This window comes from Chondromyces crocatus (assembly GCF_001189295.1).
Lineage (GTDB): Bacteria > Myxococcota_A > Polyangia > Polyangiales > Polyangiaceae > Chondromyces > Chondromyces crocatus.
On record NZ_CP012159.1, the window covers coordinates 4,777,447 to 4,835,117 of the forward strand.

The window sequence follows — 57,671 nt, forward strand, 5'->3', positions numbered from 1 at the left end:
AGGATCGCGCAGCGCCTGGAGATTCTGCGCGCTCAGCCCGTCGAGGCTCAGCGCGTTCAGGCTGAGGGCGTTCAAGCTGAGCGCATTCAAGCTGAGCGCGTTCAAGCTGAGCGCGTTCTGGATTGTGAGGGCGCCCGCCGCTTCCTGGAGCAGCTCGCCCTTCGACCCCGGCGACTCGTCTTGCTCCTCACCGAACTGCGCGCAGCCCGAGAGCAGCACCAGCGCACCCGATAGCGTCGTGAACCAGGCCAATCTCATCTCTCTCACCTTCCCCGAACGATGGCGCTGCCATGCACCGGCAGGCGGTGCATCACCCCCTTCACCCGAGCGCGGACGGGTGCCCTTCGAGTAGATGCGTCGCTCGCTTCACTGGTTGCACACAGGCGATGACGAGGTCGGGTGATGAGGCCGGCTCGAGGTCGTCACCGTGGCCGAGCCCAGCAATTCGGAGATCCAGCCTCGCAGCCGGCACCCCATCACCGTCGAGATCGTGGACGCCGCGGTGATCGCGCGCTCCAGCTGTGTCAACGCCTCCACCCGCCGGCCTCGGCGCAGCAGCCAGAGCCCTCTCGCCTCCAGCACCTCCACGCGCTCCTGGCCCACCGAGCAGCACGCCGAGCGCGCCTCGAGGGCCTCCCAGGCCCCGACCACCTCGTCGCTCGTGGCCAGATCGATCATCGCGCAGAACACCTCCTCCGAGGGCGACAGCGCCTGTTCCGTCGACCGGATCCTCGCCACGATCTCGCGCGCTCCCGCCTCGTCGCCTTGCACCAGCCGCACCCTCGCCCCGAGCAATGCCACGGCGGCCGGCGGATGATGGTCCCCGCAGCGCGACACGATCGCCTCGATCGCGCGCAGCTCGGGCGGCGCTGCCTCGAAATCCCCCATCAGGAACAGGCACTCTGCCAGGTTGTAGCGCCCGGTCAGCTCGAGCGCCGGCTGGCCCAGCTCCCGCCCCAGCGCCATCGTCCGCTCGAAGTCGGCGATCATCGCGCCCCGATCCCCCAGGTAAGCGTGGACCAGCCCCCGGTTGCTCAGCGCCGCGCCGAGGTGGAGCATGTCGCTCCGCGCCTCGCACCGCCCTATGGCCTCCCCCAGCGCCTGCGCGGCCTCCTCGATGCGCCCCAGCTCAGCCAGGATGAACCCCAGCAACAGCTGCGCGATGAGGTGCGTCTCGTACCCCTGATCCCCGAGCCGGGACGCCTGCTCCACCGCGAGCCCCAGCACCGCGGCCGCCTCCGCCTCGCGGTTCGCCCGGTGCAGTGAGCGCCCCACGCCCAGCATCAACCGCGCCCCCAGCAGCGGCGACGCCACCTGGGCGGCGTGACGCTGCGCGGCCAGCACCCGCGCTTCCGCCGTCCTGAAGTCTCCCATCCAGTCGAGGACCATCGCCTCGTCGAGCAAGAGCTCCATCTCCGCCCCCGCCTCCCTGGCGGCCACCGCCCGCTCGCGCGCCGCGGTCAGATCGGCGACGGCGTCGCGATGTCGGCCCAGGCGAAACCGCGTCAGCCCTCGCCCCCGCAAGGCGGGGACGGGCAGCGACCCGAGCAGCTCCACCGCGCGCTCGTAGCACTGCTCCGCGTCCAGGTAGGCCTGCCGTGCGCTCGCCAGCTCCGCGCCCCGCAGCAAGAACATGGCCGCCCGCGTGGGCTGCCCCCCTCGCTCCAGGTGCGCCGCCAGCACCAGCGGATCGGCCTCGCCCGCTGCCTCGAGCCACTCGGCCGCGAGCCGGTGCCCGAGCGCGCGATCCTCCTCCGTGAGCAACCCGTACGCGCCCTCGCGCAGCAGCGCTTGCCGGAACGTGAACTCCTCCTCCCCGGAGAAGCGGCTCTGCCGGTGCCGGACGCACAGCTCCTGATCCACCAGCGCGGGCAAGCACGCCTCCACCAGCGCCGCCCCCTCGCTCCCGATCAAGTGCGCCACCGCGCCCCGCCAGAACACCTGCCCCAGCACGCTCGCCGCGCGCAGCATGAGCCGCATCCGAGGCTCCAGCGCCTCCAGCCGCACCTGCACCATCGCCACCACCGACTCGGGCAGCGCCTGGCCGCGCCCCTCGGCCGCTGCGCGGATCAGCTCCTCCAGAAAGAACGGATGCCCCTCCGACTGCGCCACGATCCGCTCGATCAGCGACGACGTCGCCGCATCCCCGAGCGCCTGCGTCGCCAGCCGCATCCCCGCCTTGGGTGAGAGCTGCCCCAGCCGGATCACCTGCCGTCCCCGGTCGGCCCAGAGCTGCGGAAACAGCTCCTCCACCTCCGGCCGCGCCGAGGCCAGCACCAGCAGCGGCTGATCCGAAAGCTCCCGCAGCACCCCCTCCACCAGCGCCACCGACGCCCTGTCTGCCCAGTGCACGTCCTCCAGGACCAGCATCACCGGCTGCGCCCCGCACTCCGCGCGCAGCAGATCCCGCAGCGCGCGCTGCATCTGCTCCCCGAGCAGATCCGGATCCTGCCGCGCCGCGCGCAGCGGCAAGCTCTCCTCGTCGGGGAAGGGCACCCCGATCAGCTCCCCCAGGAACTCGCTCAGCCGCCCCTGATCCTGTGCCGGCACGTTGCGACCGACCAGCGCTCGGACCTGCGCCCGCTGCTCCTCCGGCTGCTCGCTCCCGCGGATCCCGGCGGCTCCTCGCAGCGCCGCCGCCAGAAGTCCCCCGGTCGACCTCGTGCGCAGCGGATCCCCGCGCCCGATCCAGATCTCCACCGGACCTCCCGCGCGCCGCTGCTGCTCCAGGTGCTCCTGGATCAACCGCGACTTCCCCATACCCGCAGGCCCCGTCACCACCACCACCCGGGCTGCCGGCTCCTCCACGCACGACGCCATCGTCTGCGAGAGCAGCCGCAGCTCGTGGTCGCGCCCCACGAACGGTGTCGACTTCCCCAGCAGCGGACGCCAGATCTCGTCCGCGGATCGCTCCCCCCGCAGCACCAGCCCCCCGCCGAGCGCGCGCGCCACGACGAACCGGGCCTCCAGCAGCGACGCCGTCGCCTCGTCGCACAGGATCCGTGGCGCCCGCGCCCCCGGCTCTGGCCGTGGACCCTTGCGGAGCAGCGACCCCGCGCGCTCGATCGCGTCCCCCACCGGCAGCCCCACCCCCAGCTCACCCCAGCCGATCGTCATCGCCAGCGGCCGATCCGGCACCTGCTCGGCCAGCGAGAGTGCGCACCGCGCCACCCGCGCCGCGATGTCCATCGGCACCATCGGCGTGCTCACGAAGAACACCGCCGTCCCGTCCGCGAGCAGCTCCAGCCGCGCCTCGAACGCCGCCGCGATCCCTGCCAGATCGCCGGCCGCCGCGTGCACGCCCGCCACCGACAGCGTCGCGTCCCCGGTACGCAGCGTCGGCCGCCCCAGGACGACCACCCCCAGAAACCGCCGCTCGCTCCCGGTGATCGCCGAGATGGCCGTCGACGAGGCCGGCGCCTCCGTCACCTCCCGCACCTCGCGCGCCGCGAACTCGGCCAGCACCGCCGTGCCATCCCGAGGCCGGCGCGCCGGGTCCTTCGCCAGCATCCGCGCCACCAGATCATCGAGCCACGCCGGGACCTCCGGACAGAGCTGCCCGACCCGAGGCGCCTCCTCGAAGATGATCCTCGCCAGGAGCGCCATCACGTGATCGGCCTGGAACGGCCGTGTCCCCGTCAGGCACTCGAACATCACACAGCCCAGCGCGAACACGTCCGCGGGCGTCCCGATGTCGTCCCCGCTCCGCGCCTGCTCTGGCGCCATGTACCCGGGCGTCCCGATGAGCGACCCCGCACCCGTCAGCCGATAGTTCCCAGCAGGCTGCGCGATTCCGAAGTCCAGGAGCTTCGGCTGCGCGATTTTGCCCCCGAGCAGGAAGATGTTCCCTGGCTTGAGATCGCGGTGAATCACACCGTGCGCGTGCGCCGCCTCCAGTGCCGACGCCACCCGCACCCCCAGCTCCACGCCCTCGTCCACCGAGAGCCTCCGCCGGGCGAGGAGCCGGGAGAGATCCTCCCCCTCCAGCCACTCCATGATCAGGAACGGCGTGCCGCCCGTGGGCGCGTCGTACGCGATGTGCCGCACGATCCCCGGGTGCGACAGGCGCGCCAGGATCTGAGCCTCTCGCTCGAACCGCGCCAGGTGAACGGGAGAAGGGTCGAGCAGCACCTTCGCTGCGACCCGCTCCCCTGTGAGCAGATCGCGGGCGCGGTACACCGCACCCATTCCCCCCGCCTCGGCCAGCGCGTCCACCCGGAAGCGCTGCGCCAGCACATCACCCGTCCTCACTCCATCGAACGTAGATGGCCAGTTCAAATCGTCCAGCGAATAGCCGAACGCCATCCGCTCCCGGACTGCGGCCCCATCAGCGATAACACGAGCATTCACCTGAAGCTTGCGGGGGCTCCTGAATCACTTCCAGGCGGCCCCCAGGCGCGCGACAAGGGTTTCCCCGAGCCGCGTCCCAGGTGGACCCAGACCCCTCACGCCATGATCCCCACGAACCGCAGAACGGGTTCCGCCAGCGCCCGCTCTCCCACCGTGGACAGGCACTGATCTGCCTCCAGCGGTGTCACCGCCTTCGTCCAGATCCGCCACGCTTTGTCCGCATCGAGCGTGCCCTCGACGACGGCCGACGGGTCCGCACCCTTCCACAGCGACCACCCGCTCGCCTCGCGCCGCAGCGTCCACGAAAGCTCCACGGCCCCCGTGAGAATCAAGGCCACCTTGGTCCCCTGCGCGCAGCTCACCTCGCGGTAGGCGTGCGGCAGCCCGCGCGCGAACGTCTCCAGCACGGGCTCGAACAGCGCCGGCTCGAACAGCGCCGGCCGCTCCGTCGCGTCACGGATCTGCTGCTGATGGTGCCACTTCTCCGTGTACTCGCGGGCCACGTCGAACCAGTGCCTGGACGTCTCTTCGCCGGCCCACGCCACCGAGAACAGCGCCTCGCCCTGCGGGTCCAGCCCCTCCAGCAGTTCGAGCAGCGCCGCATCGTACTGCGCGAGCAGATCCATCAGGATGCGCGGGCTCACCCGCCGCATGCCCGCCATCCAGTCGCGGTTGCCGGACTGGATGAAGTCGGTCAGATCCTGCACACCCCGCAGCGGCGGGGTGGGCAGCGAGAAGCCATCCCGCTGGATCGACAACCGGCGCATGTCGCCCTGAAGCAAGTGCGCCACCAGGTCCTTCACGTCGCGCGACCCGTGAACGGTGGGGCGCAGCCAGTCCTCGGGCGTGAAGCCCTCCAGAAGCTCGGCCTGGAGCTCGAGGGTCCTCCGGAGCGCAGCGCGCACGTCGATGACGTCTCGAGGTCCGAGGGGAGTCGGTTCGTTGCTCATTCCCCCTTCATCAGCAAAGGCTTTGCCATGGTCCAGCAGGACCGGCTGTTCCGGGCTCCCTTGACACCTTTCACGCCCCGTGGCACCGCGCGGCTGCGCTCTGGCGGGATTTCGCCGAGCTTGCGGAGAGGTAGAGCGTCGTGCGGGAGCGGTGGGGTGCGTGGTGCGCGGCCGCGGGCGCGATCCTTGGTGGGATCGCCTTGCAAGGTGGAGCGGTCGCCGGCGAGGCGCCGACGTGCTCGGCATGGAAGGCCGCTGCGGCGCCCCATGACCGGCTGGAGCTGAGGGCCTGCCGGGCCGTCGAGACCGGCACGCGAGGCCCAGGCGAGGCGCCCCGTGACGAGCCGCTCGTGCACCGCCTCTCCGTCGAAGGGACGCCCGACGACGTCGGGCCGACCCACGAGGAGCCCAGCGAAGCCGACGACGAGGACGAGATCCCCGACGTCCAGCGTCCGACGAGCCGCGACGACCGCCGGACCCCCGTCCGCATCGAGCTGCGCAGCGGCTACGACGACACCCGCAAGATCCGCATCGAACTCACCGCGTCCGGTGGCCAGGTGGAGATCCTCGACCTCACCGCCACCAAGGGCATCAATCAGGCGGGCACCTGCGCCGCTTGCCGCGACCTGAGCGACCTGACGGCCTGGCGGGTCCTCGACGGCGGCGTCCCCCCCGAGCCCGAGGTGGTCCGCCCGATCGCCGGCAACACGCACATGGAAGTGCTCGCCCGCGACCTCCGCCTCACCGACGCCAATGCCGAGCGCCTCAAGCGCATCGCCGCTGCCTACTTCAAGGCCACCCGCAAGCGCCTGGTCGTCACTGGCGGCACCCGGCCTCCGCAGCGCCAGGCCGAGCTGATGTACGACAAGCTCAAGCGCGGCGACGACATCGTCTCTCTGTACGAGAACAAGCAAGCCGTCACCGAGGTTCGCAACGCCTACCGCACCGGCGCAGCGCAGGCCCTCCCCCGCAAGACCGTCGTCCGCCTCATGAAAGAGGTCATCGACGCCCAGATCGCGCGCGGCGTGTACATCTCCAAGCACCTGCGCTCCGGCGCCGTCGACGTCCGCTCCTGGGACATGGTTCCCGCCATGGAGCAGGCCTTCCGTGAGGCCGTGAAGAAAGAGCCCGGCGTCGCGCTCATGGACGAGCGCAAGAGCGCCGAGCCCCACTTCCACCTCACCATGCCCTGAAGCGCGACCTGGTTCGGTTCAGTCCACCGACGCCTGGTTCACGTACACCACCACCCGCCCACCCGTGGCCGGGTTCGTCACGCTCTCGTAGCCCTCGGTGTCGGTCCACAGGTTCGTCCCCGAGGCCGTCGCGTGCATCCCTTGCGGCATCCGCACCCACTGGCTGCTCCCGGACAGGTACGCCGTCCGCGACGCCGTGGTGGACACCTTGAACAGCGCCCCGCCGTAGCGCGTCGAGCTGAGCCAGTACGACGTCGTGTCGTCGTTCGTCATGATCGGCGCGACCCCTTGCACGTTCGGCTCGTTCATCACGTAGGCCCGCTCCGGCCTCACCACCCCGCTCGTGAGCTTCAGCCGGTTCGTCGCCGTGTCCACCGGCCAGCGGTAGAGCCGCCCGCCCAGCCCTGCCGTCCCCCCGTTGGGACACGGTGAGTCCCCCGCGTTGCAGTACTCCCCGGAGAGCACCACGCTGCTCGACGCCCGCGTGTCCTTCCCCAGCCACGAGAACGTCGGCTTGCATGGCTTGGCGATCGACGACGGCACCACGTACGCGCTCACCTGCGGCAGCACGTACTTGTACCCGTAAGCGCACCACACCGAGCCCGTCTTCCCGATCGCGTCCTCGCACGTCGCGCTCGTGTTCACCTCGCGGATCTGCGTCAGATCGAACACCCGGATCCCGTTGCTGGTGTCCGCCATGTAGATGTAGTTGCCGTACCAGGTCAGCCCGCCGCCATGGATCGGCACCGTCGTGAAGTTCCCCGCCGCCGTCGGCCGCACCATCAACAGGTGCCGGTAATTCACCGCGCTCCCCGACATGTCCGAGATGTCCACCAGCGACACCCGCACCCCCTTGTCGGGCGTCTTCGGGTAATGCCACGCCGTGAGCAGCACGTTCTTCCCGGCAGCCACCCCGGCCGTCATCCCTTGAGGGATCCAGTCCGCGGTCGCCATGTCCCCATCGTTCCAGCGGAACCCACCCTTGTAGCCCGTGGCCGCAGGCCGCGTGCTGGACGTCAACATCGGCCCTGCTCGGTTCAGATCGAGCAGCACATCCCCCACGCTCCGCGCGTTGGGCACCTGCGCCATGTACGACGCGTAGGTGCTCCACGTGTTCTGGTCCGTCAGGTGGAGACAGCTCGCATTGTGCGTGGTGATCGGTGCGCCTTCCGTCAGCGCCTGCGCATCGGTCTCGACCACCTCCTCGACGCTCCCCGCCTCGATGCTCCCCTCGTCGGTGATCTCCTCGTCGAGCACGTCGTCGGTCGCCCCGCAGCCACCGACCCAGAGCGCACCCGCCGCGGCGAACCACGGCAACATCCTCCTGCAGACACCCATCATCCTGGTCTCCCTTCGAGCCGCGCTTCCGCGTCCCTCGGACATCGACCGGACACCCTAGGCGCCCGGGCGCGCGACGTCAGCCGGCCGGTTCGCGGTGAATTCCGGTGTCTCTGTCCAGTGCCCTGGGAGGCCGCGCCCTGTGGCACCTCACGACCCGCGCACCTCGCTCGACGAAGGCACGACGACATCGAGCGCCCAGCAAGAGAAGCTCAGCTCGTCGACGTCTTGCTCGACGAGCGCCGTCAGCGTCGTACCACCCCCGTGCCCCGCATCGCGGAGCGGGAGCAGCAAGTAAGGTCCACCCTCGGGCGCCTCGGCTTGCAGCCTGGCGACCATCTTCAGCGGATCGTACGGCGGCGCGACGCGATCGTTCAGCGCCGACACGAACGCCATCACCGGGTACCGGCCGTCGGCGTGCACGTTGTGGTACGGCGAGTACCCCGCCAGGTAAGCCCCCTCGACCGGATCCTCGGGCGACCCGAACTCGACCGTCGCCGCGCTCAGGTGCCCGAACCGCGGGAAGCGCAGCATGTCGAGGGTGGCCGCGCGGCAGTACACGGCGCCGAAGGCCTCGGGCGCTTGCAGCGCGGTGACGGCCACGAGCAGCCCCCCGTTGCTGTTGCCGCGCGACACCAGCCGCGAGGGCGTCGTGTAACCCGCCGACACCAGCCACCGCGCCGCCGCGATGTAGTCGTCGAAGGCGTTCTGCCGCCGCGTCTTGCGCGCCGCCTCGTGCCACGCCCGCCCGCGCTCGCCACCCCCGCGCACGCTGGCGAACGCGAGCACGCCACCCAGCTTCAGCCACGCGGCGTTCAGCGCCGAGAAGCGCGGCTCCAGCGAGATGTTGAAGCCTCCGTAGCCGTTCAGGCGCACCGCACGGCGCCCATCGCGCGGCAGGTCGCGCTGGTGGACGAGGCACATCGACACCAGCGTCCCGTCCCGCGACGGATACTCCACGCACTCCGTCACGTACGCCGAAGCGTCGAGCCCGACGTCGGGCACGTGGTACGGCACCAGGCGGTCCGCCGCGTCGTCGTACAGGTACACCGACGGCGGCTGCACGTACGACGTGAAGTTCACCCAGACCTCGGACCCGCCCCAGGCCCCGCTCACCCCGCTGACCACGCCAGACCCCTCGTTGCGGTTCACCGCGCCGAGCGCCGGCAGCGACAGTGTACGCAGGTACGTGCCGTCCTCGGCGTGGATGCTCACCCGGTGGCAACCTCCTCGCGCGTGGACGGCGTAGAGCCGCCCCCCGACGCCGGTCACCGACTGCAACGTGTCCTCGCCTTCCGGGAGCAGCGTCCGCCACGCCGTCGGCTCCGCCAGCGGCGCGACGCAGGCTCGACCGCGAGGCGCATCGAGATCCGTGTGGATGAGCAGCGCCTCGCCGATCACCTGCACCTGGTTGAGCGACCGCATCTCCGGCGCCACCGGCACCAGCTCCCCATCGGCGAGGCGCAGCAGGTAGACGACGTTCGCGTGCACGAAGTCCCACTTGGAGAGCACCGCGAACCGACCGCACTCGCTGACGTGCACGGTGCACCAGTACTCCTTCACCTGGTCGTCACCGAAGACCCGGCGAGCCTCCTCGCCCGACCCCAGCCGATGCTCGTAGATGGCGTTCCAGTGCGCCTCGTCGCCCGCGGGCACCTCTCCTGGCCCCGGACACGCCGCGTAGAAGAACCCCGACCCATCAGGCAGCCACGCCACCGACGCGTGATCCGTCCCCCGAGGTCGATCCGGGAGGAGCCGCCCCGTATCGACCTCCAGCACCCGGATCTCCGCCCCGTGGGTGCTCCCCACCGCCTTCCCGAACGCCACCAGCGTCCCATCGGGCGACGGCACGGCGAACACCAGCGCCTCCTCGGCCCTCCAGCCGTTGGGATCCAGCACCGTCTCCAGCGGCGCCTCCTCCCCGCGCCGCAACACGAACCTGGGCTTGTCGTCGCTCGCCTCCGCTTGCCAGAAGAACGCGCGCCCCTCGGCCCCTCGCCGGATCGGCGGGGACAGCCGCGCGACCCGTGCCGCGCGCGCCACCACCTCCCGCAGCCAGTCCCGCCCCGGCACCGCATCCAGCACCGCGCGCGTGGCCACCTCTTGCCCCGCCATCCACGCCTGGGTCTCCGCGTCGTCGAGCCGCTCCATCCAGGCGAACGGATCGTCGAACCGCCTCCCGTGCACCGCGAAGCTCCCCTCCGGATCGCAGCGCGCCCCGGGAAACTCCAGCACCCCATCCAGCCTCTTCTTCATCGGAGCGCGGCGGTATCCTCCACCCTGCCGATGGAGTGCAAGGCCGTCATGCGTCCCATCGACGGTTCGACGTGCATCCCGGCTCCCCACGGCGGCAGGCGTGTCGAGCAGCAGGCGTGTCGAGCGGTAGGCGTATCCAGCCGCAAGCGTGTCGAGCGGCGGGGGGGTCTGTGTGCAGGCGAATCTGCTGCTCAACAGCCGCGTCATACAACGCGCGCGTTATGTACGCTTTTCAAGCGATCCATGGACCACGGACGCCCGAACTCCAGCTTCGAGCCTCTTCCGCCCCCTCCTCAGTCCCCCTCGCTCTCTTCGCCCTCGCCCTCGCCCTCGCTCTCTTCGCCCTCGCCCTCGCCCTCGCCCTCGTCCTCGCTCCATTCCCCGTAGACATCGGCCTCCCAGCCGCGGGCCACCCAGCGCGAGCCCTCGCCATCGGCCGTCTCCCACTTCAGCATCAGGTAGTCGGCCCCTGGCGGAGCGACCCGCGCCCCGTTGACGTGGACGAAGATCAGCGCCCAGAGGTCCGTCGCGCCCCCCTCGTTCGCCGTGACCGTCAGGTGGGCGCGCAGGTTCATGCCCAGCAAGCTCCCCGCTGGAGACAGCTCCCCCGACGCCGCGCTGGCCGAGCCGAACGGTCCTTCACTCCAGACGCTCTCCTCGATCAGGGTCAGGGGATGTCCGCATGCGGCGCCGAGATCTGCGACCCGCTGCCGGGCGATTTCATTCGTGAACATGACCATGCCACCTCGTGAGGGGCGCGAGTGTACGGGATGGTCCGGAGTGGAGGGCCTCCTGGAGACGGCCTCCCGCGATTCTCCTCGGGGTCAGACCATCGCGCTCATCGCCCCCAGAGGCTTCGAGCGCCTGACCTCTCGGCTGCAAGCGGGCGCAGCCTCCTCGATCCCCAGCCTTCCCATCCCCGGGATCCCGTACTCCCTCGCCACGCTCGCGGTGCAGCCCAGCGCCTGCGTCGCCCTCGCCAGCCGCTGCGCGCACGGAGGCAGTGACGTGTCCGAAGGCATCGGCAAGAGCGGCATGTTCAGCCACGCTGGTGCCACCTCGAACGACGCCTCCGCGCGCCACCGGAACCGCGCCTCCACCTCCGAGGCGCTGAGTCCGCCGCGCCCTTGCAGCAGCGCTCCCAGCTCCTCCACGGAAAGCTCCACCGCGTGCTCCGCCTTCACCAGTGCCCCGGTGGCGACGAGGCGCCCTCCCGCCTCCAGCAGCGCTCGCCGCGCGAGCCCGACGGCCCACTGGTCCGCGTACACCCCTCGCTCCAGCCGCAGCCGGCTCATCCCCCGCGCTTCACCCAGCAGCGCATCGAACTGTGCCCGGAACTCCGCTGGCACCCGCTCTCGCAGCGCCCGCTCCCGCCCCAGCCGCTCTCCGGCCGTCTCCGGGTTCCGGAGCGCCGAGAGCGCCTCCTGGATTGCTCGCACCAGCCGCCCTGGCTGCTCACCGCCCGTCGCCTCGCACACGTCGAAGCCCACCGACCGGAAGCGTGCCCCCTCCAGAAGGCGCCGCGCCGCCTCCCCCGCCTCGCCGGAAAGCGACGCGAGCCCCTCGAGGATCCGCCACGCCTTGCCGTCCTCGCCTTCGTCGTTCGACCCGCCCCCGTCGCTCCTGGCGCGCTCTTCACTTCCAGCACGCCTCGCTCTCCCAGCGTGTCCATCGCGCCCAGCGTGTCCAGCGTGTCCAGCGCGCCCATCGCGCCCAGCGCGCCCCTGGCTTCCAGCGTGCCCATCGCTTCCGATCCTCCCGGCGTTCATCCACGCCTGCGCTTCTGCGCACCCCTCGATGACCCTCACCAGCGCGTCCAGCTCCCCTGGGGCGACGGCCCCCATCCCCGGGGACCCTTCGCCGAGCGCCGCCAGCGCCTCTTCCGGGCTCGCCCCCGTCCACGCGCAGGCGTGCGCCAGGTAATCTCCCATTGGCAGACAGGCCGCCAGGTCATAGCGGTGGTGCATCTCGATCATGTCCTCGAGATGGGCCCGCGCCCAGGAGAGGTGCGTGATCAGCCCATCCGTATCGAGCGCCGCGGGATCCTCCGCCTGGAGCGCCTGGTTCCGCGCGATCGACAGCGGCCTGTCCACCCGGTCCCAGAGCGACAGCTCGGCCCGCCACCGCTTCGTCTCGAACGCCCGCCGGCACGTCTGCATCCGCGCCCGCAGCGACGGCTGCAGCCGCAGCATCAACCACAGGAACATCCCCGTCGGAGGCCAGCTCACCTCGGGCTGCATCCCGTGGAGCACGGGCCGGAAGTAAACGAAGCCGTTCACGGCGGCGAGCTGCACGTGGCTGAGCAGCATCCCGTAACGCGCCGTCCCGTCGGCGAGCCCCCTGGGGAGCGCCTTGGTCACGCTCTCCTGGATGAAACGGGTGAGTGGACGTGTGAAAACGACCCGCTCCAGCTCCCAGGGCCCCGCATGAGGCGCCTCGAAGGTCACGCGGTCGACGACAGGATGGTTCTTCATGATCGCGAGCGCCCCCCGGCGCGCTATGTCCCTCCGAGCCAGGAAGCGCTCGGGAGACCCGTCTCACCAATCGGGGTGCTTTCTTGTCACACCATTCGAAAAAGTCGACGGCACCCCGCGGCGGACTCTTGCAGATCGAATGCCGTGAGCGCCCTCGCGCGACCGGGCGAGAACCCCGCAGGCGACGCGCGACCTGGGAAGAAGGAGCGCGGTGTCGCGACCCCCCTCCGTCCTGGCCGCGAGGGGCTTCGACGTGCTCAATGACCCGGGCGCGCCACCCGCGCGCTAGCGGAGAACCGCGTCGATGGCGTCGAGCATGTGACCCCAGCCTTTCTCGATCGACGTCATGTGCGCTGCCCATTGCGCCGCCATCTCGGCGCTGAGCTTCACCTCGCACCCCGACGACCGCGGCGTGATCTCCACCGTCACCCGGTCCACGTCCGGCGAGTACCTGGGAATGGACCAGGTGAACACCAGCCGCGTGGGTCGCTCGATCTCCAGGTACTCGCCCGTGTGCTCGATCTCCTCCCCGTCGCGCACGTCCACGAACGAGAACGTCCCTCCGACCCGCGGATCGAGGGCGACCCGGCGCAGCTCCGTCGGCGTCCCGTCCGGCCGCGGCATCGCCATCCACAGCTTCACCTTCTCCGGGTCGAGCCAGGCGTCGAAGACCCGCTCCGCCGAGGCCGTGAACTGGTGGGTGACCTGGGCCGTGACCGTCGCATCCGTACTCATCGCATTCGTCCTTTCTTCTCCGGCGGTGCCGTCGCTGCCAGGTCCTCGGCCTGCAGCAATGCATCGAGGGCGTTCAGTCGGCGCGACCACTGCGCTTGCCGCTCGGCGATCCAGCGCGCCGCCTCGTCGAGCGGCGCCGGGTTGAAGGACAGGAAATGCTCCCGCCCCACCCGCCTCCGCCGCACCAGCTCGGCGCGCTCCAGCATGCGGATGTGCTTCGAGACCGAGTTGAGCGAGATGGCGAACGGCGCCGCCAGCTCCGTCACCCGCGCCTCCCCCCGCGAGAGCCGCTGCAAGATGGCCCGGCGGGTCGGGTCGGCCAGCGCGAGCAACGTCTGGTCCAGCGCTGGGTGCTGCTCTCCCGTCGTCATCATTCACCCTCTTGGGTGAATATTGATCGCCCCGAGGCGTCCTGTCAACGGAGCGGGACGTCACGGCCTCCGGCGGAAGCTGGAGGGGGACAGGGGCGGCTCAGCGCGCGAGGGCCACCCGGATGTCGTGCACCAGCGTGTCCGGTGGGCGGGTCGCGTCGACGACGATCGCGTCGCCGGGTTCCTCCAGGGCCTCGAACTGGCTTTCGAGGAGGCCGGGCGGCATGAAATGACCTTTCCGCTCGGTCACCCGCGCGCGGGCGACCTCGATCGGCACCCGCAAGAAGACGAGCCGCACCCGCACCTCGTCTCCGGCCAGCAGGTCGCGGTACGAGGCTTTCAATGCGGAGCAGGCGAGCACGGTGTCGCCGTCCTCGCGAAGCCATTGCTCGATCGACCGACGCAAGGTGGCGAGCCATGGCGCCCGGTCGTCGTCGTCGAGCGGAATGCCGTGCGCCATTTTATCGAGATTGGCCCGAGGGTGCAGATCGTCGGCGTCACAGAATCGTGCGCCGATGGCCTCGGCGAGCTTTTGGCCCACCGTGGTCTTGCCAGCACCCGAGACGCCGAGGACGAGGATCACCATCCCCCGAGGGTACACCACGACGGCGCGCGAGGCCGTTGCCGCGCCCTGGCACGCCGCCGTGGTCCCGAGTCCGCGCGCAGGTCAGCGCAGGGCAGGGGAGGCGACGATCAGGTGCTCGCCGTCGCCGCGATCTGCTTTCGCACGGCGGCGCGCTCCTTCTCCAGCGCGGCCGCGGCCCGCTCGATGTCGGCGAGCCGTGCGACGTGGGCCGCGTGCGTCTCGGCGACCTTCCGGGCCTCCGCTTCGGCCGCCTCCAGCTCGGCGAGCCGCGCCTCCGCGGCCTCGAGCTGCTCGCGCAGGGCCTCGATGTGCTCCTGCATCGACTCCACCGTCTCTTCTTCCTCCTCGTGGTCCTCGCGCTTGGGCCCGCGGTAGAAGAAGCGGTCGGCGAAGTCGGTCGGCAGGCCGATCCTCTCGTGCGGCAGCTTGGACAGTGCCCCGTGCGTCTCTTTTCTTGCCGCATTCAGCCGATCCACCCACTGGGAGCGATCGCCCGTGTCGCGGAAGATGCGGTTGGTCTGCCGTGCGGAATCCCGAGCGGTCACCGCGGCGTCGGCCTCCTGGATGAGCGCCGTCAGCTCTGGCGCCAGCGCTCGGAGCGACGGATGCTCGCTCTCCGTCAACGACTGGATCCAGCCTCGCATGGACGCGAGCTGCGCCCTGAGCACGGGTCGCTTGAACTCCGACAGCGTCTTCTTGCGGAAGAAGTGGAGGTAAAGCGAATGCTCGCGGTTGTCGTCGGTGAGGGTGAGCACCTCTTTCGAGAGGCGGCTGGCGAAGTCGTCGAGCTGGTCGTCGGCGATGTCGATCTGGGCCTGGGCCCCGACCTGCGCGTGGGCGATCTGAAGCTCCTGGGTGAGGATCTGGAGCCCTTCGGTGCGGATGGTTTCGAAGAGCGTGAGGTGAGGCGCGCCCAGCGCGTGGGCCTTGAGCCGCTCCAGGGTGTAACCAACATGGTTGAATAGACCGAGGAGCGCAGCGCGAGCAGTTAACGTTCTGGCAGCCATGGGAGACCTCCGGCATGAGCGATGCATCAGCGATGATGCGTCGCGGTTGTCGCGTTCGATTGGAATGAACGCGACACGATAGATAGCGACGAATCAATGGCGTGCAACACGAAATCGAATCGTGCGCTACTTTCTCGTGATGGTGGAATGACGGCCCCTCCTGCGACGATTGGCATCGAAGTTGCGCGTGGAGAGACTCACCGCGTCGTTATGGCAACGGCCTGTGGCCTCTCAATGACATGAAGGGTGGATCGCGCCGGGCTCCTGGTGAGCGGCCATCCCTGGATGCGCGACCGCGCTCCTTTCCGGAGGCGGGCTCTGACGCCGTGAACTGCGCGCATGGGAGGCCGACCGCAGCATGTCGACGTCGGGACCTGCGACCGCGCTGCCGACGAGGTCAGTTTCGGAGCGAGACCGCGTCCCTCGGTCGCCGACGGAGGCAGTTTCCGTGAAACCGGGAGCGCCGGCCGCCGACGGAGGCAGTTTCACGCCGGAACTGCCCCTGTCCGAGGGCGCCGACGTACCCAGTTTCGCTGCGGTACCCAGGTCGTCCTCCGCCGACGCACCCAGTTTCGCCGTGGAACTCGGGTCGTCGGCGCCGACGCACCCAGTTTCGCGCGGAGAGCGAGCGCGTCGCCCAAGCAAGGGGCGTGCTCGGCGTGAAACTCAGGGAGCCCGTCGTCTCCCATCAGGGTGCTGGCCGTGAACTGCCTCCGCCGGAGGATCACGACCGGGCAGTGTTCAGCGAAACCATGGCCGTCGGCGGGGGCCGGGGTGAGTTTCCATGGCGGGACGCTGCTGGAAGAAGGAGAGAGCAGGGGCGTGGCCCGCAGACCCGAGCTGAGCACAGGTCATGGGACGGGTTCGTGCGACATCTATGTGTAGGTAGGGAAATTTCGCACGTTCAGAACCCCACCCCTGGATGACCGAAGACACGGAGCGTCTCTTCCTTCTCCTCCCCCGCGCGCTGCCTCTGGGCACGCGGGGGCGCTCGGGCAACCGGGGCTCGTCGAGCTGTCCAGGGACGGGGGACATCGTTGCGGTCTGAGCGGCGTCGCGTCCCGCTCGTTTCTCCTTTCGGAACACAAAGCGCCCGCCTCCTGGCAACTGGGCCCCGCTCGCCGCCAATAGAGAGACAGAGAGGGACGCACGTCTCACCCCGGGTCCGGGTGAGCGCCTGCCACGCTGTTGGCAGGTCGCAGGGAGGCGTGTGCCCTCTTCCCAGGAGGCCCTGTGCCCTCGTTGATTCACGAAGCGCTGTTGATGCTGTTCAAGGATCATCCCTCGCTGGCCGCGGAGTTCTTGCGTGACGTCCTCGGCGCCCCGCTCCCTCGGTTCAGCGAGGTCCGCGTCGAGCCCGCCGATCTGACCGAAGTCGTCCCGGCGGCGCATTACGCGGACCTGGTCGTGTTGTTGCTGAAAAAACGCCCGGTGCTGGCGATCGTGGTCGAGGTGCAGCTCGGACGCGACCCGGAGAAGGCGTACTCGTGGCCGTCTTACGCGGTGGCGGTGCGGGCGCGGTACCGATGTCGGGTGTGCTTGCTGGTGGTGACGACCGATGAGGGGGTCGCCCGCTGGGCCGCGGAGCCGATCGAGCTCGGACCGCCGAACTTTGTGCTGAGGCCTTACGTGCTGGGGCCTCGCGCCGTGCCATTGATTACCGATCCAGCCGAGGCGCGCGCGCGGCCGGAAATCGCGGTTCTCTCCGCAATGGCGCACGGACGGAGCGAGGCCGGCCTGTCTGTTGCGTTGGCCGCGCTGGCTGCTGCTGCCGGGCTGGAGGAAGAGCGGCAAAAGCTCTATGTAGATGTGATCATGTCGTCGCTGAACGAAGCGGCGAAGCGAAGCCTGGAGGCAATGATGAAGAGTGGGTACGAGTTCGAAAGCGAGTTCGCGCGCCGCTACGTGGCCCAGGGGAGAAAGGAGGGCGCACAGTCGGGGGCCTTGAAGGCGAAGGCGGAGGCGGTGATCGCCGTTCTGGAAGCGCGTGAGCTGGAGGTGCCCGAAAGCGCGCGTGAGCACATCCTCACGGCCACGGACCTGAACGAGCTGGACTGCTGGATTCGCCGCGCGGCGGTGGTCCGCGAGGCGTCGGAGCTGTTCACGGTCTGACGGACAGGGCGGCCACCTTCATGGCCGGGCCGCGTGGAGGCGCTCGCAGCGTCTCCACGGGCCGCGTGAGTGACGCCTCCGTGCCTTCTCTTCACGGAGGTCGTCGCCCGCGAGGGGTCAAGCGACGGAGAGCGGGGAGCGGGCGAAGCGGTCGGGCTGGCCGCCGAGAACGCGCGGTGCGGTGCTGGCGACCTGCTCGTGCGGGACCCCGAGCGGGACGGCGCTGGGGGCGTCGAGGCGGGCGACCTGCTCTTCCGAGAGCTTGACGGTCGTCGCGCCGAGCGTGGCGTCGAGCTGGGCGCGCGTCCTCGGGCCAAGGATGGGGACCAGGCTGGTCGTGGAGCGCGCCGCCTTGTGGAGGAGCCAGGCGACGGCCACGTGGGTCGGCGTGGTGCCGAGCTCCTCGGCGACCCCGAGCACCGCGTCGAGGATGGCCGTCTCTCTCGCTGATTTCTCGGTGTGGACCAGCGCGCCGAGCCCTTGCAAGCGGCCCTTCTCCCCGGCGCGGTACTTCCCGGTCAGGAAGCCACCACCGAGCGGAGACCAGAGCGCGGCGCCCAGGCCCAGCGCTTCGGCCATCGGCAAGAGTTCCCGGTCCGGCGTCCGCTCGGCCAGGCTGTACTCGATCTGGATCCCCGCGATCGGCGCCCAGCCGCGCAGCTCCGCGAGCAGATCGGCGCGGGCCACGCGCCAGGCGGGGAAGTTGGAGAGGCCCGCGTGCAGGATCTTCCCCGAGCGCGTGAGGTCATCGAAGGCGCGCACGATCTCCTCGGTGGGGGTCACGCCGTCGGGCAGATGCGCCCAGTAGAGATCGATGTAGTCCGTCTTCAGGCGCCGGAGGCTCGCCTCGACCGAGCGGATCATGTTCTTGCGGCTGTTGCCGGTCGCATGGAACCCCGCATCCATGGCGACGCCCATCGTGTACTTGGTGGCGATGACGAAATCGTCCCGGTTCGGGGCGACGAACTCCCCGACCAGCTCCTCGGACTGGCCGACCTGGTAGGTGTCGGCCGTGTCGATGAAGCTGCCGCCCGCCTCGACGTAGCCGTCGAAGATCTTCCGTGCCTCGTCCCGCTCCGCGCCGTGGCCCCAGGCGGTGCCGAAGTTCCCGGTGCCGAGCGCAAGCTCGGAGACCCGCAAGCCCGTCTGCCGTCCGAACGTCCTGATTTTCATGGGATGACTCCTACAGTTCGTGGTGGCGTCGCCCGTCGCATTCAGACCCTCTCGAGGATGGTCGCGATGCCCTGGCCACCACCGATACACATGGTGATCAGGGCCGTCTGCTTGTCGCTGCGTTCCAGCTCGTCGAGCGCCGTGCCGAGCAGCATCGCGCCCGTCGCGCCGAGCGGGTGACCGAGCGCGATGGATCCACCGTTGACGTTCACCCGGTCGGGCGCGATCCCGAGCGCGCGGATCGTCTGGAGCACGACGGCCGCGAAGGCCTCGTTGATCTCCCAGAGGTCGATGTCGCTCGCCTTCATGCCGGCCATGCGGAGCGCCTTCTCGCTCGCCGGGGCGGGGGCGGTGAGCATGATCAGCGGCTCGCTCCCGACCGTGGCCATGGCGCGGATGCGGGCCCGCGGCTTGACCCCCTTCTCGCGCACGTACCGCTCCGAGGCGACGACCACCGCACCGGCACCGTCGACGATGCCGCTGGAGTTGCCGGCCGTGTGCACGTGCTGGATCGCCTTCGCCTGCGGGTAGGCGGCAAGCGCGATCTGGTCGAGCGTCTCGCCGTTCGGGCCGACGGCCATCTCCCCGAGGGCGATGAACGAGGCCTTGAGCGCGGCGAGCCCCTCGGCCGTGGTGTCGGGCCGCGGGAACTCGTCCGCCGCGAGCGCCACCGCGCCCGTGCGCGGGTCCTTCACCGGGAACAGCGCCTTCGCGAAGCGGCGCTCCTCGATGGCGCGCGTGGCGTTCTTCTGGCTGAGGAGCGCGAGCGCGTCGACCTCTTCGCGCGAGAGCCCCTCCAGCGAGGCGATCAGGTCGGCGCTGATGCCCTGGGGCACCTGGAAGACGCGGTCCCGGAGCTGCATGTTGCCGCCGTCCTGCCCGCCGCCATCGGCGCCCATGGGCACCCGCGACATGCTCTCCACGCCCCCGGCGACGGCGAGATCCATCGCGCCCGAGGCGACGGCCATGGCGGCGAAGTTCACGGCCTGGAGCCCCGAGCCGCAGAAACGGTTGAGCGACACGCCCGACACCTCTTGCGGCCACCCGGCGGCGAGGACGGCGTTCCGGGCGAGGTTCGCGCCTTGCTCCCCGACCTGGGAGACGCATCCCACCATGACGTCGTCGACGTCGCCGGCCTCGAAGCCGCCACGCTGGGCGAGCGCGTTCAGCACCTGCGCGAACAGCGCTTGCGGATGAATGCCCGAGAGCGCGCCTTTGCCTTGCTTCCCTCGCCCTCGCGGGGTCCGCATCGCGTCGATGATGTAGCTCGTGTTCACGACTGCCTCCTGGAGATGATGCTGGTCATATTATGCTCATCATGTGAGCTGTCAAGGCGACGAACTGGCGAGCTGGAGGCGGCGCGGGGCCATGCCGGCCTGTGGCGCGGAGGGAGCGGCCGAGGGCCGGAAGGATCGGTCGAGGTGGAGGGCGCTGGCTCTCGACCGACGGCGTGGTGATGAAGGGATGCGCTGGTGCAGAGAGCGCCGATCTCGCGGTGCGCGAGGGTGGGAGCGGTCCGTCGATGCGGAGCGCGCTGACCCCGCGCGGCGCGATCAGGGCTGGTACGTGACCGTGAGGGTATACGTGGCGCTGGTGTAGCCACGCACCATGACGTACGCGGGCGAGTTGCCGGCGGGGAACTGGAGGGCGCAGCTCTCGTTGGAGCCGTTCAGGTAAGGCCGGCACTGGTAGGTGCTCGTGGTGGGCTGGGCGCCGAAGCGGACGTAGAGATCGGCGTCGCCGGTGCCGGTGAGCGAGGCGGTGAACGAGGTGCCCGGCTGGCCTGCGAAGGGGCCGTGGTAGACGTTCTGGTTCTGGCCCACGGTGCCGGTGAAGGTCTGGGTGATGGGTCCGCTGGGCTCGGGGTCGGGGTTGGTCGAGCCCGTGGAGCCCTTGGCCAGCTCGGCGACGTATGCGGCGGCGAGCTTCGCGAACTTGAGGGCGTGGTTCGCGTTGCCGCCGCTCTGGGCGAGGGTGTCCGCGCTCGTGTGGATGTGGGGGTTGCCGTCGCTGACGCGGGACTCGAAGGGCAGCGAGACGACGAAGCCGCGGCTGTGCCACGAGGCGTGATCCGAGCAGCCGTAGCCGCAGGTGGTGTTGACCGTGGTGTAGTTCGTGTACCGGGTGATGAGATCGCGGAGGAACTGGTTCTGCGCGGCGTTCGTGTTGTCGGTGACGAGGGCGATGTCCTGGGCCGAGCCCTTGTAGTTGGTCATGTCGAGCTGGAGGACGCCGATGACGTTGATGCCCGCGGAAAGGTGCTGGGCGGCGATGTCGCCGGAGCCGCGGAGGCCGACCTCCTCGGCGGCGTAGCCGATGAACTTCACGGTGCGCGCGGGGCGGTAACCGCTCTGGAGGATCACGCGGGCGACCTCGGTCAAGGTGGCGATGCCCGAGGCGTCGTCGTCGGCGCCGGGGGCCGCGGCGGTGGGGGAGCTGGCGAAGGTGGTGGAGTCGAGGTGGGCCCCGAGGACGATGACCTCACCGGGCGTCTGGGCGCCCTCGATGGTGAGGATCACCGAAGGCTGCGGGTAGCCGCTGTGCTGACGCAGGGCGACGCTCGCGTCGGAGCGGCCCGCGGTGAAGCCCTGCCAGGTGTCCCGGAGCCAGGAGGCCGCGTTCACGCCCGACTGCGAGGTGTAATAGCGGGTGGTGTACGAGGAGAGGGTGCTGATGGTGCTGCGGATGCGCGGCTCTTCGACGGCCGCGAGCAGGGTGTTCACGGTCGCCGCGTTGTTGATGGTGTAGCTGACCAGAGCGCTCTGCGGGGTCTCTCGCCGGAGCGGCGCACGCAGGGCCCGGGTGGCCTGCGTGAAGGAGTCGTGGGCGACGTAGCCGCCGCAGCGGTGGAGCTCGTCGTGCATCACGCGGGTGATGGCGGGGATCTGCTCCTCGCTGACCCGGAGGACCGTGGCCTCGGCGTTGGTGTCGTAGGTCTCCAGCTCGCCGGTGATCTCGCCGCGCGCCATGGCCTCGTGGATCACCTCGATGGCGTCGGTGCCGATGGTGATCCAGGTGCCCCCGGCATCAGGACCAGCGGGGTCGTCGAGCACGGCCTCGTCGGCAGGGAGGTCCGGGGTGTCGCTGGTGTCGCTGGTGTCGCTGATGTCATTGGTGTCGCTGGTGGCGAGGGGAGCGCACGCGCCAAGGCAGGTGCCGAGCGCGATCACCGTGGCTAGATTTTTCAATGATTACCTCGGGTTGTTGGGAAGCCCCGGGACGCTACAGGGTGTGTGTGGAGGTCGGCAACGGCGACAGAGCGTGGGCGATGGCGACGTGGGATGGTCCCGTCATGGCGATGGAGCGCGGGCCGCGGCGACGCTGGGTGGTCTCGCGGGAGGGATCGCGTGGGCGCGCCGGGCGACAGGGCGCGCTGGCGGCATGCGCACGGGGGCGATGCGTTGGGGGATGAAAGTGCCGCTTGGGCCAGGGGGGAGGCGCCGCACCCTGGAAGGAGGGCGTCAGAGCTGAGCGACGGTCGAGGCGTGCAGTGCAGAGGCGGGGGCAGCGGGGACCGAAGGGCTTTCCTCGTGCGCTGCCGCGGCGCCGGCCTCGTGGACGATGCGCGACAGGGCGTGACGGTGCGGGGCGTAGCCGGTCTCGTCGGCGACGCCGAGGGCGATGACGGCGACGACGGTGCTGGGCTCGGGCAAGCCGAGGAGCGTCTTCACCTTCTCCGGGTCGAAGCCGCCCATGATCGAGGTGGCGTAGCCGAGGGACTGCGCGGCGAGGGAGAGGTAGCCGACGGCGATGAAGGTCTGGCCGTCGCCGAAGGCCTTGCGCTTCGTCTCGTCCAGGCTCCCGAAGTAGCCCGACGCGCGCTGGAAGGTGGCCTGGCGCGCTTCTCCCTGGACGCCGGGGTGGATCACGTCGTCGAGGTGGGCGAGGGCGTCCGTCATGTCGCTGTAGGCCACGATGACCACGGGGGCCGCCTCGACCTGGGCCTGGTCGAAGGCGGCGGCGCGCAGCTGGGTCTTGAGCTGGGTGTCGCGCACGAAGGCGAAGCGCCATGGCTGGATGTTGATCGACGACGGGGCGCGGCTCGTCAGCTCGAAGATGCGGGTGAGGTCGGCGTCGGAGACGGGGACGGGCTTGTACTTCCGGATGGAGCGGCGCGCCTCGATGGCCTCGGGCACGGTCAGGGGGGCGAGATCATGACTCCGGGAGAGGGTCTGCGTGTCGTGTTCGGTGCTCATGGGGATGCTCCTTCGGGGGTCTGGCCAAGGGCAGAAGCCGCGTGTGGGTTTCCCGCGCTTCACGGCGCGTCGCGCTGCACGTCCTCAGGTGTAGCGACCCGGGGTGCTTGTGACAATGCGTCGACAAGGGGAAGCATCTGCTACAAATTGATCCAGATGAACGACCCGGCAGAGACCTCGGAGATGCTCGCGTTCTGCAAGGCGGTGGCGTCGGAGTCGCTCTCGCGCGCCGCGGCGGAGCTGGGGGTCCCGCGGGCGACCGTGAGCCGCCGGCTGGCGCGGCTGGAGGAGCGGCTGGGCGTGCGGCTGCTGCGGCGGACGACGCGGTCCCTCACGCTCACCGAGGCCGGTGAGGCGTTCTACCGGCACGCGCGCATCGCCCTCGACGCGGTGGCGAGCGCCGAGGCGAGCGTGCGCCGGGTCGACGACGTGATCCGGGGGGCGCTGCGGGTGTCTCTGCCCTTCATCGACGACGCGAGCTTCGACGCGATGATCTGCGACTTCAAGGAGCGCCACCCGGAGGTGCGCCTTCACCTGGAGACCACGACGCGCATCATCGATCTCCATCGCGATGGGTACGACGTGGCGATCCGCGCCTCGGGCGCGCTGGAGCCGGGGCTCGTGGCGCGAGGGCTCGTGCGGTTCCAGGGCCTCGCGGTGGCCTCTCCGGCCTACCTCGCGGCGCACGGGACGCCGCGCACCGCCCGGGATCTGCGCCGTCACCGCTGCTTGCTGGGGTTCGTGCGGGGCGAGCTGCCGCAGATGTACTGGCCGCTGCGCGGGGGCGGCAAGGTGCAGGTGGAGGGCACGTTCAGCGCGAACGATGTGGAGCTGCTCTGTCACGCGGCGATCCGGGGTCTGGGCATCGCCTTCTTGCCGCAGTCGGTCGCGAGCGAGGCGCTCGCTGCGGGCGCGCTGGTCCAGGTGCTGGCCGGCGTGGTCGGGAACGACATGCAGGTCGCCGTGGTCTACCCGGAGCGCGAGTTCGTGCCGCCGCAGGTGCGGGCCTTCGTGGACGCGGTGATCGCCTGGGCCCCCAGCAGCCTCATGGCGAGAACCCCGCGAGGGAGCGCACTGGCATCGAGGGGACGCGAAGCACAGGCCGCCCCGCAGCGCATCGAGCCCGGTGCGCCGGTCCGGCGCGGCGCTGCGAAGGAGGCCGCAGGCACCACGCCTGCTGCGCCAGTCCGGCGTGGTGCGGCGAAGAGAGCTGCGTCAGCGCCGGAAGCCGAGGACGGCCAGCTCGTGCGACGGGGAGGCCGCCGTGTCCGCAGGTGAATGCACAGCTCCGTGCACGATTCAATGCGTTCGCGTTCCGGCGCTCTTGAAATCACCTGACATGTCGCCTGAATTTCCTCGTTGGCTGGACGAGGAACGTCCAGGGGCTCCGCGGGACGTCACCGAGACCGGTGGTGACACTGGAATGGCTTGGGCTCGGTAGGCCTTGTTTTTGCTGGTTGTGCTCCCACTGTTTCTCGTCGTCCGTCCATTCGTCGTGCGCGTGGGACGCTGGTCATGAATCCCCGTAAGGGCTTACCATGGGGCAATGAAGTATTCCCCTGTCCGTCTCAATGCGGAGGCTCCCTGCGAGCATCCGGTGCTCGCTGGTGCGCGTGCCATTGCCCAGCGGGTCGCTGCCCGCTCCGAGGCGATTGCGGCCGCCCGGCGTCTCCCGTCGGATCTCGTCGGCGAGCTGGTCGAGGCAGGGGTCTTCCGCATGCTGGTGCCCGAGGTGTACGGGGGCCTCGAGCTGCATCCGCTGGTGGTCGTCGAGGTCCTGGAGGCGCTCGCGCGTGCCGAGTCGTCGACCGGGTGGTGCGCGATGAGCGGTGCTGTCATGGCGCTCTCGTCGGCGTGGTTGCCCGAGGCGACGGCCGCGGCGATCCACCGGGATCGGGGGGTGATCTACGGCGGGATGACCGTCCCGCTCGGGCGCGCGGAGCTGCACGGGGGGAGCCACACACTCTCGGGGCGCTGGCCGTGGGTGAGCGGGGGCGAGCACTGCCCGTGGTTCGTCGTGGGGGCGGTGGTGACCTCCGCGGGGCAACCTCGGATGCTGCGCTCCGGCGCGCCCGAGACGCGGCTGTTCGTGGTGCCGCGGCGGGACGTGGTGCTGCATGACACGTGGGACGCCGCGGGGCTGCGCGGGACCGGGAGCTGCGATCTGGAGATCACCAACGTGCGGGTGCCCGCGGAGCGGAGCTTCTCGCTGCTGGACCGGCCCCGGGTGGACCGCCCGCTCTACGGGATGCCAGCGTTCGGGCTGCTGTCTCTGGGTCTGCCGGCCGTGGCGCTCGGCATCGCGCGCCGGGGGGTCGAGGTGATGAAGGAGACGCCGCTCGCGTGGCCGCTCTCGGGGGACGCGCAAGCGCCGCCGTTCCGAGCTTCCAGGATGGCGGTGCGGGCCGCGGTGACCGAGGGCGAGGCGTCGCTCCGGTCGGCGCGGGCGCTCTTGTTGAAGGCGGTGAGTGGGTGCTTCGAGGGGGCGCAGCGGCGGGAGGTGTCGCTGCGCCAGCGGGCCGATCTGAGGCTCGCTTACCAGCACGCGACGCGGAGCGCGGTGCGGAGCGTGGAGCGGCTCTGGGAGGTGGCCGGAGGGCCAGAGGTGCCCGAAGCGCACCCGCTGTCGCGCTGCTTGAATGACCTGTGGGTGGCGGCGCAGCACGTCGCGGGTGACGGGCCGAGCGCCGCGCCGCTGGGGAGCACGCTGCTCGGGGTGGAGTCGCAGATCGCGTTCTTCTGATCGACGCGGCGAAGGTGGATGAGGGCTCAGGCGCGCATGCCGTCGAACGCCACGACGAGGTGGCTCGGGCCTCGGAGGGCCGGGTTGAAGCGGTACGGGGGGGGATCGGCGGTGAGCTCTGGGTTGTCGAGCCGGCGGAGCAGCTCGTTCAGCGCGATCTGGGCCTCCACGCGGGCGAGCGGGGCGCCGAAGCAGTAGTGGACGCCGGTGCCGAAGCTCAGGTGCTGGTTGTCCTCGCGCTCCAGGAGGAACTGGTCCGGCTCGGAGAAGCGGAGCGGATCGCGGTTGGCGGCGGCCAGCACCAGGTTCACCGAGGCGCCCTTGGGGATGGTGGTGCCGGCGATGGAGATGTCGGTGAGGGTGGTGCGCTCGCGGTACTGGACGGGGGGCTCGTAGCGCAAGAACTCCTCGATGGCGCCGGGCATCAGGGTGGGGTCGTCGCGGAGGCGCGCGAGCTGGTCGGGGTGGCGGAGGAGGGTGAGGGTGGCGTTGGAGATGAGGTTGACGGTGGTCTCGTGGCCCGCGATGAGCATCAGGATGGCGATGCTGAGAAACTCGCCGTCGGTGATGTGCTCTCGGGCCTCGGGGTCGTTCACGAACGCGGAGAGCATGCTGTCGTTCGGGGTGCGACGGTGCCCCTGCAGCAGGTTGGTCATGTAGGTGCGGATGCCCACGGCCGCGCTGCCGATGCGTTCCAGGAAGGCGGGGTCGTTCTGGAGGGCCGGGTCCGGATCGAGGGAGCTGGTGAGCACCTCCGACCACTCCCGGAAGAGCGGCTCGTCGTCGAGGGGGACGCCGAGGAGGTCGCAGATCACCATCACGGGCAGGGGATAGGAGAGGTCCTGCACCACGTCGAGCTGCCGGGCGTCGCGGTGGGCGTCGAGGAGCCGGTCGACGATCTGGCCGATGCGCGCGCCCATGCCGGAGACGCGACCCGCCGAGCGCGGTGGGCCGAAGTGCTTCATGGTGAGGCGGCGCATGGCGCCATGCTTCGGCTCGTCGAGCTGGATGAACGACGGCTGGTCCCTGGGCATCCGGGGATCCGTGTAGATGGGGGGAAGGTCGCTGCGCTTCATGGGATCGGCGCTGACCCGCGGGTCGTAGAGCAAGGCGGAGACCTCGCGGTAGGTGCTGACGACATAGCTGCCGTCGTCCTGGAGCCAGACCGGCTTCTGCCGGAGCTCGGCATAGAGGGGGTAGGGATCGGCGCGGTGGGCCGGCCTGGTGGCTTGCTGGAACAGGTCGTTTCGAGGCATGGGGCGCTCCTTTCGTCGGCGGCTCGGGCAGGGCTCGGGGGTCGGGTCGTCGCGGGCTCAGGCTGGGGTCGGGGGAGGTCTGTCGGCGTCGCTCGCGGTGGGGCGAGCGGCAGGAGGCTGGACGGGTTCTTCGCCGACGGCGGCGCGTTCGGCGGGTGTGCGGGGCGGGGTGGCGAGGGTGGGGCCAGGCTGAGGGATGGGTGAGAACCCGGCCGGCACGGCCATGGCGTCATGAGGCTCGTCGGAGGCGCCCAGCGCCACGGGGAGCGGGGCGGAGGCCTCGATCATGGCCTGGTAGACGGGCAGCATGCGGGCCTGGTCGAAGGTGACGGCGGCGATGATGCGGCCTCGCTGGCCGTAGGCGGCGACGAAGCTGTGCGCTTCGGTGGAGCCCTGGGTGATGATCACCGCGTCGGCGAGGGGTGGGACGCCCGTCGACTTGATGTTGATGCCGAACTGGTGGGACCAGAAGGTGGGCAAGAGGGTGTGGGCGCGGAGCGGTGTGCTGGTGCCTCTCGCCTGCGCAGCGTTGTGCGCGGCCGTCCTGGCCTGCTCGACGGCGTTGCTCCAGTGCTCGACCGCGAGCAGCTCGTCCGGGTAGAGGGGGTGAGGCCAGCGGGCGACGTCGCCAGCGGCGAAGACGTTCTCCTGCGCGGCGCCGCGCTCGTCGAGGGCGCGGCAGTGGGCGTCACAGACCACGCCGCGCGCGTCGGCGGCGAGGCCCGAGCCCGTGAGCCACTCGGTGTTGCGGAGCGGGCCGATGGCGATGAGCGCGAGGTCGACGTCGAGCACCTCGCCGTCGGAGAGGTGGGCGCGCTGGAGGCGGCCCTGGGCGTCGCCCTCCAGGGCGGTGACGGTGACGCCGCACCGGAGGTCGACGCCATGCTTCCGCTGGACCGTGGCGGCGATGGCGCCGATGACGTCCCCGAGGGCGTTCGCGAGCGGGGCGGGGCCGCGTTCGACGACGGTGACCTGGAGGTCGAGCCGTCGGCAGACCGAGGCGACCTCGGAGCCGATGAAGCCGCCACCGAGGATGAGCACGCGGCGCGGGCGCGCGTCGAGGCGCGCGCGCAGGCGGCTGGCGTCGTCGCGGGATCGGAGGACGAAGACGCCGTCGAGCGCTGCTTGCTCGGGGTGCGGGAAGGGCCTGGCGCGGGCGCCGGTGGCAATGATCAAGCGGTCGAAGCCGACACGCTGGCCATCCGCGAGGTGCACGTGCTGGTCGGCGAGGGAGAGGCCCGTGGCGCGCACGCCGAGCCGCCACTGGGCGTCGAGCTCGTGGAAGCGCGCGAGGGCGGTGTGCTCCACGGGCATGCTCCCAGCGAGGACCTGCTTGGAGAGCGGAGGGCGATCGTAGGGCTGGTGCGGTTCGTCGCCGAGGAGGGTGAGTTGGCCTGTGAACCCGGCCCGACGGAGGGCTTCGGCTGCGCGCAGCCCGGCGAGGGAGGCGCCGACGATGACCACCCGATCGCGGGTGGCGCCGGGTTTCGTGGCATCCGCGAGCGTCATGTCGTGGGCTCCTCGACGGCGGGGGCCTCCTCGGCCCAGCCGATTTTGATGGCCTGCACGGGACAAGCTCGTGCTGCCATTACGACCTCATCCCGCAATGCATCGTCTGGCGACGGGTCGTATTCGAGCACCTCTTCACCGCGCAACGTGAACGTTGTGGGTGACGCGAAGACGCACTGCGCATAGACCTCACATCGGCTCAGGTCGACGACCACTTTCATCCGACGTCTTCGCGCCGGATCAGGGGCATTTTGCATCGATTCCTCCTCGGGACGGGCGAAGTGGGCAGAGGCCCAACGATGGGCCTGCCGTGTTGCTCGGCCCGCGTGGCGTCCATTAGAGTGCCCACGATGCGGCGCAGGGCAATCGACAGCAAGGGGGGACGTGTCGCGTTCGCGACAGACGGGGGGCGATTGTCGTCGAAGGGAGACCGGCTGGATCCTCGCTCCAGGCGCACGCGAGGGCTCTTGCGCGACGCTCTGTTGAGTCTGCTCCGGGAGAAGCGCTTCGACTCCATCACGGTGCACGACATCAGCGAGCGGGCCGAGGTCAATCGCGTCACGTTCTATCTGCACTACCGGAGCAAGGACGATCTCCTCACGCAGACGATGAACGACGCGCTGGACGAGCTGGGCGAGCGCCACAAGGCGAGCTGCTCCCCCAGCGCGGCGCAGGCCGTGACCACGCCCGAGGCGCTCGCGGAGGAGACGCAGCGCATCTTCGCGCTGTGGTTCAAGCACGCCGCCGAGCACGTGGAGCTGTACCGGCTGGTGCTCGACGTCGGGGGGACCAACCCCTGTGCGCTCCAGGTGCGTCGGCACCTGGAGCAGCTCCTCACGACGCGCAGGGAGGAGGGGGTGGCCAGCGACAGGAGCGACGTCCCCGCAGGGCTCCAGAGTCGATTCCTCGCGGCGGCGTTCTTCGGGGTGATCGGGTGGTGGATCGAGGTGGGGATGAGCCCGCCCGCGGAGCAGATGGCGGTGTGGCTCTGGAAGCTCCTGGTGCCGCCTCCGCCGGAGGTCGACGTGCCCGTTCCTCGTTCCATGCGAAAAGGAGCGGCGGGATGGAGGTAGGATGCCGGGCATGGCCGGTCCCAGCGCGGTGGAGGCGTCCGCGTGCAGCGTTCTCCTGCTGGATCTCCAGGCTCGGGACGACGGGTTCATCGGTGAGCCAGCGCTGACGGCGCTGGCCGAGCGGCTCGCGGCGGACGGGCGCAAGGTGCGCCTCGCGCGGCTCGTGCACGAGCACGCGGAGGCGCGCGAGAAGGCGGAAGCGGCAGCTTCGATGAGGCGCTTCCTCGGGGAAGTCCAGGCGGCCGTGCGTGCCGCCGGGGCCGAGGTGGTGGTGCTGGTGCGCGCCTGGGATGGTGCGGTCGTGGAGGCGGCACGCTACGGGCTGCGGGACGGCGCCGTGCTGGTGCGCCTCGCTCGGGGGGTGCGTGCGGAGCTGGATGGAGCGTTCGACCATGTGGTCGACGAGGAGGGGCTGCACGCGCTGCTGCGCGGAGAAGCGCCTGCCACGGCGGAGTTTCGCCGGTTGAAGGCGAGCGACCTGCGACGGCAGCTCGCCGTGATGCAGGTTGCGGGGAGCGGCGCGCTGGGCGGGGAGGCGAGGGGGGCGGAGGGGGTGGAGATCGTGGGCGCGCGGGGCCGTGCGACCCTCTCGGGGCCCTCTGGAGGGTGTCCTTACCTCGCCGATGCGCGCAAAAATCCGGTGTTCGACGCGCTGTCGCTGGATCCGGCGCGGGTGCAAACGCGCGGCTGCTCCTTCTGCCTGGACAACACGGGGGCCTACGCCGCGGTGAGCGCCGAGCAGGTGGTCGGGGCGTGGATCGCGCAGCTCCGGGCCTTGCGGGCCGCCGCGCCGAGGGGAGAGCGCATCGAGGTGCTGCTCACCGACGAGCGTCCGCACCCGCACCTGCCGGCGCTGTTCGAAACGCTAATGCACGAACCTGGGCTCGGGCCGATCGAGCTGCTCTGGAAGAGCCGTGTGGACTGGCTGCTGGAGTTCGCCGAGTCGGCCGTGGCGCCGGCGTGCGCGCTCGCCGAGGCGTCCGGGAGCGTGCTCCACCTGTACCTCGTGGGCTTCGAGAGCTTCGACAGGGAGGCGCTCGCACTGTTCAACAAAGGGCACGGGCCCGAGGAGAGCGAGAGGGCGATTGCGCTGATGCGGGCATTCGAGGCGCGGTTCCCGGGGACGTTCGTGTTCCGGGAGCACCGGGCGCACGGGTTTCTGCTGTTCACGCCGTGGACCTCGCCGGCGTCGCTGCTGGAGAACGCGTCGTGGATGCGGCGTCTGCGCTTCCACGAGCTGCGTGCGGACGCGATCCAGACGCGGTTGCGGCTGTACCCGCGCACGCCGTTGCATCATCTGGCGGTGCGCGATGGCTTGCTGGTGGAGGCGTCCGAGGAGGGGCGGGGGGATCGGGCGGCGGAGCAGGGGTACGATGCGAGCGCGCCGTGGCGCTTCCAGGATGCGCGGGTGGAGGCGATCTTCCAGCTCGCGCAGGCGGTGCGGGGGCTGGATCGGGATCGGGGGCTCACGGACGCCGACGTGATCGACGTGGCGACGCGCTACGTGGTGCGCTGGCCTGGTCTGGCGGCTGTGCCCGGGAGCTGCGCGCTGGCGTTGCGCGCAGGGGTGGAGGCGTGGGGGGCGCCGCTCGGGGCGCTGGTGGAGATGCTGGGGCCTGCAGGGGCAGGGTTCGATCCGGAGATCGAGGCGCTCGCGCTCGGGGAGAACGCTTCGAGCGAAACGGTGGGACGGCGGGCGGTGCTCAAGGAGTCGGTGCGGGCCACGGATGCAGAGGCGCTGGCGCGGGCATACCAGGCGATGGGCTTCGCGGCGGAGGTGATCGCCCATCACGGGATGGAGCGCCGGAGCGGGCTGCATGGAGCGAGCGAGGAGCACGCGGTGGTCGCCGTGGCGCGGGATGAAGCGGTGCTCGGTGAGGTGAGGGGACTCCACCGGGTGGTGGCTGGCGCGGGGCCGGCGACGGAGCGGCGGACCGCGGCGCGGAGGCTCGGCGGGTTGATGGGGTACCCGGGCTGCTGCGCGGAGCTGTTCGCCGCGCGCCTGGAGCAGGGGGACAACCAGGATCTGGAGCGAGCGCCGTACCTGCGCGCGCCGGAGCAGCCGCTCGCGTCGGTGCTGCACCGGACGGGGTTGCTGCGCTTGATCTCGCACCATCCGTGCGCTCCTGGCTGCGTGGCGTCGGTGGCGAATGCCGAGGGGGTGCTCGGGCGCCTGGCCGCGCTGTGCGCAGCGGCTGCGACGGGCGCGCGCGCGACGCTGGCGATGGCGTCGCTGTTCCTCGACTACGAGCGCTATGCGGTGGTGGAGGGGGGATTCGAGGGAGAGCGGTTCGTTCTCCACGGGGCGAAGGCGCGCTCGGTGGGGCGTGGGCGTGGGTTCGCGGAGCTGCTCGCGCAGGCGTCATGGGTGCGGCTGGGACCGGATGGCGTGACGCTCGGGAGTCCCGATGGGAGCACGCGGAAGGTGTCGGGGCCGCGGCCGCTGCTGGTCGAGCCGGGGAAGCCGCTCGCTGCACCTGCGCGCGGGGCGCTGCTCCCCGAGGCGGTGCCGAAACGAGAGGATGCGCTGCGGCTGCCGGGAACCATCCGGCCGGGGGTTCGTGCAGGAGGGTTCACCATCGCGTCGGTGGCAACCGGGGACGCGGCGTCCACGATCACGCTGGCTCGTGGAGAGGAGCGGCTGGCGGTCCGGGTACGAGCGCATGCGGAGGGGGTGCCGTACGCGATCCGGATCGGCGCATGGGCGGTGGATCTCGATGTCGACGCGCTGGGCGCGCTGGGTGACGAAGCGCGTGCCGCGGTGGGGTTGCTGGTGCGCGCGCTCGCCCCCGCTGCACGCGCTGTTCGATGAGGAGCAGGCGCTGATCGCACTGCGCTGCGCCCGTCAGGGGAAGGTGTGCTCCGACGGAGGCGCAGGTGGTGTGGGTCGAAAGCACACGAGCTGGGCAGCAGGCTGGTCGAGGCCTTCCTCTGTCTGATGGATGGCACAGAGGGTGAAGCGTGAAGGCACAGGAGCGCTGTGGACAGAGCGCTGCCGCCACGAGACGACCTGGATTTCTGCGGAGGTTGAAGAAGCGCAGCGACGCGGAGATGCTTGGACGTATCCGCTGTGAACGAGGCGCTGTCAGGAAACGCGAGGGGTTGCGTTGCCGTCCGGGGCGACTACGGTGCGCGCTCATGCGAAAGCTGCTGGCTGCATTCTTGCCCGTGATGTTCGTCACTTCTCTGGGGTGTGGAGGAGAGCTTCCTCCTCCGGAGGCGCCGCCTCCGCCCCCTCCGCCGGCCACGCCGGAGCCTGTCGCGGAGCCCATCGCGGAGCCCCCCGCGCCGATCGATCCGGCGGAGAAGAAGAAGCAGGACGAGCGGGCGAAGCTCGCCGCCGACATGGCGGCGATGGAGGACAAGGCGAAGGCGGAAGCCGCGCGCTTCGACGACGCGCTGAAGGCGCAGGTGAAGGCGCTGACGGAAGCGAAGTACGCGAACGCGAAGGCGGGCCTCACCGCCGCGATGAAGAGCGGGCACCGCGTGCCGGGGAACGCGGACCGCGACGTGTACCGTCATCCGGTCGAGACGCTGACGTTCTTCGGGCTCACGCCGACGCAGACGGTGATCGAGTTCGGCGGTGGCGGCGGCTGGTACACGGAGCTGCTGGCGCCCGTGCTCGCCAGCAAGGGCAAGCTCCGGGTGACCTCCATGGACTGGGAGGGCCCCGAGGACGTGCGCTCGACGCTCTACGGGCGTCGGTTCAAGCGGTTCCTCGAGAAGTCGACCGAGCTGACGGGCAAGATCGAGCCGGTCGTGCTGAAGGACCTGAACGCGCCCGAGCTGGGGCCGGAGGGGTCGGCAGATCTGGTGATCGCCATCCGCGAAATGCACGGCTGGGTGAACAACAAGCGCGTGGAGAAGAACCTGGCGGCCGTCCACAAGGTGCTGAAGAAGGGCGGCGTGTTCGGCGTGGTGGCGCACCGCGGGAAGGAAGGCGCCGACGTCACGGAGAGCTCGAAGAAGGGCTACCTGCCCGAGGCGTGGGTCATCCAGACGGTGGAGGCGGCCGGCTTCAAGCTCGCTGGCAAGAGCGAGGTGAACGCGAACCCGAAGGACACGAAGGACTACCCGGAAGGGGTCTGGGCGCTCCTGCCCACGCTGGAGCGGGGTGAGAAGGATCGCGACACGCTCTCGGCCATCGGCGAGAGCGATCGCATGACGCTGAAGTTCACGAAGCGCTGATGTCGCGCTGATGTCGCGCTGAGGGGGCGCAGGCGCTCACGAAGCGCCGAACGTCTCGTCCCGCGTCGCCCTCCCCTTCGCGCTGGCGAGGGGGAGGGGAGTTCGTCGCCTGGGTTCTACATCCTGCCAGTGAGGCGAAGGGACGACCTTCAACTCGGCGGCTCACGGGTGACCGTGAGCCAGGCCAGGGCCGCCTCGCGTGTCTCGAAGATGCCGAAGTGGTCGCTGCGCTGCTCTTCGGCCATCAGCTCCCCGAACCGGCTGCTCCAGGGGGGATCGCCTGGGCGCCAGACGACGGCGAGCCGGATTCTGTAGAGCCTCAGCTTGTGCAGGATTTCCCCGGCCTCTCCCGAGCTGAGGTCGAAGAAGGCGCCCGTCAGGTTGGCGGCGTACAGGAGCGTCGCCTCGGCCTGGTAGAAGAAGAGTTCCTCGAGCAGGCGGTTGGTGTCGCCCGTGCTCGACATGAACGGCAGTCCCGGCTGGCCCTCGACGATCTTGGTGTCGTCGGCTTCGAGGAGAGAAAGTTCTGCTTTCTGGCGGGTGTCTCGTTCCACCGGGGCCTCCTGGCTGGTTGTCGGGCGATCGCGGCTTCCGGTGCGCCGGATGTTAGCCGTCGGTGCGGGCGAGGACCACGACCGAGTAGCCGATGGCGGGGGCGCGTCCCGGGTTGTGGTAGGAGTGCCGCTGATCTCCCCGGAAGACCACGACGTCACCTGGTGTGACGCTCCAGGTCTCTCCGGCGACGATGAGCTGAATCTCCCCCGACTCGACGGTGAGGTACTCCCGGGTGCCGGGGGTGTGGGGGACGCCGACCATGCGGCCGCCGCGGGCGATCTCCACGCGCTCGATGGCCATGCCAGGGATGGGATCGGGCAGGAGCTTGCGCACGGTGGCCTGACCCGGCGTGCGCACGGGCAGGCTGCCGTGCGCGTAGAAGCGAGCGTTCGCGCGGGGAGCGGAGAGCAGCTCCTCGATGGAGACCTGGAGGGCGGTGGCCGCGCGGTCGAGGACGGCGAGGGTGGGGTTCGCCTCACCCGATTCGAGGTGAGCCCAGGTCGCGCGTGGGACGCCCGCGAGCTTGGCGATCTGGAGCTGGGTCAGCCCGCGTGCCTCGCGGAGCTGTTTCGTGTTCTTCGCCAGGCGGCCGGAGAGATCCCCTTTCGTGTCCATGACAAGCCGTTAGCACGACTCCAGGATACTGGCAGCAGCTCCAGTCTTTCGACATCGCTGGTGCATGCTGGGCTTCAGGGAGACGCCCCGCAGCGGGGTGAGCCCCTCTCGATGGGAGGACGGCATGACGTCGAAGCTCGAACCGGTGAGCGCCGAAGAGCGCAGCCGCAGTGGGGAGTTGAAGGGAAAGGCCGTGCTCGTGACGGGCGCGAGCCGGGGACTCGGGGCGGCGCTGGCGAAAGCATTCGCGCGACGTGGCGCGCGTGTGGTCCTGGTGGCGCGTGGGAGGGAGGCGCTCGAGGGGGTGGCAGCGGAGATCGGGGCGAGCGGGGGTGAGGCCCACCTGCTGCCAGGCGACGTGGGCGACAAGGTGATGACCTACGCGATCGCCGGGGCAGCAGCAGCGCTGGTGGGGCCGATCGACGTGCTCGTCCACAATGCGAGCACGCTGGGGCCGACGCCACTCCGGCTGCTGCTCGATACGGCGTGTGAGGATCTCGGCCGCGCGCTGGAGGTGAACGTGGTCGGTCCCTTCCGGCTCACCAAGGCCATCGCTGGAGGCATGGCCTTGCGGGGTCATGGCCTGGTGCTCCACGTGAGCTCGGATGCGGCGACGAACGCGTACCCGCAGTGGGGAGCCTACGGGGTGTCGAAGGCCGCCCTCGACCACCTGTCCAGGTCCTGGGCTGCGGAGCTGGAGGGGACGGGCGTCCGGTTCCTGTCCGTGGATCCCGGGGAGATGAACACGAAGATGCACGCGGACGCGGTGCCGGACGCGGATCCGGCGACCCTGGCGGATCCCGCCGTGGTGGCCGAGGCGATCGTGGCGCTCGTCGAGCGCGGCGAAGGGGTGGCGAGCGGGTCTCGGGTCGAGGTGGCGGCGCTCGGAGGTGGGTCGTGAGCCCCGCCGCTGGACCGCGCACCGAGCCGCTCCTGGAGCGGCTGCTTCACGTCGATCCTCACACCGGGGCGCTCCTCGACGCGACGGTGGGCGAGCTTGGGAGGTTCCTGCGGGCGGGGGATCTGCTCGTCGTGAACGATGGGGCGACGCTCCCCGGCATGCTGCGGGGGGTGACTGCGGATGGGGAGGCGATCGAGGCGAGGCTTGCTCAGTCCCTGGAGGATGGCCGCTTCCAGGCGTTGCTCTTCGGGGCAGGGGATGCCCGTCAGCGGACCGAGGACCGGCGACCGCCCCCGCAACTCGCGGTGGGGGCGCAGGTGCGCTTCGGGCCTGGCCTGGAGGCCGTGATCGCAGAGGTGTCGTCGCTGTCGTCACGGCTGGTGGTGCTGGTGTTCTCCGCGCAGGGCGCGGCGCTCTGGGAGGCGATCTACCGGAACGGGAGGCCGGTGCAGTACGCCTACGTCCCGGCGCCGCTCGCGCTGTGGGACGTGCAGACGCGCTACGCATCGCGTCCCATCTGTGCGGAGATGCCGTCGGCAGGGAGACCGCTCGCGTGGGGCCTGCTGCTCTCGCTGGTGCGGCGGGGGGTCCGGCTCGCGTCGTTGTCCCACGCGGCGGGGCTCTCCTCGACCGGGGATCCAGCGCTCGATGCGCGGCTACCCCTCGCGGAGCGGTTCGAGATTCCGGAGGCGACGGTGCGCGCCGTGCTCGATACGCGCTCCAGGGGCGGGCGTGTGGTGGCGGTGGGGACGACAGTGACGCGGGCGCTGGAGGGCGCCGCCGTGCTGGGAAGAGGGACGCTCCTGGCCGGGCGAGGCGTGACGGAGCTGATCCTTGGCGCTCATCACGCCCCGGCCGTGGTGGACGGGCTGCTCACGGGGGTGCATGAGCCTTCCGAGAGTCATTTCGAGCTGCTGTCGGCGTTCGCCGGGCGGGACGTGCTGAGGCGAGCGCATGCGCACGCGGAGGCGAGGGGCTATCTCACCCACGAGTTCGGGGACTCGATGCTGTTGCTGGCCGCGTGAGGGTGGCGGACGGCCTCTGATTCAGGGGTTCAGAGCTCGTCGTCGTCGCTCAGGCCGGGACGAGTCGGTCGGTCATGAAAGGCCTCGTCTTCCTCTTCTTCGGGCTCGGCGGGAGGACTCGGAGGGTCCAGGCCTGGTCCCTGTCCTACCTCTTCCGAGGATGTGGTGCTGGGCCGTCCGGGCGGGGCGTGCCTCGCGGTGTCTCCGCTTTGCATGCCCGTCCGCTTTGCGGGGTTCTGGTTTTCTTCGCTCATGAGCACCTCCCGGGGAAGCGCGCTCCCCCGCAGCGCGGACAGGCTAGCAGGGAGCGTTCCGTCAGGGCATGGTTCTCCTCGACGCTCAGGAGGTCGCTTGCGGACCCTGCTTCTTTCCTCGCCCCAGCTACTCGAGCACGATCCTGGTCCAGAGCATCCCGAGAGCGCTTCCAGGCTGGTGAGCGTGCTGCGCGCGCTGGAGCCTGTGCCGGAAGGAGCGATCTTGCGCGATGTCCACCGCATGGCCACCACGAGCGAGCTGGAGCGCGTCCATACCTGCGCCTACGTCCACTCCGTGATGCAGCTGCGCGGGCATGCTGGGGCGCTCGATCCGGAGACGATCCTGTCCCCTGGGTCGGTGGACGCGGCGCTGTTCGCAGCGGGCGCCTGTCTCGAACTGGTCGATGCGCTCTGGGAAGGGCGGGCTCGCAATGGGTTCGCTCTGGTGAGGCCGCCAGGACACCACGCACTGCAGGATCGTGGAATGGGGTACTGCGTATTCAACAATGTCGCCGTCGCCGCAGCCGACCTCATGGCTCGTCACGGGGCGCGGGTGCTGATCGTCGACTGGGACGTCCATCACGGGAACGGTACGCAGGCGATGTTCGAGGCGCGGGACGATGTGCTGTTCTTCTCCGTCCATCAGGAGCGGCTCTTTCCAGAGGACTCTGGGGGCGTCGAGGAGAGTGGTGTGGGGGCCGGCGCTGGCTGGACCCGCAATGTCCCGCTCCCGGCTGGGGCGGGAGACGGCGACCATGCCGACGTCATCGAGCGTGAGCTGGTCCCCCTCGTCGAGCGGTTTCGACCCGATGTGGTGCTGGTCTCGGCCGGGTTCGACGCGCACGAGGGAGACCCGATGTCCGAACAAAGGGTGACGACCACCGGCTTCGCGGCGATGTGCGATCGTGTCTGCGATCTGGCCGAGGGGACGGCGCGAGGGCGGGTGGGGCTGGTGCTGGAGGGGGGGTACGATCTCGCGTCGCTCGGTGCGAGTGCGCGGGCCTGTGTCGAGGTTCTCTGCCGTCGTGCGCGGCGAGGGGGAGCGCGATGAAAGAGGAGTTCGACCGCGTCCTGGTCTCGATGGCTGAACCTGCGGACGTCGACGGTGCGCGGGTCTGGTTCGAAGCCCGGCTGGCGCTCCTGCAGGCCCTCGTGCCGTCGCCGGCCCTGGAGGCGTCCTTTTGCTCGACGAGCGTCGTCGACGTGCTCGAGCCCCCCGTGCCGCCCTTCGGTCGCTATGGGCACTCGCGCTGGCGGAAGCTGGTGCTGGCCACCTTGCTCGCCGACTGGGCCTGTTACCCCACCCCGGGCGACCAGGTGAGCTTCGCGCGGTTGCTCCAGGTGATGGAGACGTTTCCTGAGGGGTTCCGGGTATGGTGGGCGGAACTGCCAGGAGAGGGGTGGCTTCCCGTCGGGTACACGGGTTGGGTTCCCATCCAGGAGGTCACCTTCGACCATCTGGAGACACGGGCCGCAGCGTTGCGGGTGCGTACCTTGCCTGTCCTGCCGGCCGTCGATCCCGAAGGGGCCTACATTTACCTGTTCAATTACAGCATCATCGGTCCTCTGAGAAAGACGAGCTGCTCCAGACGCATGATGCGCGCCCTGGCGATGGATATCGAGGCGCTTCCACTGCGCGGACTGGCAGCCATTACCGTGTCAGAGGAGGGGGCGCGCGTCGCCGAGCGATTCGGGATGGCGGAGTCGGGTGTGATAGGGGTCGATGGCACACCGGATCGTGCGTATACGCGACGCGTGGGCTGAGACACATCAGAGCGAGCCCGACATCAGAGTTCGTCCCACGAAAAAGGGAGGATGCTGCGGATGTGCTCCTGCCCCGTGAGCAGCATGGCCAGCCGGTCGAAGCCGAGGGCCATTCCAGCGCCTGGCGGGAGTCCCTGGTGCAAGGCTTGAACATACCGGGTGTCGAGCGGCACGGACGGCAACCCAGCCTCCTCTCGTCTGGCGAGCTCCCGCGCGAACAGGTCCTCCTGTTGCGCCGGATCGCGCAGCGAGGGAAAGCCGTCGGAGAGCTCGATGCCGGCGATGAACAGCTCACTACGTTCGGCGAGGGCGGGTGAACCGGGCGTGAGCGAAGCGGAGGTGGTCATGAAGGCTGGCCAATCGGTGAGAAAAACGGGGGCCTCGAAGCCGAGGTGGGGAGTGAGCTGATCGAGGAGCAAGGTGAGCGCCGCGTGCGGGTCGTTGCGGAAGCGCACCTCGATTCCGAGGTCGTCTCTCGATGCGGCTTTCTCGATCGAGGTGGGCGAAAACTCCGGGTCGATGTCGACCCGAAGGTAACGGGAGAGCGCGCCGCGCACGCTGAGCCGTTCCCAGTGTACTCCCGATAGCCGGATCGTGCGGCCCCTGTAATGAATGCATTCAGCTCCCGGGTCGAGTGCTTCGAGTGCGCGCTTCACGAGGGCTTCCGCGTCGTTCTCGATGGCCTCGAGCGGGGAGAAGGCGCGCGCCCACTCCAGCATGGTGAACTCGGGATTGTGGTGCATTCCAGCATCACCGCCGCGGAAGTTCTGGGTCAGCGTGAAGACCTTCTCGAAGCCGCCCACGATCATCCGTTTGATCTGGTATTCGGTCGAGGTGACCAGATAGCCGTCTGCTGCCTGGATCGGGGAGAGATGCACGTCGGGGCACGCTCCTCTGGCAAGGAGCGGTGTCTGCGCTTCGAGGAATCCCTGGTCATAGAAGTACTCGCGAACGGTGCGCAGGATCGTCTGTCGCTTCCAGAGCAGCTTCATGCGGTTCGGTGACACGGTAGATCGTTGCCAGCGCAGCGCGTCGCCCTCCGGGTCCCACGCCCCTCGGGTCGGGCCGCCGACGCGGAGAACGCGTGGCGGGGCGCCGCTGTCCGTGGGGTCCAGAACCACGAGGTCGCCTGGAGCCAGCGCAGGATCTCCGAGGAGCCCCTGCACCGTGTGCGTCTCGCCCTTCACGAGCAGGGCGATGTCCTGAAAGCCCTTTCTTTCTGAGACCGCGATGACGCGACCGTGGATTGGGTGGAGCTGGCCTGGGGAGATCATTGTTCCGTTCATATCACCGGCGCCGTACGTCCAGCCGTTCGGTCGCGCATGGAGACTGGATCGAGAAGTGGATGGAACTCAATGGCGGAACAGACAGCCCGTCTCCTCCTTCACGATCCGCTGCGCGATGAAGGCCAAGCTGGCGTATGTGTCTTGCGGTCCCCGGAGCGTGCCGTTATCCCGAAACCAGCATGTCTCACTTGACGTGCGTTCCATGAATGTGTGTAATCAGATGCGCTCCAGACACGTGTGATGTATTCCAGGTCGCCAGTTCGCAGTGGTGCCGCATTATCGATGGTTCCGCCACGCGGAGGACGAGGAAGTCGACCCGGCAGGCGCCAGGTATCTGGCCTCTGTCACGCGCGTGCTGATTTCGGGTGGCTGAGTCATGCTGCCGACCACCTGTGTGGGACTTGAGCGAGACGGCTCTCGTTACGAGCAATTCCAGCGGACATGGGTGCCTTTCATTGGCGACTGCGCTCGCCTCCTGATGGCGGTGTGCTGCACCGAACTCTTCTGCCGACCGCGCATGGTATGAAGCATAACCACTCTCACCTCGCGGACGACTGCGTCCATCGTCTGTTCGAACAGCAAGCGGAGCTTGTGCCTGATGTGGTGGCTGTCTCCTTCGGGACACAGCGCCTGACCTACCTCGAACTGAACCGCCGCGCGAACCGGCTCGCCCATCACCTGAGAGGGCTCGGCGTCGATTCTGAGCAGCTCGTGGGACTATACGCAGAACGCTCCGTCGAGGCGTTGGTAGGTCTGCTCGCAGTGCTCAAGGCGGGGGCTGCCTATGTCCCCATGGACCCTGCCTACCCGCGAGAGCGGGTCGCATTGATGCTGGAGGACGCGGGGGTCTCGGTGCTCCTCACGCAGGCGGGGTTGCTGCACTCGCTACCGCGTCACGGCGCAACGGTGGTGCTCCTGGATGAAGATGGTGACACCGTCGCGCGCTGCAGTGGTGAGAACCTTTCGGAGGAGGTCGAGCCCGATCAGCTCGCTTATGTGATCTATACCTCGGGCTCCACAGGTCGACCCAAGGGCGTCCAGGTGACGCACCGTGGGGTGTCGAATCTGGCGCTGGCCCAGAGAGCGCGCTTCGACGTGGGGCCAGGCAGCCGCGTGTTGCAGTTCGCTTCGCTCGCCTTCGATGCTTCGGTGTGGGAAATCCTGATGGCGCTCACGCGTGGAGCGACGCTGGTGATGGGGACGCGCGCTGCGATGATGCCAGGGCCCGCGCTCGCCGAGCTGCTACGCGCAGAGGAAATCACCGCTGCGCTGTTCATGGCCAGTGTGCTCGCTGCCTTGCCGGAAGGGGTCGAGGCGTCGCTGCCAGCGCTCCGTACGCTCCTCGTCGGCGGAGAGGTTTGCCACGGAGAGATGGCGGCGCGGTGGGCGAAAAGGCGCCACCTCTTCAATGCTTACGGCCCGACCGAGGCCTCGTGCGTCACCACGATGGCGGAATGCGATGGCTCGGGTGGAGATCCCGCTATCGGTATTGCCATACCCAATGCGGCGACCTTCGTGCTCGACGATGCATTGCGTCCCGTTCGACAGGGAATGCCAGGAGAACTTTATATCGGTGGTCCAGGGGTCGCTCGAGGGTATCTGGGACGGCCGGGACTCACGGCATCCAGGTTCATCCCCGATCCCTTCAGCGCAGAAGGCGGGGGGCGGCTTTATCGCACGGGGGATCTCGTCCGTCAGACACACGATGGATCGCTGCACTTCCTGGGACGGGTCGACCACCAGGTGAAAATTCGCGGGCACCGGATCGAGCTGGAGGAGATCGAAGCGGTCCTCGCAAGGCATCCCGCGGTGAAGGCTGCTGCAGTCGTGGTGGGGAGCAGCGGGGCTCGCCGCGACCGACTCGTGGCCCACGTGGTTGCTCGCGTCGAGCGTGGCAGAACGGGGCGGGAACACGTACTCCCGGACACCCATGCCGAGGCCCTCGACCGTCATCGGAAGCTCGTGGAGGAATGGCGCCGCTTTCTGGGGGAGCGGTTGCCCGAGCCCATGGTCCCGTCGGTCTTCATGGTGCAGGATGCACTGCCCTTCACGGCTGGTGGCAAGGTGGATCGTGCCGCACTCGCCCTGATCGACGTGGCACGGTGGGATGAGCACGGGGGTGAAGGCCTTCCGCGCAATGACGTCGAAGCGACGCTTGCTGCCGTATGGGCCGAGGCGCTCGGTGTGGAGCGTGTCCGCGTGGGCGACGATGTCTTCGAGCTCGGGGCGCATTCTCTCCTGATTGCCAAGGTCTTGCCCCGGCTGCGCCGTGCTCTCGGCGTCGAGATTCCGCTCTCACGGCTGTTCGAGGCCCGCTCGGTGGCAGAACTCGCGCGTACCCTGGTAGGCGTACCCGTCGGGGGCACGACGGGTACGACGGTGCCCATACAAAGGGCGAAGCGAGAGGCGCCGCTGCCCCTTTCCCACGGGCAACGGCAGATATGGCTGCACGCCATGATGAACAAGGGAGCGGTGTTCTACAACGAACCGTTCACCCTTCGCTTGCCAGGAGTGCTCGATACCGCGGCCCTTCGACGCGCACTTGACGAGGTGGTGCGCCGTCACGAGTCATGGCGGACGACCTTCACCAGCCTGAGCGGCGAGCCGGTGCAGCGAATCGGATCTCCGTTCCCGGTCCCACTTTCCGTGGTCGATCTCAGCGGCCTCGCAGGTGAAATGCGCTGGGAGCGCGCGCTCGAACTTGCGACCGACGAAGCTCGTCGCCCGTTCGAACTGGAGCAAGGGCCCCTCTTTCGAGCGTTGCTGGTCCGGCTCGGCCAGGCGGAGCACGTCCTGTTCATGACCGTGCATCACCTGGTGATCGATGGGATCTCTCTCGCCGAGGTGCTTCCACGGGAGCTCTGGGCACTCTATCGGGTCTTTGCCACTGGCGAGCCGTCGCCTCTCCCGGAGATCGAGATCCAGTGCGCCGATGTGGCGCAATGGCAACGAGAGCAGCAAGGGACGGCCTCCCTCGCCCGACAGCTCGATTACTGGACGAGGACGCTCGCCGATCTTCCCACCACGGTGCTGCCGACGGACCGACCTCGCCCGGCCCTGGCGAGCCCTCGCGGCGCCCGTCATTGCCTCGCTTTGTCGGCGGACCTCTCGCTTCGGCTGGGGGAGGTTGCGCGGCGGGAGGGGGTCACGCTGTTCGTCGTCCTCCTCGCGGCGTTCAAGGCGCTGCTTCAGGGGTATGTGTACCAGGACGAGGTGGTCGTGGGGACGTCCATGGCCGGCCGCAGCCGTCCGGAGATGGCGGGACTGCTCGGGTATTTTCTGAACACCGTCGTTCTTCGCACCGACATGAGGGGGAACCCGACGTTTCGCGAGCTCCTGGATCGTGTGCGAGGCGTGTGCCTCGGGGCCATGGAGCACCAGGACATGCCATTCGAGATGCTGGTGGAAGCGCTCCAACCGAGACGGGTAGCGGGACAGAACCCGCTGTTCCAGGTCGCGTTCATCCTGGAGCCCCCCACCCCGGCACTCGAATCGGGGTGGACTTTGAGCCAGCTCGACGTGGACACGGGGGCAGCCAAGTTCGATCTGACGCTGGAGCTGGACCAGAGGCCGGAAGGCATCGTCGGTCGCTTCGAGTACAGCCTCGATCTCTTCGACGACGCCACGATTCGTCGAATGGCGATGCACTACGAGACGCTTCTCGATCGAATGTCGAGAGCCGTGGACAGGCGTCTGTCGGATGTGCCTTTTCTGACACGAGCCGAGCAGCAGGTGCTCCGAGCGTGGTGCTCCTCTCCACCACGTGATGACGTGCATGATTGCATCCACCAAGTCTTCGAGGAGCAGGCCGCGCGCACACCCGATGCCATCGCGGTCATTCGTGATGGCGGTGCTGATGGCGTGAATTCGATCACCTATGCCGAACTGAATCGACGAGCGAATCAGCTGGCAAGGCACCTGCTCAGATTCGGTATCGCGCCGGAGGCCCGTGTGGGCATCTGCATGTATCGATCCGTGGAGATGGTGATCGCTCTGCTGGGGGTGCTCAAAGCAGGGCTGGCCTTCGTGCCTCTCGACCCCTCGTATCCCACAGGACGACTCGACTTCATGCGAGAGCATGCGAGCGTCGAATTCGTCCTCACGCAGTCACACCTGGGCGCGGCACTGCCCGGGGCACACAAGGGCGTCCTGTGCATCGACACGGACTGGCATGAGCTGGCCGGAGAGCGTGGAGACAACCCGTGCATTGATGTTTCAGCATCACAGCTCGCCTACGTGATGTATACGTCGGGCTCGACGGGGCAGCCCAAGGGGGTGGCCGTCCCCCATCGGGGCGTGGTTCGTCTCGTGAGAGACGTCGATTACGCGCATTTCACCTCCGAGGATGCCGTCCTTCAGCTGGCCTCTATCTCCTTCGATGTCGCACAGCTCGAGGTCTGGTCTGCGCTACTCAATGGGGGGAAACTGGTGCTATTGCCCCCTTTGCCCGCCTCGTTGATGGACATCGGAAAGGCGATTCAGGCGCATGGAGTGACCACCCTGTTCATGGTGGCCAGCGCTTTCCACGTGCTGGTGGACGAGCAGATCAGTCATTTGCGAGGTCTCCGCCAGGTGATCGTTGGCGGCGAGCCGCTTTCACCATCCCACGCCAACCGGGTTCTGGCCGAGGTGCCGTCGTGCATCCTGGTCAATGCCTACGGTCCGACCGAAGCGACGAGCACCGCCTCCTGCTTCCAGGTGCTCCAGCCAGTGCAACAGAGCGTTCCCATCGGAGTGCCGATACCCGACACCCGTGTGCACGTCCTCGATGCTCATCTGCGCGAGGTCCCCGTGGGAGTTCCCGGTGAACTCTACATCGGGGGTGGGGGGCTGGCGCGCTGCTATCTGGGACGGCCCGATCTGACGGCGCAGCGGTTCGTTCCCGATCCGACAGGCGAAGGGAAGGGAGGGTGCCTCTACCGGACGGGTGATCGTGTCCGCTGGGCGCCGGAGGGACGGCTCGAGTTCCTCGGTCGCCTCGATCATCAAGTGAAGGTGCGCGGGTACCGTGTCGAACTCGGGGAGATCGAGGCGGTCCTCTCGGGCCACCCCTCCGTCCGTGAGGTGCTTGTTGTGTCGCGACCAGATCGGTCAGGAAACCTGACACTGGTGGCTTACGTGACTTCCAGGAGCGGAGAGGAGGTCCATGAGGGAATCGGGAGGGTACTTCTCGACCACCTCCAGACTCGTCTCCCCGACCACATGATCCCTTCGAGCATCGTGCCCCTGAAGGCATTTCCTCTCACGGCGAACGGCAAGATGAATCACCACGCCTTGCCAGAGCCCGAGCTTTCACGGGCCGAGCGGGACCCCTCGGCCCCGCCGCGGAGCCTTCTGGAGGAGCGACTCGCCACACTCTGGCAGGAGGTGCTCGGCTTGCAGCGCGTCGGCGTTCACGACAACTTCTTCGATCTCGGGGGCCATTCGCTGCTCCTGATGCGTCTCCACGAGCGCGTGAGAGAGCAGCTCCACCGGGACATCACCATCCTCGACATGTTCGTGCGCCCCACGATCAGTGCCCTCGCTTCCTTCCTGGCCAGCAGCCGTGAGGAGGGCAGTCTCGCCGACGCCGACGTACGCGCCCTCAAGCAGCGGGACACGCTGAAACGAAAGAAGCTGGCTGCCCAGGCCAAGAGCAAGCAACATGGATCCGCTTGAGCAACCGGTCCCCGAGGATCACATCGCCATCATCGGGATGGCCTGTAACTTTCCGGGCGCCAGGAACGCCGAGGCGTACTGGCAGAACATTCGTGACGGGGTGGAGTCGATCGTCCCGCTCTCGGAGCAGGATCTCGCAGCGGCGGGGGTTCCCCCCGAGATAGCTTCGGATCCCAGCTACGTCCGGGCCCGGGCCGTGCTGGATGGTGTGGAATGGTTCGACGCGGCCTTCTTTTCGATGACCCCTCGAGAGGCCGAGATCCTGGATCCTCAGCATCGTATCTTTCTCGAATGCACCTGGGAGGCGCTCGAGCATGCCGGATACAACCCCGATGGCTTCAATGGCAGCATCGGCGTGTATGGCGGAGGAAGCGGGCACAATACCTACTTCTTGAGCAACCTTTATCCCAATCACGATCTGATGCGGGCCATGGAGTATCAGATACTCCTGGCCAACGATAAAGATTTTCTCACCACGCGGACGTCGTACAAGTTGAATTTGAGGGGGCCGAGCGTGACCGTCCAGACGGGGTGCTCGACGTCGCTGGTGGCCGTGCACATGGCTTGCCAGGCCTTGCTCACGTATCAGTGCGACATGGCGCTCGCGGGCGGCGTCGCCATCAATGTGCCCACACGTTCTGGGTATCTCTACCGTCACGGAATGATCCTCTCCCCTGACGGGCGTTGCCGTGCGTTCGACGCCGAAGCCCAGGGCACCGTGGTGGGAAATGGGGCCGGCGTGGTCGTGCTCAGGCGGCTGGAGGATGCTCTCGATAGTGGTGACCACATCCTTGCCGTCATCCGAGGTTCGGCCGTCAACAATGACGGGGCTGCCAAGATTGGCTTCACCGCACCAGGGGTCGAGGGGCAAGCGCAGGTCATCGCACAAGCGCTGGCCATGGCCGAAACGAACCCGGAGACGATCTCTTACGTGGAGGCGCATGGTACCGGGACACGTCTGGGCGATCCGATCGAGATTGCTGCACTCACCAGGGCGTTTCGTGCTCGTTCAGAGGGCCGACGCAATGGGTGGTGTGCCATTGGTTCGGTGAAGACAAACATCGGGCACCTGGACGTCGCGGCTGGAATCGCTGGTCTCATCAAGGTGATCCAGGCACTGAGAAACCGTGAGATCCCACCGAGCCTGCATTACAAGAGGGCCAACCCGGAGATCGATTTCGCCAGCAGCCCGTTCAAGGTCAGCACCGAGCTGAGGGCGTGGGAATCCACAGGCAACCCTCGTCGCGCCGGGGTGAGTTCCTTCGGGATCGGAGGCACGAACGCCCATGTCGTGGTCGAAGAGGCTCCCCATGCCGCTGCTGCTCCAGGAGGGCGTCCTTGGCAGCTGCTCTTGCTGTCCGCGCGGACACGAACGGCGCTCGACAGCGTCTCCGAGAACCTCGTGGGGTATCTCCGGAAATGGCCCGATGTCAGCCTGCCTGACGTGACCTTCACGCTTCAGGTGGGCCGGAAAGCGTTCCCGCACCGACGCATGCTCATTTGCAAGGACGCGGAGGAGGCTGCGACGCTGCTGTCGACGCTCGGGGATCGGCGTGTGCTCACTCAGCTCGAGGAGTCCATCGACCGACCCGTCGTGTTCATGTTCTCCGGGCAGGGGACACAGTACGTAGGTATGGCGCAGGAGCTGTACGAGCGTGAGCCAACATTCCGTGCGGGTATCGACCTCTGCGCTGCCATGCTCCAGCCGGAGCTCGGGTTGGACCTTCGTGATGTCCTTTACCCGCAGCCCTCGCGTGAGGCGTGGGCGGCGGAGATGCTGAAGCAGACCCGTCTCGCGCAGCCCGCGCTCTTCGTGATCGAATACGCGCTTGCGACCCTGTGGATGGAATGGGGGCTCAAACCGGCAGCGATGATCGGGCACAGCTTGGGTGAATACGTCGCAGCATGCATCGCGGGCGTGTTTTCACTCTCCGATGCGTTGACCCTCGTGGCCAAGCGCGGGCACCTCATGCAGGAGATGCCCGTCGGGGCAATGCTGTCCGTTCCTTTGCCCGAAGCCGACCTGAAGCCTTTTCTCGGCAATCTATCGCTCGCGGCCGTGAATTCTCCGTCCGCCTGCGTTGTGGCTGGACCGATCGAAGAGGTGCGCGCGCTGGAGGATCGGCTGCTGGTGGAGTGTGACGTGGAGTGCCAATGGCTGCAGACCTCACACGCGTTCCACTCCGCCATGATGGAGCCGGTGCTGGAGCCGTTCCTCGCGGTCCTGCGTCGTATCCCTCGTCTGGCGCCGAAGATTCCCATCGTCTCGAACGTCACCGGATCATGGCTCTCCTCCGGTGAGGCGCAGAGCGCGGAGTACTGGGCGAGGCACCTGCGGGAGCCCGTGCGCTTCCTGGATGGTCTCGGGGAGGTGCTCGTCGATCCGGCACGCGCACTCCTCGAGATTGGTCCAGGCCGGGTGCTCTCGACGCTCGCCAGGCAACACCCGAGCAGGGGGAGCGGGCGGGTCGTGCTCTCCTCGATCAGGCAACCCCAGCACCCCCAGTCCGACGTTGGATTCCTGCTGGAGACCCTCGGACAGCTCTGGCTGTCGGGGATCCGCATCGATTGGGCTGGCTTTCATACACACGAGCCGCGCCGTCGCGTCCCTCTCCCGACCTATCCGTTCGAGCGAAACCGGTACTGGATTGAGGCCCCACAGCCGCTCTCTGGCGCGGTACGCCCTCCAGCTCGGCCAGCTCCCGCCATGCCCGGCTTGCTTCAGCTACCTGCGTGGAAGCGCTCCGTACTGTCAGGATCCGTCAAGCGTTCGGCGCAGCCGCGGGATGGTCGTTGCTGCCTTCTGTACGCCGACAGCCATGGGCTCGGGGCTCGCATGGAAATGCGCCTCCGGCGGGACGGGTATGAGGTGATCCTGGTGCGACCCGGCGAAAGCTTTGCCGCCGAGGGCGCGACGGCCTTCACCGTCGACCCGACCAGCGCGTCAGACCATGCTTCGCTGCTCGGCGCTTTGCGAAGAGCAGGGCGGGTCCCCTCGATGATCCTGTTCCTCTGGGGAGTCACCACGCCGACGCGCGCCCCGCTCGACGCCGCGCGCGCGGAGGCCGCACAAGTATTCGGGTTTCATAGCCTGATGGCACTCGCGCAGGCGCTGGGTGAGGTCGGCGCGCGTGAGGAGGTGCGGCTCGGCGTGGTGACCAGCTACATGCACAAGGTGACGGAGGGGGCGGCGCTCTGTCCGGAGAAAACAACGGTTCTTGGTCCATGCCGTGCGCTCTCACGGGAGTATGGTAACGTCTCTTGCATCAGCATCGATGTCGATCTGCCGGAGCCGCGAACGCTTCAAGAAGGCAGGTTGATCGATCAGATCCTTGCTGAGGTGAGCCTGGAGCGAACTGAATCGATCATTGCTTATCGCAATGGTGAGCGCTGGATTCGTACCTACGAGCCAGCGCGTATGGACCGGCCGGATGGTCTACCGTCGCGTATTCGCGAGGGAGGCGTCTACCTCATCATCGGCGGGCTTGGCTTCCTCGGTTCCACGTTCGCTGAACACCTCGCACGCGTGGCACGCGCGCGGCTGATTCTCACGGGCAGGACGGTGCTCCCTCCGCGCGCGATGTGGGAGGAACTGGCTTCGAGTGAAGAGGAGGCCAGTGCGCAGCTGCGCCGCAAAATCCGCACGGTCCTTCAGCTCGAGCGTCTGGGGGTCGAAGTCGTCTGCATGAGCGCGGATGTCACCCGGATCGACGACATGCGAGAGGTCGTCGGTCGAGCTGTGGATCATTTCGGTCGTATTGATGGTGTGATCCACGCAGCAGGGTCAACGCGGACGGGCTCGATCCAGGGTACGAGCCGGGAGGAGGCCGAGGCTGTCCTCGCCCCGAAGTTGGTGGGCGCCGTGGTCGTCGATGACGCTCTCCGGGGGCTCCGCCCCGATTTCATCCTACTCTGCGCCTCACGGCAGGCCGTGCTGGGAGGTGCGCGCCTGGCAAGCCAGAGCGCCGCAAGCACGTTTCTCGGGGCTTTTGCTCAGCGTCAGGCAGCCGTGGGCGGGCCGCTCACCATCGCCGTGGAGTGGGATCCGTGGCAGCGTTCGGAGTCCTCGGACGACAGAACACCTGGGGATGGGGTGGAGTCCGGCCACGGCGTCTCGTCGAGCGCCGGGCATGTGTTGAGCCGGGAAGAGGTGCTCGATGCCTGGATGCGCATCCTGACGAACCCGACCCCTCAGGTCGTCGTTGCCAAGCGAGAGGAGGTGGCGCGGCAACGTCAGTCAGCGAGTTCGATCGCTCCCCCATCGAAAGAAGTCGACTCCGAGAGCATTCCGAGATCGGTTCACCCTCGACCCGATCTCGGTACGGCGTATGTGGCTCCGCGAGACCCGCTGGAGCGGGCCATTGCCGAGACCTGGGAGAAGCTGTTCGGTATCGAGCGGATCGGGGCGCACGATAACTTCTTCGACCTCGGAGGGGATTCGCTTCTCGCGGTTCAGGTGATTTCCAGGCTGCGCGGTGTCGTCAACATGGACCTGCCGGGGCACAGCCTGCTCAATGCGCCGACCGTCGCAGCTCTCGCTGAGCTGATCGCGCAATCCGATTCTCCCTCCTCGACGTCCCTCTCGAGACGCCGTCCAGCCCGGCTTCTGCCTGACTCGCTGGTCCTCATCAAGGCGGGGACGACGCGCCCTCTCTTCCTCATGCACCCTGTCGGGGGACATGTGTATTTCTACCATGACCTCGCTTCCTGCCTGGATTCGTCGCAGCCAGTGTATGGCCTGCAGGCTCAGGGAATCGATGGGAAAGGGCCTCCGCTCACGCGTATCGAGGAGATGGCCGCCCGCTACCTGGAAGCAGTACGGCAGATTCAGCCTGAGGGCCCCTACATGCTCGGAGGTGCCTCTTTCGGAGGGATCATCGCATTCGAGATGGCACACCAGCTCCTGTCGGGCGGGCAGCGGGTCTCACTCCTGACGATGATGGATACACCTGCACCCTCGGCCGTACTTCCGCAGCAGCACCTGGACAGCACCGAGCGGCTCGCTTATCTGATCAGTGGCGATCCGAGCTTGCCCATTCCTTCCGAAGAATTTCGGGATCTATCTCCTGATGAGCAGCTCCTGCACGTGCTGCGTCGCAAGAAGGGGGTTTCCCGCATGTTTCCCAAGCTGGCATTGCCCGAGCTGGCGAGCTTCCGCAAGATCGTGACGGCGAACCTGCAAGCCGCGTTGAGCTATGCACCCCGACCGTACCCGGGTCGAGTCCTGTTCTTTCAGGCCAGCGAGCGCGATACTCTCAGTGTTTCCGCCCCATCGAATGGGTGGGTTGAACTGGCCCGGGGCGGCGTCGCGTTCTACGAAGTTCCCGGAAATCACATCACCATGAACCTTCCTCCAAATGTCGCCGCCATCGCTCAGCCATTGCAGAAATCAATCGCGGCCATCCAGGATGAGGAGTGAACACGCAGACTCGTCGCGGTGTGATGGGGTGAGCGCAGCAAGGCGATCCCTCTCGCATGGGGCGTACGGCCGTTGAGGAGGTGTCAAGTGACGAAGATATCCAGTGAGCAAGCAAGAGACGAGATAGCGCTTCGTTTCCAGGAGTGGTCCAGAGCAGTGGGGGAGGCAAAAGATTATGAATTTCTTTCCGAGCTGCTCTCGGATGATTGGGTCTATACCGACTTTACCGGCACGAGTCGCGGTAAGCGTGATTATATCGCATTCGTCGACGGTATGGCATCTTATGAGCAAAGCATGCAGCGTCTCGATGCGCGTCTGGTCCGGGACGATCTGGTGATTGCCAGCGGTGTCTACCGGGCGCGCGCTGCACTGAAGAGCGGGCTGGAAGCCGATAACACAATCGCATTCAGCTCGGTGTGGGAGCGCGACGGTCATGTGTGGCGGTGCCTGCTCACCCACACGACCCGGGTCATCCCGCCTCCCTGAGCGTGCCTGCACGAGTGGCATCGGCGAGGTGTCGATGACAAGAGGGGCGCCGGAAGCTCGGGATCGAGGGGGGGGTCGAGTCCGCCCGATTTCATGGCCTCAGCGGTGTTTCTTCGACGAACGGTGTATCCTGGAGCGTTCATCGGTCGCTGCGTCTCGCCAGGCGTGTTTCTACGCAGCACCGGAACGGATTGACACGGATCCCGCTTGGAGTAGCGTCCACAGGGTCGTCGCGTCCACGTCTACCAGGAACCCCCATGGATCTTCGTCGATTTTTGGAGCAGGCGGTCCAGCTTTCATCGGTGCTGTCGAGAATTCACCAGGCAGGCTCCCTGCATCTGGAGATTCAACCCTCGAACATCGTGGTGAGCCCGGAGACCGGTGAGATCGAACTGCGAGGCAGCCAGGTCGCAGGAGGCATTAGCCCGGACGCTCCCGACGAGCTGAGGGTGAGCCCGGCCTCGTTGCCCTACATCGCTCCCGAGCGGACGGGACGCATCGACCAGGCGATCGATCAACGGAGCGACCTGTACTCGCTCGGGGTGACCCTCTACGAGCTGCTCTCGGAGAAGCTGCCGTTTGAGGCAGAAGATGCTCCGGGCTGGGTGCATTGCCACGTTGCAAGGGCGCCGACGCCTCTCAAGGAGGTGGTGCCGGAGGTGCCCGTCATCGTGGCGGACATCATCATGAAGTTGCTCGAGAAGGCTCCGGAGGGGCGCTACCAGACGGCAGTGGGCCTGGGCGTCGATCTTCGACGATGCCTCACGAGTCTGGACGCGCGGGGCGTCGTTGAGCCTTTCCAGCTTGGCACCCTTGACATGTCGGAGAAGCTTCAGATCCCGACGAAGCTCTATGGTCGAGCGCGAGAGCGCACCACCTTGCTGGAAGCATTCGAGCGGGTGGTGGCCACGGGGGCAGCCGAGCTGGTGCTCGTGGCCGGCTACTCCGGTATCGGAAAGACCTCGCTGGTCCGAGAGGTACAGATACCGATCGTCCGTGAGCGTGGCAATTTCATCTCGGGAAAGTTCGAGCAGCTCCAGCGCGACATTCCCTATCGGACGATTTCTCAGTCATTTGGTGAATTCGTTCGCCAGCTCTTGGCCGAGAGCCCCGAGGCACTGGCCGGCTGGGCAAAGCGACTGACGGATGCGCTCGGAGCGAATGGGCGCCTCATCACGGACGTCATCCCGCAGCTGTCGGTCGTCATCGGCGAGCAACCCCCTGTTCCTCCGCTTCCGGCGGCCGAGGCACAGAGCCGATTCCTCCGTGTGTTTCAGGCCTTCGTTGGTGCGGTGGCTCGTCGCAAGCATCCCCTGGTGCTCTTCATCGACGACTTGCAGTGGGCGGACCCCGCGAGCTTGAAGCTTCTGCGCCATCTGATTGCTGCTCCGGAGTCCAGGCATTTGCTCGTCATCGGGGCATATCGTGACAACGAGGTGAGTCCCTCGCACCCTTTGATGGAGGTTCTGGATGGCATCCGGGCGGTGGGTGCCAACATCTCCACCATTTTTCTGGGTCCACTGCTCCACGAGCACCTCATGGCCCTCCTGATGGACACGCTTCATTGCGACGAGATGTATGCTGCGCCGCTCACAGGCTTGCTGGCCCAGAAGACTGGAGGGAATCCCTTCTTCGTAGGGCAGTTCTTGACGGAGCTTTATCGCAAGAAGCTGCTCCGGGTCGATCCGGTTCATAGCGCCTGGCGCTACGACATCGAGGAGATCGAAGCCGAAGAGCTGACCGAGAACGTCGTCGATCTGGTGCTGGGCCGCCTGAAGCGCCTGGCACCGGAGACACAGCGGGTCCTCACGCTGGCCGCTTGCATTGGAAGTCGCATCGAAGCCGATGTCCTGGCCAGTCTCCATGGTCAATCCCCCCAGAAGACACACGCGGACCTGGCCCCAGCCATTCGCGAGGGCCTCGTGGCGCGCAGGGGGGGAACCTACAAGTTTCTCCATGACCGGGTGCAGCAAGCTGCCTACATGCTCATCCCGCGTGACAAGCGTGCCGAGATGCATTTGCGGGTCGGGCGGCTCTTTCTGATCCAGACCCCCGAGAACGCGCTCGAAAATCGCCTGTTCGAGATCACGAACCAGCTCAACATCGGTGTTTCGCTCATCACCGATCCGGACGAACAGCGTCGCGTGGCTTCTTTGAACCTGGGCGCTGGCAAGAAGGCAAAGACATCAGGAGCCTATGGCGCAGCGGTCGGCTACTTCACCTCCGGTGTTGCGCTCATCAAGGATGACTGGACCGATGACGACGACTTTGCGTTCACGCTTTATGTGGAGCTCGCCGATAGCACTTGTTTGAATGGTGATTTCGAGCGTGCCGCCGAGCTGTGTTCGCTGTTGTTGGAGCGTGCGAAGGAAAGGCTCCACCGTGTCGCGGCGTACAGGATTCAGATGCAGATCCACACGACGCGCTCGGAGCACGAGCAGTGCATCGAGGTCGGCCTGAAGTGCCTCTCGCTGCTCGGCCTCGAGTTGCACCGCCGTCCGAGCGATGAGGAGGTGATGTCGGAACTGCACCGAGTGCGAGAGGCACTCCGGCACCGCTCCTTGGCGGACGTCCTGGAGCAGCCGCGAATGACGGACCCGTTGACCGCGACCCTCATGGGAGCGATAGCAGTCATGTTCCCGTCGACGTTCTATCTGGACCCGACCCTCAATGACTTGCTGGTGTGCCAGATGGTCCAGCTCAGCCTGCAGCACGGGACTGCGGACACGACGGGTATGGGCTTCGTGAGCCTCGCAAGGATGTTCTGCTTGCGGCTCGGCGCCTTCGAGGAAGGGGACAACCTCGGAAAGCTCGGGTACGACCTCGTCGAGAAGTGGAACGTGGTCGCCTACAAGCCCGAAGTTGCGAACATGTATTCATCCGGAATATCGATCTGGAGACATCATGTGGACACCTTCGTCGAGTACGCACGCCATGGCATCCGCGCCGCCAATGATATCGGCAGCTCGACGTGGGGGAGCTTCAATCACCTCCAGCTCGTCCTAGCTCAAATTGTGCGCGGCGATCCCCTCGATGAGGTGCGCAAGGCGAGCGTTGCGGCCCTCGATTACATCTCGAAGGCGAAGATAGCCTTTGCTGCGGATGCAGTGGTCAGCATGCAGAGGTTCGTCCAGGCGATGCGTGGAGCGTCGGATCACCTGGGGACCCTCGACGGCGAAGGGTTCGAGGAGCGGGCTTTCGAAGAGCACCTGGAGAAGGAGAGCTTCCCGACCGTCAAGCTCTTCTACTACAACATGAAGGTCCAGGAGCGTTTCCTGGCGGGTAACTTCGCCGAGTCCTTCGCCGCCGCGGAGGCCGCGGAGCGGAACATCGACGGCGGCAACGGCATGATGACGCTGGCCGAGTACTATTACTACGCGGCTCTTGCCAGGGCTGCTCATCATGCTGAGGCCTCGGCGGAGGTGCAGGCCGATATCCGGCGTGCGCTGGTCGAGTATGTCGAGCGCCTGCGGGTGTGGGCCGAGAACTGTCCGGATAATTTTGCCGGCAAACACGCCCTGGTCTCGGCAGAGATCGCGAGGATCGAGGAGAGATTCTCCGACGCTGCCGAGCTTTATGACCGCGCAATCGCATTGTTCCGACGGAGTAGGTTCGTCCATCAGGAGGCTCTGGCGAGTGAGTTTGCCGCGCGGTTCTACATGAGCCGTGGCTACACGGGGCTCCCCGGCCTGTACCTTCGGGAGGCGGTGGCCGGATACTCCCGCTGGGGGGCGAGCGCCAAGGTGCGCCAGCTCGAACAGCAATACGCCCTGGTTCTCGATCAAGAGCAGCGGCGGGCGACGAGCCACGGCGTGATGAAGATGGCTGCCGAAGCCGTGGACGCCCAGACGGCCGTGAAGGTGTCTCAAGCGCTCTCGGGCGACATGACGCCAGCGGAGATGATGGGGTCCTTGATGCGGCTCGTCGTCGAGCACGAGGGGGCAGAGCGATGCTGCTTGCTGCTCACGGGCGATGGGCTGCGACTGGTCGCTGAAGGGCTGGTGGGGAGAGAAGGCATCAACATCCGGGTCTTCGAGCGCGGTGCGGCACCTCCGGCGAACCGCATCCCGATGTCGATCATCAATTATGTGCAGCGGACACGAGAGCGCGTGCTGATCAGCAATCTCGCCGAGCGCAATGCCTTCGGTGCAGACGAATATCTCCTTCGTGAGCAGCCCAAGTCGGTTCTATGCCTGCCGTTGATGAGGAGTCCGGGCGAGGTTGGAGGTCTTCTGTATCTGGAGAACCGGCTGGTCCACGGCGCATTCATCTTGCGCCGCCTCTCCCTTCTCGAGTTCTTGGCGGCCCTGTCACTTCAGAACACTGTTCTGCGGGATGAACTGGCGCAGGAGAGCGCGAAACGGCGTCAGGCCGAGGACGCGCTTCAGCGCAACGAGAAGCTGTTGCAGGAGCTAGTGGAGTCGGCAGGCCCGACTATCTGAGCGCCAGGGCGATCTGCGCCCTGGCGGGACCCCGATGAGCCCCAGGGGAGGGGCTCGTCGGGGCCTGTTGCGGCGTCAGGTTGGCGTCAGGGGCCCACGTGGCCGGGAGGTTCCCCCATGAACAGCCTGGCTACCCAGTCGGTGAGCGCCGTTCCGCTCACCGTGGTGCTGTAAAAGCCATTGCCACCGAGATACGTGTGGGTCGTGCTGTCGATGAAGTACGTCGCCCAGGAGGCGGAGTCGCTCAGGTGATTCTGCCGTAGGTCCTCCAGCCCTTGCGCATAGGTAGCGCTGGACATGCTCGACGGGAGACCATCGATGCTGGCACAGTTGTTCTGGCCGAAGCTGAAGAACGTGCGGATCGTGTTGTCTTTGTCGGAGGAGATGAGGCCCAGCCTTGCGTCCGGATACTTGGCACCGAGGTGAGAAGCCAGGTTGACGATGCCTCCACCATTGGCTGTGCTGCAATCGGCGCAGTCGGTCGGGAAAGAGCCATCGAGGTTCCACAGATCCCGCCAGCGCTTCTGGAGGCACGGTGCCATGTAAGTGTCGGCCATGGGCGGTCCCGAGTCATCGAGGAGTGCGACGGGGTGCGGACAGAAGGCCTGAGCGACGCGATCGTAATTGAAGGCAGCGCCGAAGCCGCCTGCACTCGCGCCAGTGAGCAGCACCTGCGTCACCTCCGTGAAGGTCGGGACGATGCGCTGGAGATAGTGGCCGATGTTCGCGTATCCCACGAAGGACTGATTCTGTGGAGCCGCGATGCCGGGCACATTCTGACCGGTGGCGTTGCCGGCATGCACGTCACCCGTGCAATAGGGAACGAACACCATGTTCCAGTCGCGCACCGGGTTGTCGGCATTGCTGCTGCTGAGGATTCCCCCTGGGCCGTTTCCGCCCCTCCAGCTATTGAAATTCTGCTCGCTGTACGAGCTGGGGTTCGCGAGGCAGGTCGACGTGTTGAAGCACGCTCCGCCGCCTTCGAGGAAGATGACCAGTTTGTCCGAGGCCGGATTCAGCTTCACACCGAAGCCCGTCGATGAGCGGTTACGGCATCTGGCCTCGGGGACGCTCACCCAGGTCCAGGCTCCGGCCGTCGCGGTGATCGGTTCCCCATTGAAGGGTCCCTCTGGCGTGCAAGCCGGGCCTCCGCCGGCTTCTCCTCCCTCTCCCCCTGCCCCACCCCCCCCTCCGTGACCCCCCTCGCCGGCCCCACCTGAACCAGGCCCGCCTTCGTCAGTACCCCCTTCGCCACCACCTGGATTCGGTCCGTCGGGGGGACGAATGACGGATCCATCTCCACAGGCGAGTGCAGCAAGTGAAAGGACGAGCAAGCATCCGAGTCTGGGAGAGGGAGCAAGCATGTACGGGATGCTAGGACAGCGCAGGAGCGCCCTCAACGGAGCGTGATCAGGTCGGAAAATTCCGCTTCCGAGCCAGTCTCGTGCAGCCCGTCCCTGCAGAGAGCTTGCGACCCGGCGTGAATCAGACCGAGGATCATTCACGTCATGGCGCAGGACCCGAACATGGTGAGCGAGCGGCGTCGACGCATCCTCTGCGCTACCGAGCGTCTGCTGGAGCGCTATGGCCCCGGCAAGACGACGATCGCCGACATCGCCCGCGAGGCCGAGGTCGCCGTGGGAACCGTCTACCTCGAGTTCGAGTCGAAGGATGCGATCATCCAGGAGATCTCCAGTGCTCGCTACTGCGCAGTGCTGGACGCCATGAGAACCGCGGCCGCGCGACCAGGGGGCTC

General features: G+C 68.0%; 38 protein-coding genes (2 of these 38 only partly in view). 16 read left to right on the top strand and 22 right to left on the bottom strand.

The genetic code is table 11. From position 1 onward, the window contains the following. The 3 genes from CMC5_RS17730 to CMC5_RS17740 all read right to left on the bottom strand — a co-directional run. Positions 1-258, bottom strand: the 5' end (the start) of a protein-coding gene (locus tag CMC5_RS17730; protein WP_063796297.1) for a hypothetical protein. It extends 600 nt beyond the left edge of the window; only the first 258 of its 858 coding nucleotides appear in the window; it begins with the start codon at positions 256-258; its stop codon lies off the left edge, out of view. 108 nt (positions 259-366) lie between these two features. Continuing rightward, positions 367-4,350: a serine/threonine-protein kinase gene (locus CMC5_RS17735; protein ID WP_245678493.1), complete on the bottom strand. Its 3,984-nt coding sequence runs from the start codon at positions 4,348-4,350 to the stop codon at positions 367-369. Between the two features lie 95 nt (positions 4,351-4,445). After that, positions 4,446-5,300: a maleylpyruvate isomerase mycothiol-dependent enzyme family protein gene (locus CMC5_RS17740; protein WP_050431541.1), complete on the bottom strand. Its 855-nt coding sequence runs from the start codon at positions 5,298-5,300 to the stop codon at positions 4,446-4,448. A gap of 140 nt (positions 5,301-5,440) precedes the next feature. On the opposite strand from CMC5_RS17740, the gene CMC5_RS17745 reads away from it, so the two are divergent. Continuing rightward, the gene (locus CMC5_RS17745) at positions 5,441-6,493 is read left to right on the top strand and encodes a hypothetical protein (protein WP_050431542.1); all 1,053 of its coding nucleotides are present in this window, start codon (positions 5,441-5,443) and stop codon (positions 6,491-6,493) included. Positions 6,494-6,511: 18 nt separating this feature from the next. On the opposite strand, the gene CMC5_RS17750 is transcribed toward CMC5_RS17745, so the two are convergent. From CMC5_RS17750 to CMC5_RS17785, 8 genes are all read right to left on the bottom strand, one after another. Then, a complete protein-coding gene (locus CMC5_RS17750; RefSeq protein WP_245678494.1) occupies positions 6,512-7,813 on the bottom strand; it encodes a hypothetical protein in 1,302 nt (433 codons plus the stop codon). Between the two features lie 168 nt (positions 7,814-7,981). Beyond that, positions 7,982-10,087, bottom strand: coding sequence for a prolyl oligopeptidase family serine peptidase (locus tag CMC5_RS17755; RefSeq protein ID WP_050435961.1), 2,106 nt, complete (start codon positions 10,085-10,087; stop codon positions 7,982-7,984). A gap of 293 nt (positions 10,088-10,380) precedes the next feature. Continuing rightward, entirely contained in the window at positions 10,381-10,821 is a 441-nt protein-coding gene (locus tag CMC5_RS45940; protein ID WP_169796573.1) for a hypothetical protein, read from the bottom strand. A gap of 90 nt (positions 10,822-10,911) precedes the next feature. Next, positions 10,912-12,561: a PEP-utilizing enzyme gene (locus CMC5_RS17765; RefSeq protein ID WP_050431544.1), complete on the bottom strand. Its 1,650-nt coding sequence runs from the start codon at positions 12,559-12,561 to the stop codon at positions 10,912-10,914. A gap of 285 nt (positions 12,562-12,846) precedes the next feature. Next, entirely contained in the window at positions 12,847-13,296 is a 450-nt protein-coding gene (locus CMC5_RS17770; protein ID WP_050431545.1) for an SRPBCC family protein, read from the bottom strand. Next, complete coding sequence (locus CMC5_RS17775) at positions 13,293-13,670, bottom strand: ArsR/SmtB family transcription factor (protein ID WP_281180873.1); 378 nt, start codon at positions 13,668-13,670, stop codon at positions 13,293-13,295. Before CMC5_RS17775 ends, CMC5_RS17770 begins: the two co-directional genes overlap by 4 nt. 97 nt (positions 13,671-13,767) lie before the next feature. Beyond that, on the bottom strand, positions 13,768-14,253 hold the full coding sequence (locus CMC5_RS17780) for a gluconokinase (protein ID WP_050431546.1): 486 nt from the start codon (positions 14,251-14,253) through the stop codon (positions 13,768-13,770). Between the two features lie 107 nt (positions 14,254-14,360). Beyond that, a complete protein-coding gene (locus tag CMC5_RS17785; protein ID WP_050431547.1) occupies positions 14,361-15,260 on the bottom strand; it encodes a hypothetical protein in 900 nt (299 codons plus the stop codon). Positions 15,261-16,493: 1,233 nt separating this feature from the next. Between CMC5_RS17785 and CMC5_RS17790 the strand changes: the two genes are divergently transcribed. After that, the gene (locus tag CMC5_RS17790; protein WP_245678495.1) at positions 16,494-17,372 is read left to right on the top strand and encodes a hypothetical protein; all 879 of its coding nucleotides are present in this window, start codon (positions 16,494-16,496) and stop codon (positions 17,370-17,372) included. Positions 17,373-17,489: 117 nt separating this feature from the next. On the opposite strand, the gene CMC5_RS17795 is transcribed toward CMC5_RS17790, so the two are convergent. The 4 genes from CMC5_RS17795 to CMC5_RS17815 form a co-directional block, all read right to left on the bottom strand. Next, a complete protein-coding gene (locus CMC5_RS17795; protein WP_050431548.1) occupies positions 17,490-18,545 on the bottom strand; it encodes an aldo/keto reductase in 1,056 nt (351 codons plus the stop codon). 41 nt (positions 18,546-18,586) lie between these two features. Then, positions 18,587-19,822: an acetyl-CoA C-acetyltransferase gene (locus CMC5_RS17800; RefSeq protein WP_082362571.1), complete on the bottom strand. Its 1,236-nt coding sequence runs from the start codon at positions 19,820-19,822 to the stop codon at positions 18,587-18,589. A gap of 276 nt (positions 19,823-20,098) precedes the next feature. Continuing rightward, the gene (locus CMC5_RS17810; RefSeq protein WP_245678496.1) at positions 20,099-21,733 is read right to left on the bottom strand and encodes a M20/M25/M40 family metallo-hydrolase; all 1,635 of its coding nucleotides are present in this window, start codon (positions 21,731-21,733) and stop codon (positions 20,099-20,101) included. Between the two features lie 273 nt (positions 21,734-22,006). Then, positions 22,007-22,741 carry a nitroreductase family protein gene (locus CMC5_RS17815; protein ID WP_063796299.1) on the bottom strand — a complete coding sequence of 245 codons (735 nt, stop codon included), beginning with the start codon at positions 22,739-22,741 and terminating at the stop codon, positions 22,007-22,009. A gap of 156 nt (positions 22,742-22,897) precedes the next feature. Here CMC5_RS17815 and CMC5_RS17820 point away from each other — a divergent pair, with 156 nt between their 5' ends. Both CMC5_RS17820 and CMC5_RS17825 read left to right on the top strand, forming a co-directional pair. Next, the gene (locus CMC5_RS17820; protein WP_063796300.1) at positions 22,898-24,019 is read left to right on the top strand and encodes a LysR family transcriptional regulator; all 1,122 of its coding nucleotides are present in this window, start codon (positions 22,898-22,900) and stop codon (positions 24,017-24,019) included. Between the two features lie 268 nt (positions 24,020-24,287). After that, positions 24,288-25,484, top strand: coding sequence for an acyl-CoA dehydrogenase family protein (locus CMC5_RS17825; protein WP_050431551.1), 1,197 nt, complete (start codon positions 24,288-24,290; stop codon positions 25,482-25,484). 26 nt (positions 25,485-25,510) lie between these two features. Here CMC5_RS17825 and CMC5_RS17830 read toward each other — a convergent pair whose 3' ends face one another. From CMC5_RS17830 to CMC5_RS17840, 3 genes are read right to left on the bottom strand one after another with little or no spacing between them, the layout of a single operon-like run. Beyond that, a complete protein-coding gene (locus CMC5_RS17830) occupies positions 25,511-26,740 on the bottom strand; it encodes a cytochrome P450 (protein WP_050431552.1) in 1,230 nt (409 codons plus the stop codon). 57 nt (positions 26,741-26,797) lie between these two features. Further along, the gene (locus tag CMC5_RS17835) at positions 26,798-28,249 is read right to left on the bottom strand and encodes an NAD(P)/FAD-dependent oxidoreductase (RefSeq protein ID WP_050431553.1); all 1,452 of its coding nucleotides are present in this window, start codon (positions 28,247-28,249) and stop codon (positions 26,798-26,800) included. Further along, a complete protein-coding gene (locus CMC5_RS17840; protein ID WP_050431554.1) occupies positions 28,246-28,470 on the bottom strand; it encodes a ferredoxin in 225 nt (74 codons plus the stop codon). The genes CMC5_RS17835 and CMC5_RS17840 overlap by 4 nt, the downstream gene beginning before the upstream one ends. A 261-nt stretch (positions 28,471-28,731) precedes the next feature. Between CMC5_RS17840 and CMC5_RS17845 the strand changes: the two genes are divergently transcribed. The 3 genes from CMC5_RS17845 to CMC5_RS17855 all read left to right on the top strand — a co-directional run bounded on the left by CMC5_RS17845 (position 28,732) and on the right by CMC5_RS17855 (position 33,510). Beyond that, positions 28,732-29,322 (top strand): TetR/AcrR family transcriptional regulator, encoded by a 591-nt coding sequence (locus tag CMC5_RS17845; RefSeq protein ID WP_218920281.1) that lies wholly within the window; start codon positions 28,732-28,734, stop codon positions 29,320-29,322. Positions 29,323-29,332: 10 nt separating this feature from the next. After that, positions 29,333-32,134: a radical SAM protein gene (locus CMC5_RS17850; RefSeq protein WP_156338684.1), complete on the top strand. Its 2,802-nt coding sequence runs from the start codon at positions 29,333-29,335 to the stop codon at positions 32,132-32,134. Positions 32,135-32,460: 326 nt separating this feature from the next. Further along, positions 32,461-33,510, top strand: a complete 1,050-nt coding sequence (locus tag CMC5_RS17855; protein WP_050431557.1) for a class I SAM-dependent methyltransferase — start codon at positions 32,461-32,463, stop codon at positions 33,508-33,510. A 149-nt stretch (positions 33,511-33,659) separates the two neighbouring features. Here CMC5_RS17855 and CMC5_RS17860 read toward each other — a convergent pair whose 3' ends face one another. Both CMC5_RS17860 and CMC5_RS17865 read right to left on the bottom strand, forming a co-directional pair. Beyond that, the gene (locus tag CMC5_RS17860; RefSeq protein WP_245678497.1) at positions 33,660-34,064 is read right to left on the bottom strand and encodes a DUF4180 domain-containing protein; all 405 of its coding nucleotides are present in this window, start codon (positions 34,062-34,064) and stop codon (positions 33,660-33,662) included. Between the two features lie 52 nt (positions 34,065-34,116). After that, on the bottom strand, positions 34,117-34,680 hold the full coding sequence (locus tag CMC5_RS17865) for an XRE family transcriptional regulator (protein WP_050431558.1): 564 nt from the start codon (positions 34,678-34,680) through the stop codon (positions 34,117-34,119). Between the two features lie 124 nt (positions 34,681-34,804). Here CMC5_RS17865 and CMC5_RS17870 point away from each other — a divergent pair, with 124 nt between their 5' ends. The 4 genes from CMC5_RS17870 (at position 34,805) to CMC5_RS17885 (ending at position 38,624) form a co-directional block, all read left to right on the top strand. After that, complete coding sequence (locus CMC5_RS17870) at positions 34,805-35,581, top strand: SDR family NAD(P)-dependent oxidoreductase (RefSeq protein WP_050431559.1); 777 nt, start codon at positions 34,805-34,807, stop codon at positions 35,579-35,581. Further along, on the top strand, positions 35,578-36,606 hold the full coding sequence (locus CMC5_RS17875; protein WP_050431560.1) for an S-adenosylmethionine:tRNA ribosyltransferase-isomerase: 1,029 nt from the start codon (positions 35,578-35,580) through the stop codon (positions 36,604-36,606). The genes CMC5_RS17870 and CMC5_RS17875 overlap by 4 nt, the downstream gene beginning before the upstream one ends. Positions 36,607-36,957: 351 nt before the next feature. Beyond that, entirely contained in the window at positions 36,958-37,911 is a 954-nt protein-coding gene (locus CMC5_RS17880) for a histone deacetylase family protein (protein ID WP_050431561.1), read from the top strand. Further along, complete coding sequence (locus CMC5_RS17885) at positions 37,908-38,624, top strand: hypothetical protein (protein WP_050431562.1); 717 nt, start codon at positions 37,908-37,910, stop codon at positions 38,622-38,624. The genes CMC5_RS17880 and CMC5_RS17885 overlap by 4 nt, the downstream gene beginning before the upstream one ends. A gap of 23 nt (positions 38,625-38,647) precedes the next feature. Here CMC5_RS17885 and CMC5_RS17890 read toward each other — a convergent pair whose 3' ends face one another. Next, positions 38,648-39,811: an amino acid--tRNA ligase-related protein gene (locus tag CMC5_RS17890; RefSeq protein WP_169796574.1), complete on the bottom strand. Its 1,164-nt coding sequence runs from the start codon at positions 39,809-39,811 to the stop codon at positions 38,648-38,650. A gap of 702 nt (positions 39,812-40,513) precedes the next feature. Here CMC5_RS17890 and CMC5_RS17895 point away from each other — a divergent pair. The 4 genes from CMC5_RS17895 (at position 40,514) to CMC5_RS17910 (ending at position 55,915) form a co-directional block, all read left to right on the top strand. Further along, entirely contained in the window at positions 40,514-45,568 is a 5,055-nt protein-coding gene (locus tag CMC5_RS17895) for a non-ribosomal peptide synthetase (RefSeq protein ID WP_218920282.1), read from the top strand. A gap of 37 nt (positions 45,569-45,605) precedes the next feature. Continuing rightward, positions 45,606-50,987: a type I polyketide synthase gene (locus CMC5_RS17900; protein WP_245678572.1), complete on the top strand. Its 5,382-nt coding sequence runs from the start codon at positions 45,606-45,608 to the stop codon at positions 50,985-50,987. 87 nt (positions 50,988-51,074) lie between these two features. Continuing rightward, positions 51,075-51,473, top strand: coding sequence for a nuclear transport factor 2 family protein (locus tag CMC5_RS17905; protein ID WP_169796575.1), 399 nt, complete (start codon positions 51,075-51,077; stop codon positions 51,471-51,473). A gap of 257 nt (positions 51,474-51,730) precedes the next feature. Continuing rightward, positions 51,731-55,915: an AAA family ATPase gene (locus tag CMC5_RS17910; protein ID WP_050431567.1), complete on the top strand. Its 4,185-nt coding sequence runs from the start codon at positions 51,731-51,733 to the stop codon at positions 55,913-55,915. Positions 55,916-56,001: 86 nt separating this feature from the next. On the opposite strand, the gene CMC5_RS17915 is transcribed toward CMC5_RS17910, so the two are convergent. Next, a complete protein-coding gene (locus tag CMC5_RS17915; protein ID WP_156338685.1) occupies positions 56,002-57,279 on the bottom strand; it encodes a pectin acetylesterase-family hydrolase in 1,278 nt (425 codons plus the stop codon). Positions 57,280-57,423: 144 nt separating this feature from the next. Between CMC5_RS17915 and CMC5_RS17920 the strand changes: the two genes are divergently transcribed. Beyond that, positions 57,424-57,671 carry the start of a TetR/AcrR family transcriptional regulator gene (locus tag CMC5_RS17920; protein ID WP_050431569.1) on the top strand. 352 nt of this gene lie beyond the right edge of the window, so only the first 248 of its 600 coding nucleotides appear in the window; it begins with the start codon at positions 57,424-57,426; its stop codon lies beyond the right edge, outside the window.

Bases quoted from the DNA above. Each gene is read 5' to 3' on its own strand.
- CMC5_RS17750 (WP_245678494.1), bottom strand. From the start codon at position 7,813: ATGTTGCCGTGGTTCGCCGCGGCGGGTGCGCTCTGGGTCGGTGGCTGC.
- CMC5_RS17910 (WP_050431567.1), top strand. From the start codon at position 51,731: ATGGATCTTCGTCGATTTTTGGAGCAGGCGGTCCAGCTTTCATCGGTG.
- CMC5_RS17835 (WP_050431553.1), bottom strand. From the start codon at position 28,249: ATGACGCTCGCGGATGCCACGAAACCCGGCGCCACCCGCGATCGGGTG.
- CMC5_RS17755 (WP_050435961.1), bottom strand. From the start codon at position 10,087: ATGAAGAAGAGGCTGGATGGGGTGCTGGAGTTTCCCGGGGCGCGCTGC.
- CMC5_RS17795 (WP_050431548.1), bottom strand. From the start codon at position 18,545: ATGAAAATCAGGACGTTCGGACGGCAGACGGGCTTGCGGGTCTCCGAG.
- CMC5_RS17830 (WP_050431552.1), bottom strand. From the start codon at position 26,740: ATGCCTCGAAACGACCTGTTCCAGCAAGCCACCAGGCCGGCCCACCGC.
- CMC5_RS17825 (WP_050431551.1), top strand. From the start codon at position 24,288: ATGAAGTATTCCCCTGTCCGTCTCAATGCGGAGGCTCCCTGCGAGCAT.
- CMC5_RS17865 (WP_050431558.1), bottom strand. From the start codon at position 34,680: ATGGACACGAAAGGGGATCTCTCCGGCCGCCTGGCGAAGAACACGAAA.
- CMC5_RS17765 (WP_050431544.1), bottom strand. From the start codon at position 12,561: ATGAAGAACCATCCTGTCGTCGACCGCGTGACCTTCGAGGCGCCTCAT.
- CMC5_RS17855 (WP_050431557.1), top strand. From the start codon at position 32,461: ATGCGAAAGCTGCTGGCTGCATTCTTGCCCGTGATGTTCGTCACTTCT.
- CMC5_RS17785 (WP_050431547.1), bottom strand. From the start codon at position 15,260: ATGGCTGCCAGAACGTTAACTGCTCGCGCTGCGCTCCTCGGTCTATTC.
- CMC5_RS17815 (WP_063796299.1), bottom strand. From the start codon at position 22,741: ATGAGCACCGAACACGACACGCAGACCCTCTCCCGGAGTCATGATCTC.
- CMC5_RS17775 (WP_281180873.1), bottom strand. From the start codon at position 13,670: ATGATGACGACGGGAGAGCAGCACCCAGCGCTGGACCAGACGTTGCTC.
- CMC5_RS17885 (WP_050431562.1), top strand. From the start codon at position 37,908: ATGAAAGAGGAGTTCGACCGCGTCCTGGTCTCGATGGCTGAACCTGCG.
- CMC5_RS17740 (WP_050431541.1), bottom strand. From the start codon at position 5,300: ATGAGCAACGAACCGACTCCCCTCGGACCTCGAGACGTCATCGACGTG.
- CMC5_RS17900 (WP_245678572.1), top strand. From the start codon at position 45,606: ATGGCCTGTAACTTTCCGGGCGCCAGGAACGCCGAGGCGTACTGGCAG.
- CMC5_RS17915 (WP_156338685.1), bottom strand. From the start codon at position 57,279: ATGCTTGCTCCCTCTCCCAGACTCGGATGCTTGCTCGTCCTTTCACTT.
- CMC5_RS17780 (WP_050431546.1), bottom strand. From the start codon at position 14,253: ATGGTGATCCTCGTCCTCGGCGTCTCGGGTGCTGGCAAGACCACGGTG.
- CMC5_RS17850 (WP_156338684.1), top strand. From the start codon at position 29,333: ATGGCCGGTCCCAGCGCGGTGGAGGCGTCCGCGTGCAGCGTTCTCCTG.
- CMC5_RS17770 (WP_050431545.1), bottom strand. From the start codon at position 13,296: ATGAGTACGGATGCGACGGTCACGGCCCAGGTCACCCACCAGTTCACG.
- CMC5_RS17820 (WP_063796300.1), top strand. From the start codon at position 22,898: ATGAACGACCCGGCAGAGACCTCGGAGATGCTCGCGTTCTGCAAGGCG.
- CMC5_RS17870 (WP_050431559.1), top strand. From the start codon at position 34,805: ATGACGTCGAAGCTCGAACCGGTGAGCGCCGAAGAGCGCAGCCGCAGT.
- CMC5_RS17840 (WP_050431554.1), bottom strand. From the start codon at position 28,470: ATGAAAGTGGTCGTCGACCTGAGCCGATGTGAGGTCTATGCGCAGTGC.
- CMC5_RS45940 (WP_169796573.1), bottom strand. From the start codon at position 10,821: ATGTTCACGAATGAAATCGCCCGGCAGCGGGTCGCAGATCTCGGCGCC.